The following is a 55,154-nucleotide window of genomic DNA, read 5'->3' on the forward strand; positions in this document are numbered from 1 at the left end:
GTCGCTCGACCGCAGCCTGGAGGAGGCGGCGATGGATCTCGGCTGCGATCCGCTGCGCGCCTTCTTGATGGTCACCCTGCCGCTGATCGCGCCCGCCGTGGTCGCCGGCTGGATGCTGGCATTCACGCTGTCGCTCGACGATCTCGTGATCGCGAGCTTCACCACCGGGCCGGGCTCGGCGACGTTGCCGATCCGGATCTATTCGGAGGTGCGGTTGGGCGTGAAGCCCGAGATCAACGCGATCTGCACGCTGGTGATCGGGCTGATCGCCGTGGTGATCGTGGTGGCGTCACTGGCCTCGAAACTGTCGAGCGACCGCGGCGAGAGTGCCGCGCCGCTGTAGCTGTCGTCATTGCGAGCGCAGCGAAGCAATCCAGGGCCAGCAAGGACTCTGGATTGTTTCGCTGCGCTCGCAATGACGGAGAATGTCGTGGCAGCGTCACTCAACAGCGAACAGCTGTAACGCGGCGGCCACGACCAAGCGATGCACCGCGCCGCGATCGACCGAGGGCGGATCGACGCAGCATGCAGTATCGGAGCTGCGGCCGAGGTCGGTGCTCTCGGGCAGGAAGACGTAGTGGCCGGCATCGGCGGCGACGATATCGAATGTGCTGCTGCGCAGCCGCTCATGCAGCCAGCGCGCGGCCGGCAGCAGTGCGTCCGCTCCGCCGACCATGATCCGCGTCGGCACGTCGATCGCGGCGACGCTCTCCTCGGAGAAGCCCTGCACCGAACGTCCCGGCGCCAGCAGCAGCGCCGCCTTGATGCGCGGGTCGTGATAGGAGTCCGACATGCGCGCCCAGGAGTCGCGAAAGATCTGGCTCTCCTCCATCAGCCGCGGAAGGTGATCGACGAGGTCGGGAAACTCGCGCGGTCCGCGGCCGAGATTGGCGCCGGGCGCGAATGGCGAGCGGATCATGATGGCGCCGAGCAGCGAGGTGACCGTGACGCCGCCGAGCGAATAGCCGACCGCGAAGATGCTGTTGGCGTCGATGCGGCCGGCGAAGGCGGGATCAGCCAGGACGTGGTCGATCAGCAGCGAGATGTCGCGCGGCCGCTCCCACGAACACAGGAAGCCCTCGGCCCGGTACGGCGCGGCATTGTTGTTGCCGTGATGGTTGACACCGACCGCGATCAAGCCGCGGCTCGCCAGCTCGCGCGCCAGCCATTCGACCTGCAGACCGTTGCAGCCGGTGCCGTGCGAGTAGACCACGAGCGGACAGGGTCCGTTGGCGGCCAGCGGCGCGTTGAGCGCCGCGGTTCCAGCCTTGAACCATCCCTGCGGCCATGGAGCCACGGCAAGCGCTGCTTCGGTGCTGCCGTCTGCGGCCGGGTACCAGGCGAACCAGTCGATCGGCCGCGGACCGTCGCCATCCCAGTTCGGCCGCGAGGCGTCCTCGATGCGGCCCTGGCGGAATCCGACGCGCATCACTCCGTCACGACTTCACGGCGCCTGCGGTGAGTCCGCCCACCATGTAGCGCTTGAAGGCGTAATAGACGGCGGCCGGCGGCAGCGCGTAGATGAAGCCGGTGGTCATCAGGAGCTCCCACGGCGAGTCGTCGGCGGCCAGGAAGTTGCCGAGCGCCACCGGCAACGTGATTGCCTTGTCGTTCGACAGCAGCAGGAACGCATAGAGATATTCGTTCCAGGCCAGCAGCACGGCATAGGTGCCGATGGCGACCAGGGACGGCATCATCAGCGGGACGTAGACCAGGCGGAAGATCTGCAGCGGGCTCGCGCCATCCATCACGGCCGCTTCATCCAGCTCGACCGGGAGCTTGTCGGAGGCCTGCTTCAGCACCCAGATCGCGTAGGGCGAGGCGATCGTGACCATCGCCAGGATCAGCGACCAGTCGTTGTTGAGGAGGCCGTATTTGCCCATGGTGCGATACATCGGCACCGCGAGGAACGCCGCCGGGATGAAATAGGTGAACAGCGCGAGGTTCATCACCGCGCGGCTGCCCGGCACGCGCAGCCGCGAGATCGCATAGGCGGCGCAGGTCGCGATGATCAGCGTCAGCGCGCCGACGGCCACGGCGATCACCACGGAGTTGCCGAACTGCACCCAGAAGTCGCGCAGGAAGTAATGCTGCTGGTTGAAGACGATCCGGAAGTTGTTCAGCGTCGGATGGTCCGGCCACAGCTTGCCCGAGAACGCGTCCTCCTTGGGCGAGATCGCGAACAGGAACATGTGATAGATCGGGATCATCGTCCAGATGAAGACGGGAATGCCGATCAGCAGCAGCCGGGCCTCGGTGCCGACCTCGCGGAGGGTAGGAAGCTTCATCGCGACAACCGCTTCATCATGAAATAGACCAGGGGGAGCACCAGCGGCATCGCGCAGACGATAGAGGCCATCGCCAGGCTGAGCTGATCGAGCCGGAGATAGCGGATGCCGAGCGTCGACAGCACGTGGGTGAGATCCGCCGGGCCGCCGCCGGTCAAGAGATACACGCTGTTGAAGTCGCCGAGCGTCCAGATCATCGAGAGCAGCGTGCAGGTGATGTAGAGCGTCTGCATCGACGGCCAGGTGATGTAGCGGAACTTCTGCATCCAGGTGGCGCCGTCGACCTCGGCGGCCTCGAACAGGTCTTGCGAGATCGCGAGCCGCCCGGTCATCAGGATCAGGGTCCAGAACGGCAGCGACTTCCAGATGTGCATGCCGATGGCCATGCTCAGTGCGACGCTTGGATTGTTCAGCCAGTTCGGACCGTCATCCCCGGTGAACTTGAAGATCAGCTGGTTCACCACGCCCCATTCGGGATTGAACATGAAGCGCACCGACAGGATGGTCGGGATCGACGGCACGGCCCAGGGCAGGATGAAGATGACCGACAGCCATTTGATCCAGCCGCGCTGCTGCACGAAGAAGCCAGACAAAAACAGTGCGATCAGCATCTTCAGATTGATGCCGACGAGCAGGAAGATCAGCGTGTTGACGGCGGCGCGCGCAAAGATCGGGTCGTTGAACAGCGCGACATAGCTCGCTGGGTCGCGCGCCAGCCACAGGCCGTAGCCGACGGGATAGACGACGAAGGCGAGGAAGACGAGCAGGTAGGGCGCCAGCATGACGACGCCCCACACCTGCGGCGGCGTGAGCCGCGCCGGCCGTGGTGCCTCCGCTATCGCGGAATCGGAAGCTGAGAGCGTGATCGCCATGGGTGTCTCTTTTCGGTCGTCTGTTCCCGCCGATAGCCAAACCGGCCGCATGTTCTGCGGCCGGGACTTAGTCGTTGTCGGGACGTCAGGCTAGTGCATCACGATGCGCACGACTAGCCGGCGACCTCCTTGATGCGGGCAATCAGCTCATCCACGGCCTTCTCGACCGGAACCTTCTCGCTGACCACGCGGTTCATCGCCTTCGCCCAGACGTTCTCGTTGTTGAGAATCGTGAACTTGTAGTTCTTGGTGAAGTCGAACGGCGTGGTCCCGCCGGTGAACTGGTTGTACACGGCCTTGCGGTGGCGGTCGGCCTGCCAGAACGGGCTCTTCTGGCCGGCGGTGGTCACCGGGAACCAGCGGCCCAGCGCGCCTTCGATGTAGGGGCCGAGGTTCTCCTCCTGCATCAGGAACTTGATGAATTCCTTGCCCTGCGCCTTGTTCTTCGCATTGGCGAAGATGAGGCCGGTCTTGACGTCGGAGCGGTACTTGATCGGGGTGCCGTCCGGCTTGTTGGGGAACGACGCGGTGATGATCTCCTCGTCATAGGCCTTCTTGCCGGCAGCGCGCTGCTCGGGCGTCAGCGCCTGGTTGTTGGAGTCATCCAGCCACTTGGCCGCGATCGAGATCGTGAAGTTGTGGGTCATCACGATGGTCTTGTTGTGGAAGGCGACGTTGTTGTCGGGGTCCTTCCAGGTGGTCGAGGACGGCGGCGTGCAGCCCCGGACATAAGTGTCGGTGTAGTCCTTCAGCGCCTTGGTGAGGCCCTCCTTCACCTTGGGATCGTCGACCAGCAGCTTGCCGTCATCGTCGACCAGCTTGACGTTGTAGGCGTCCATGAAGGTGTAGAACGACTGGAACGAGTCGGTCGATTCCACGCCCATCGGCTGGCCGACGCCGTAGATGCGCTGGCCGGTCGCCTTGCGGATCCCCGGCTGCACCTTGTCGCACCAGAACGTCCAGTAATCCTCCCACTTGGTCGGGATGTCGGCTTGCTTGAAGCCTGCCTTGTCCAGGAGATCGCTCCAGATCTGGACATGCATGCTCTGCTGCTTCAGCGGGAAGCCGTAATAGGCCTTCTTCTTCGCGACGTTGTTGTAGAGATTGGCCGTTTCCAGCGTGTTCGGTGCGAACGCCGACTTCATCGGCTCCAGAATGTCGGTGAGATCCTCGAGCTTGCCCTCATAGGCCCACTTGCCCTGAGCCTGGACGTCGTAGGTGTCGGCGTAGGCCACGTCCGGCACGGTGCCGGAGTCCAGCGCCGCAACGGTCTTCGGGATCATGTCCTGGATCGCATATTGCGACAGTTCGACCTTGATGCCGGTCTTGGCCTCGAATTTCTTCACGACCTCGAGCAGCGCGTCGTCCTCGGACTTGTAGAAGCCCTTGCCCCACCAGACGGTGATGGTGTCCTGAGCGACGGCTGGTGCTGCAGCGCAAAAAAGCCCGGCGGCTACTGCGATTGAAAGCGCACCCATTCCTCTGGATTTCACGTGTCTCTCCCTGATCCGCCGATCTTGCTTGATCGGTTGTGGCGGACACTAGCTCAGGGCACCGGCTCGATCCAGAAGTAATATATCAGACCTAGGTCGCGACTCAGCCGCAGCCTCATCACGCTTAACGGGCCCGCCGCGATCAATTCTGTTTCGTAGGACTGCCGCTCGGCGCAGGGTCGGGCTGCGGCGCATCGTCGGACTGTGCGGGACGCAGGCCGCCGCCGGTGAAGCGCTCGAGCATCGAGCGCACCTTGCGATCCTTGAGGGCATCGAGCAGGGGGGCTGCCGCCGGCGCGCGGCGGATCAGGCTTTCCGGATCTGGGAAGATCAGAGGATCTTCCCAGGGCCCCTGAACCACGAAGGGCAGTTCGAAACCGCTGCTGCTGCCGCTGGACAGCAGGCTCGCCACGCCCTTGAAGTCGTATTCACGGCTCGGCACCGACGCGGTTCCGGTCATCGTGATGCGTGCGGTCGGATTCTCGACGCGGATGTCCTCCGCGGTCGCGATGCCTTCGGAGAACTTCACGGCAACGGTCAAGGAATCGAACGGCGTCGAGCCGGTGCGGAAGTTGCCGCCGCGCGACAACGGACTCCGTTCCAGGCGTTTCAGGAGCTGCTCGACATTGAAGCCCGAGATCGATCCGTCATGGCCCTGCAACGTCGCGCTGCCGTCAAGCGATTGCGCCAGCCCGAACGGGCTCGAGCCTGAGGCGGTCAACGAGACGTTCAGATTGCCGCGGCCGGACAGCGAGGACACGCCGAACAGCTCGTTGGCGCAGGCCTGCAGATCGACGTCCGCGAATTGCAACTCGGCCTTGACGTCTGCCACCGTGTCGGCCCGCGCGATGCCGAACGAGCCGCGCACGACGCCGCCATACATCTGGGCCTCGCCAACCGAGAGCGCGAGCACCCCGTTGCGCAGGTTTGCACCAAACGCGGTCCGGCCGAGCTTGGAAGGACCGACCGTGACCTTTGCGGCTGATAGCCGCATGTCGAGATCCGTCGTCGATAAGGCCTTCAGGTCGAACAGCTGCCGGTTCCAGTCGCGCGCGCCATTGGCGAGCAGCCGAACGGTGGAGATGTACGGCGTGAAATCGAGGGCATCGGCCGCGAGAGTCGCCTGCAGGGTCTGACGGCCGTTGTTGATGTAGGTCATGACGCCTTCGGCCGTATTGCCGTCGAGCTCGACATTGACGTTGGTGAGCGCGATCGAGGCGCCGACCACGTTGGCCCGCGCCCGCAGCGCGAAGCGGCCGAAGCCACCGGAACCGAGCGGCGTCTGGCCGGTCCAGCGCAACGCTTCGCGCAGCGAGGGGCTGTCCACGGTCAGCGTGCCCTCCATCAGGGCGCTGGTGCGGTTGGCTACCGTGCCGTCGAAGGCCACCTTCAGCGGCGGACTGGCAAGGCGCATCTTCAGGCCCGAGCGGTCTCCGGAGAGAGCGGCGAGGAAATCACTGACGCTGATCGATCCTTCGATCCGCTGGCCACGCCAGTCGAACTGTCCCGTAGCTGCGAAGGACCGCGAAATCGACGGCCAGGCGAGCGACAGGTCGATGTCGTCGAGCCGCTCCGACGCATGCACGCCGTTGTCGTCGAACACCAGGATGCCGTCCTGGATCCGGATCTCGGAGAACGACATCTGACTGTCGGGGCCCGGCCGCATCGTTTGCGCGATCGTCTGGATGAATGGCGTCCAGTTGGTGTCACCGTCGGCTTGTCGCACCACGTTGATCTGGGGGCGCAGCAGCATCAGATCGGCGATCTCGAAGCGCTGCAGCAGCAGCGGCAGCAGCTGGAGGTTGGCCGTCAGCACGTCGACGCGAAGCGCCGCATCCTCGGTGCCACCGCCCTTCAAGCCGACGTCGTGAAACGAGACGTAGCTGCCGGGGAACAAGGAAACGTCGATATGTCCCTTGACGACCAGCTCGAGCCCGGTCACGGCGCGGATCTGGGTCTCGACGGCCCGGCGCAGGGCGTCCCGATTGACCAGCCAGGAACTGACGAACAGCCCGATGAATACAACCCCTAGCAGCACCGCAATCGGCGTGCCGAGGCGCCTCATTCCTTGGGCCAAAGTCACGGACATGTCCTGGGATCGTCGGATCGCTGGTTGCTCGGGATGGGCAGGGCGCGCCGAAAACCCTTGCCAACATCAACAACTTGATGCGCTTTCTTGACGCTTTCAAGGCCGCGCCGCTGGTGTGTCAGGATTGCGGCGCAGATGCTCGTGTTCCGGCCCAGGATCCTCACCGAGGCGCCGGTCGATTCGACTGCTAGAGCAGGACGGTTGCCTTGGGAAGGCGTCATTGACGCATTGCGAAGATTTCGCCTAATAATCCGGTCGATATCTGCGCGCTCCCCGCCTTCCATCAGGTCATTTCCGTATGAACAAGGTCTATCCGGACGCCAAATCCGCCCTTGCGGGCCTCCTCAAGGACGGCATGACGATCATGTCCGGCGGGTTTGGTCTTTGCGGCATCGCAGAAACCCTGTCCGACGCCATTCGCGAATCCGGGGTGAAGGATCTCACCGTCATCTCCAACAATGCCGGCGTCGACGGTATCGGCCTCAGCCGACTGCTCGAGACGCGGCAGATCAAGAAGATGATTTCGTCCTATGTCGGCGAGAATAAGCTGTTCGCACAGCAATATCTGGCCGGCGAGCTCGAGCTCGAGTTCTGCCCGCAGGGCACCCTGGCCGAGCGCATCCGGGCCGGCGGTGCCGGCATCCCGGCCTTCTTCACCAAGACCGGGGTCGGAACGCTGGTCGCCGAGGGCAAGGAAGTGCGCGAGTTCGACGGCGAGAAATACCTGATGGAGCGCGGCCTGTTCGCGGATATCGCAATCGTGCACGCCTGGAAGGGCGATACGGCGGGCAACCTCGTCTACCGGAAGACCGCGCGAAACTTCAACCCGATGATGGCCACTGCGGCTCGGGTCACCGTGGCCGAGGTCGAGCACCTGCTGCCGGCCGGCCAGATCGATCCCGACCACATCCACACGCCGGGCATCTTCGTGAAGCGGATCATCCAGGTGGGCACCGCGCTCAAGCGAATCGAGCAGCGCACCGTGCGCAAACGTGAACCTGCCGCGGCAGCCGGGGAGGAAATCTGATGGCCTGGACGCGAGAGCAGATGGCGGCGCGCGCCGCCAAGGAGCTGCGGGACGGCTACTACGTCAATCTCGGCATCGGCATTCCGACGCTGGTCTCGAACTATATCCCGCCCGGCGTGGACGTCGCGCTGCAGAGCGAGAACGGCATGCTCGGCATGGGTCCGTTCCCCTATGAGGGCGAAGAGGATCCCGACCTCATCAATGCCGGCAAGCAGACCGTCACCGAGCTGCCGATCACCAGCTACTTCTCCTCGGCCGATTCGTTCGCGATGGTCCGCGGCGGTCACATCGACCTGTCGATCCTCGGCGCCATGCAGGTGGCACAGAACGGCGATCTCGCCAACTGGATGATCCCGGGCAAGATGGTCAAGGGCATGGGCGGCGCCATGGATCTCGTCGCCGGCGTCAAGCGCGTCGTCGTCGTCATGGAGCACAGCGCCAAGGACGGTGCGAAGCTGCTCAAGCAGTGCACGCTGCCGCTGACCGGCGAGCGCGTGGTCGACATGGTCGTCACCGATCTTGCCGTCTTCACCATCGACAAGCACGGCAATGACGGCATGGCGTTGATCGAGCTTGCCGACGGCGTGACGCTCGACGAGGTCAAGGCCAAGACCGAAGCGGAATTCCGCGTCGCTCTGAAGAATACCTAAGCCATCTGGATGATTTGGCACACGGAGAGCGGAGACGCGAAGGCGTCTCCGCTCTTTGCGTAGCAGGGTCTCTGATGCCGTCGTCTCGGCGAATGGCTTGGACGCAACGTACGCGCTACGCGCGCAGCCCCAGCATGTCGGCCACCTTGACTGCGAGCTGACAGGCCGAATTACCGGTCGCTGGAGAAATCATTCCGCTGGGATCCGCCAGTCTCTGGATCGAGAGAAACGGAATGTTCCGGCTGAGGCAGATCAGTCCGACCACATAGGCCGTGTCATCAGCGGCCAGCGCGCCGGGAAACACGGCCGTGATGTCCCCATCGCTGCCGTCGCCGTCCCGCGTGACGATCATGCCCTCGAAGAATGGGCCGATCTCACCCTGCATCGCCCCGGCTGCGTCATGCGCCAGTCGGCATAGTTCGGGATCGGCGGGGATGATCATGCTGCCGCCATCGCGGAGCGGCGGATCGGCGATGCTCAGCGCGTCCCGTAGCTTGACCTGGATCCGGAACGGCGCCACCGCGGTGGCGATCACGAGATCGCCGGGTCCGGCTCCGGAGAAATAGGGAGCGCCGCTGGCGTGGGGGAGCGGCTCGCCAAGCGCATGGGCGCGGCCTGGCAGGATCAGCCAGCGCGCGCCATGCTCCTCGATCGCCAGTGCGGTCGCGCCGGCGACCTCCGTCATGGAGCGGCCGAGGCAGATGATGGCGTGAAAGCTGGCGTGTCGGATGATGGCCCGTCCGGCGTTGCGCTGCTCGATCAGCGTGCCCGGCCCCATGGCCTGGATCAGACCTTCGATGTCCTCGGGACTCTGCACGAGAAAGCAAACGGTGTGGCTCCTGGCATGCAGGAAGCGCAGCGCGTCGAGCATCGCATTCATGCTCGCCTTCTCGCGGGCATCGAGCTGCGGCCACAGCGCCTCGAGCACGTCCAGCGAGGCCACCACGCTGGCGCCCATGATGCCCTGCCCGAACGGGCGGGACGTCGTCTCGCAGCGATAGAGCTCCTCCAGCGCGTGCAGCAGCGTGCGACGATCCCTGACGGCAAAGGCGCCCTGCAGGACGCGTGCGAGCACCAGCGCCCGCTTGCTCGGCTCCATCGGCGTCGCGAGCCAGGAGAAGTCGGCCAGCTCGGCGGCCTGTTCGCTGGCGGCGCGCTGGAATTCACCGACAACCTGGCCGTAATGCCAGCCGAGCTGCCAGGGCGTCACCTGCCGGCCACGGTATCTGCCGCGCTCGATCGGCTCGAGCGCCTGCGCCTGCAGCTCACTGCGCAAGTCAGAGTTGAAGCCAGGCGAGCGCGTCTCGAGCAAATGATGGGTGCGCGCGGCAATGGCTGGGCCGAACCACTCGTGCTGAGGGTCGCCCGTCGAAAGTCCATTGGGCAGGCGGATCTGAGCCGTCCTGCGGAACTGGTCCAGCTCACGTTTGGCGACCTGTGCCGCCGTTGCCGAGACGGTCTGCACCTCGCAGAGCGCGTCGACGACACCAGCCCAATCCCAGAAGTCGTCGCCGTAGAACGGCATGCGAGACTGCCGGCTTGCGACGATGCCTGCGCAGATCTCTTCGATGGCCGGCGCCACGCGATCGAGGACATCCGGCCGGGAGATCGCGGGATCGGTCAGACATTGGTGGACGATACGGGCCGCGTTGGCATTCACCAGGTGCCAGTCCTTGGCCGCGAATTTGGGCGACGTGCGCAGATATTCGAGCGCATCGAGCAGGCAGCGCCCCGCGAGCGCACGCGGTGTGGCGTCGTCGAACCAGCCGGTATTGCCGATGCCATAGCCATGCAGGTCGGACGTGAAGAAGACCGGCGGATGTCGAGAGATCACACTCGCCTCCTGGTCCGCTCAACGCGACTTTCACAGCCAATTCTGTAACGTTTGCAGCTTTACTGTCGCAACCAAAAGTTGATTTTGGGTGACTGTCATTTGTCCCAGTCGGCGGCCGCCGACAGATGGCCGGCAGTTCGGCCGCGACCATGGCCGCGGTCAGGCGCCGATCGCGCTCAGGATGGCGCTGATGCCCTGCGCGATGGTCTGGCTCCAGGGCAGCTGCTCGCGAACCAGCCGGAAGCCCAGATTGGCGGGCGGCGTGCCCGATGCGCAGCCGCCGGCCCGTGCGTCGCGGATGAAATCGGTGACGTAGGCGCGGTGGGCGCCCTCGGCCAGGCGGACGCCGCAATTGCTGAAGGTCTTGACGATGCGCCCCGCATCGTCCTGCAGCTTGCGGGTGAAGCAGGTCGAGGTCCATTCCCAGACATTGCCCGCCATGTCGGCAATGCCGTGCTCGTTGGTGCCGAATGCCCCGAAGCTGCGCGTCTTGGGATCTTCGGGCACAGCGGCTTCGCGTTCGTAGCGAGCGATCCAGCGTCGCGACGGGTCGGCCTCGTCGACGGCGACGCCGTCGTCCCTGAAGCGGCTGCCGGCGGCATAGGCCCATTCGGCGTCGGTCGGCAGCCGGTAGTGGTGACCGGTCTGGTGCGACAGCCAATCGGCATAGGCTGTCGCGTCGAGCCAGCTCACCTGCACGGCCGGGCGGTCGACGGCGACAGCAACGTCGCGATCGAGCGCGCGACATGCACGCGCTTCGACGCAGACCTGATAGTCGGCGGTGCTGACCTGGTTGGTCATGATCGCCAACGGGCGATCGAAGCGAACTGTCGTGACGGGTGCTTCGGCCTGGCGACCGTTGCGCACGTGATCGCCGGCATCGCGGTATTTGATCGCCCCGGACGCAATTTCCGTCAGCGCAGGTTCGCTGAAGCTTGCGGGGCTCTGCAGTGCCGCGATGATCGGAGTCATTGCCGTAGGACCGGCCACTCCGACGATGCAGGCAAGGGTGAGCTTGATCTTGAATGCGAGCAGCATGGCAGCACATCGAGGCAAGTGGGGGCCGGCCAGGCCGGCCCCCTTGAGATGATCAGTTGGTCGAACCGGTCGGGATCTCGAACGGCGCCTTCACCTGCGTCATCAGGTCGTCGTTCCATTTGCCTTCGACCTTGAAATGCGCCGTCGCGCCGAGATCGGCCGCCTCGATCAGGTTGTGCGTGACATAGGCGTAGATGCCGGGCTGCAGGAATTTATACATGGCTGCTCCGGCGGAGCCGCCGCGGATGAACCAGGTCTCGAGCCCGGTCTCCGGCGCGTTGGAGAACTTGCCGGTCTCCCAGACATAGTCGCCATGACCGCCGATCAGATGCGGGCGGCTGTCGCGGTTGGCCTGCGAGTGCACGATCAGCACGTTGTCGCCGACATTGGCCGTGAGCGCATTCTTGCCGGTGAGCGCGCCCGCCTTGCCGTTGAACACGACGTGGGTCGGGATCAGCTTCTTCATGACCTCTTCGGTGTCGGTGTAGGCCTCGCCGGGCGAGTCGTAGGACTTGAAGTTGCCCTTCTCGTCGCGCGGCACGTAGAGGTCCTGCTCGCCGATGTAGTAGACGCGATCGTAGCGCAACGCATGGCCGCGGCCGTCATTCAGGCCGTCGCGCGGCAGCACCATCACGGCGCCGTTCATGCCGGAGACCACGTGCCAGGGGATCATCGGTCCGCCCGGGGCGCAGTGATAGACGAACACGCCGGTCCGCGTCGCCTTCCAGCGCAGCACGACCTGCTCACCCGGGTTCACCAGGGTCAGCGCGCCGCCGCCGAGGGCTCCCGTCGCGGAATGAAAATCGATGTTGTGCGGCATGGTATTGGTGGCTGGATTGACCAGCGTCACCTCGACATAGTCGCCCTCGTGGACCACCATCAGCGGTCCCGGCATCGAGCCGTTGAAGGTCATGGCCTGGAAGGTGGTGCCCTTCTCGTCGATCACCATCTTCTTCTCCTGGACCACGAGCTTGAACTCCATGATCTTCGGCCCCTGCTTGGTGGCCTGCTCGTGCGCATGCACGAATGGCGGGGCCACCAGGTCGACCTGCTGGCGCGGCAGCTTGAGGTCCTCGGCAATGGCGGGAGCCGCAAGCATCATCGCGGCGATGGCTGCACTGAACATGGCGGTGCGGCGGGTCAACATGGATCGCTCCTTCGTTTGGATCTGTTGTTTTGCCGCGATCAGAATGCGCCTGATGGAACCAGGCTTGTTTGTGCTGCAACAAGCAACTTAGCAATTGCGGAATTGTCCGAAGGAATGAGGCAGCAAACGCTGCCGTTCTGCGCGTGCCAACGCGCCCGCGAATGACTTGCACGCGCGCGCGGAGGTCGTGTCCGGGTGCCGAGAAAGCAAACGCTGGAATGCACGCAAGGCCACCGCAGGTGACGTCTGCGACGGTTCGCCAGGTACCTCCACGTCGTCATGCCCGGGCTCCGTCCCGGGCATCCACGTCCTTCAGAGCATGCAGAACGGTGGACGACCGGGACGGAGCCCGGCCACAAGGTGGAGGGAGCTGGACTCAGAAGTAGTTCGCCGTATGCGGTCGCGCTTGGGATGAGCGGGCTGCGGAGGAGGACGGCCGCTCGCACCTGATCAATCGTCAGCTCAGCCAGCGCACGGCCAGCAGCACGACGAAGGCTACACCGGCTGCGATGCAGAAGACCGTGGTCAGGAACATCGCGATATTGCCGAGCAGGCCGTCCGGTGCCGAGTCGTCGCGAAAGGATTCGAAACCGTCGGATTGGGGAATGTGGCCGCGGACGTTGCAGAGGGCAGCGAAGATACCGATCAGCAGCTCCAGAGCGTCCATTGCGGGTCCCTCGATTCGTTCGATGGCCAGATCATGGCGGAAAATAGGCCCGTCACTTTGAGGAAGCGCAAAGTCTGCGGCGAAAGCTGCGGGTTGAATGATGGACGCACGGGGCTTCTGCTCGGAGCACCTTGAGGAAGCTCAAGGCTGCCTGTCATGCCCTGTGTCAAGAAACGTCCAAACCCCAGGGGGGACGGCGGGACATGAGACCAGATCTTGCGGCTTGCTACGGACAGGAACGCCTTCCGCGCTACACCAGCTATCCCACTGCGCCGCATTTCTCGGCGGCGGTCGGCTCCTCCGTTTATGCCGAGTGGCTGAAAGCGATCCCCGCCGGGGCGACGGCATCGCTCTACCTTCACGTCCCGTTCTGCCGGTCGATGTGCTGGTATTGCGGCTGCAACACCATGGTCGCCAAGCGCGACGAACCGGTCGCCGTCTATGAGTCGGCGCTGCGATGCGAGATCGACATGGTGTCGCGGCAGATCGGCCGGCGGCTTCCGGTCGGGCACATTCATTTCGGCGGCGGCACGCCGACGATCATGACGCCGGAGTCGGTCATCGACCTGATCGGTTCGCTGCGTCATTCCTTTGCCATCCAGCCGTCGGCCGAGATCGCCATCGAGATCGATCCGCGCACGCTGACGCCGGCGATGATCGCCGCGCTCGGGGTCAGCGGGGTCAACCGGGCGAGCCTGGGGGTCCAGAGCTTCGACCCGCAGGTCCAGAAGGCCATCAACCGGGTGCAGAGCTTCGAGCAGACCGCGGCGGCCACGACCGGACTGCGCAAGGCCGGCGTTGCCGGAATCAATTTCGATCTGATCTACGGGCTGCCGCATCAGACGGTGGCATCGTGTCTCGACACCGTTCGGCGCTCGACCGAACTGCGTCCCGACCGGCTGTCCGTCTTCGGCTATGCGCATGTGCCGTCGTTCAAGTCGCATCAGCGCAAGATCCAGGACGCCGCCCTGCCGGACAGTCTGGAGCGCTACGATCAGGCCTGCGCGATCAGTGACGCGCTGAAGGAGGCCGGCTACGTTCAAATCGGGCTCGATCATTTCGCGCTGCCGACCGATCCGATGACGGTGGCGTTCCGCGAGGGCCGGCTGCATCGCAATTTCCAGGGCTATACGACCGACGCCAACGATCTGCTGATCGGCTTCGGCGCATCGGCGATCGGCCAGTTGCCGCAGGGCTACGTCCAGAACGCGCCCCAGGTTCGCGCCTATGAGGAGAAGATTGCCTCCGGCAGTCTCGGCACGGTCAAGGGCTACGGCCTGACCGACGACGATCGCCTGCGCGCCGACATCATCGAGCGCATCATGTGCGACTATGGCGTCGACCTCGACGTCATCTGCACCCGCCACGGCATCGAGGCCGATACCATGTTGCGCTCTGCGCCGCGGCTGCAGGCGTTGATCTCGGACGGCGTCGTCGAGCTCAATGGCGGCGCGCTGGCGGTGACCGAGCATTCCCGGTTCCTGGTCCGAAGCGTGGCCGCGGCGTTCGATGCGCATCTCGATGCGTCCAAGCAGCTGCACAGCCGCGCGGTGTAGCTCGTGACCTGTTGCGGTGCTTGTGCCGCAACAAAGATGGCTGACGGCAGTCCCGCTACCATTCGCTTTGGAATGGAGGCGCGCATGCCAATCTCCTTTGATGAACTGGTCGACGACGTCATGCAGCGAAGGCCGGAGACGATCCGCGTCTTCCTCGCCTTCCAGATGCGCTGCGTCGGCTGCCCGATCGCCTGCTTTCACAACGTTGCCGATGCCTGCCGGGAGCATGGCGTCGATCCCGACGCATTTCTGTCCGCGCTGTGTGCCTGCACGTGATCAGGCGCGCGGGGGCGCCGTATCCGAGCCTTGTTCGGCCAGCAGCACGATCTTGTGCGGCTCGCGCAGAACGATCTTCTGACGTCCGCTCTCGACGAGGCCGAGCTGTTCCCAGCCGGAGAGGATGCGGCTCACCGTGTGCAGCGTGGTGCCGGTCATCTGCGCGATGTCCTGCCGGCTGATCGGAAAGTCGATCTGCACGCCGTGATCGAGCTTGCGGCCGGCCTGGTTGGCGAGCCGCAGCAGCGCATGCGCGATCCGCTGCTCCACCTGCTGCGTCGACATCTCGATCACGCGCGCATGGGTTTCCTGCAGGCGCTGGCCGACGGTCTGCAGCGTATTCGCCGCCAGCGATGGGAACCGCGCGACCAGCCGCGGCCACGCGGCGGATGGCCAGGCCAGCACGATGCTGTCGTCGACCGCGGTGGCCGTTGCCGGATAGTGTTGCAGGCCGATCGCCGGCGCGACCCCGAAGGTGTCGCCAGGCACGACATAGCGCACGACGATCTGGTCGCCGGTCGGCGTGGTCTTGCTGGCGCGGACGTGCCCGTGCAGCAGCAGGAAGAACGATATCGCATCCGCGCCCTGCTCGAACACTGCGCCGTTGCGGGGCACGCGGATGGATCGCGCCTCGCGCAGCACGTCGGTGAGATCCTCCGCCGAGAGGCCGGCAAACAGCGGCAGATGCGCGACCAGCGAGCGGTCAATGGAAGCCATGATTTTCTCCGGGCAGGGCACGCCGCATTGCGCCGCTCCATAACACGTTTTCGCGACCCGCCGGAAGTTTGTGCTGGCGCAATCCGTCGCGAGCGATGCGCAACTACATGTGGAAGGCGCCGCCATTGGCGCGGTTCCCGTCAACCATCGAACGAGCACGCACATGGCCATTCCGCGCAACTATCAGGGCTGGACCATTCTCGCCAACGGGTTCCGGCCGTTCTTCCTGCTTGGTGCAATCCAGGCCGCGGTGTCGATCCTGATCTGGCTGCCGGCCTTCTACGGTGAGCTGAAGCTCAGCTCGGGCTTTGCGCCGCGCGACTGGCACGTGCACGAAATGCTCTATGGCTATCTGCCGGCTATCGTCACCGGTTTCCTGTTCACCGCGATCCCGAACTGGACCGGGCGGCTGCCGATCAGAGGCCTGCCGCTGCTGACGCTGGTGATCGTCTGGCTCGCCGGACGGTTGGCGGTGACCGCGTCCGCGTTCTATCTCTGGTGGGCGGCGCTGCTGGTCGATGCAAGCTTTCTGCTGCTCGTCGTTCTTGCCGCGGCCCGCGAGATCGCTGCCGGACGGAACTGGCGAAATCTGCCGGTGGTCGCGATCGTCGGACTGATGTGCGCCGGCAACATTGCGTTCCACATCGAAGCGCATCTGCATGGCTCGGCCGACTACGCGATCCGTGTCGGCGTCGCGGTGATCGTGCTGCTGCTGGCGCTGATCGGCGGCCGCATCACGCCGAGCTTCACGCGCAACTGGCTGGTGAAGCACAATCCTGGCCGGCTGCCGGCGCCGTTCGGCCGTTTCGATATGGTTGTCGTGCTGGTCAGTGCGTTCAGCTTGATTGGCTGGATCGTGATGCCGGACAGCGCCATCACCGGCACCGGGCTCTTCGTCGCGGGCGTGATGCATGCGGTGAGGCTGGCGCGCTGGGCGGGCGATCGCACGCTGCGTGAGCGACTGCTGGTGATCCTGCATGTCGGCTACGCCTTCGTGCCGCTCGGCTTCCTGATCAATGCCGCTGCAAGCTTCGGCTGCGTTCTGCCGAGCGCCGGGCTGCACGCCTGGATGGTCGGTGCTGCCGGCATCATGACGCTCGCGGTGATGACGCGTGCCACGCTCGGGCACACGGGCCAGGCGCTGACCGCTTCGGTCGCGACCCAGGCGATCTACCTGGCGATCATCGTTGCGGCGGTGACGCGGGTCTGCGCGGTGCTTGCGCCGGCCCACGCCGGGGCGCTGCTGCACGTCGCGGCCTTCGCCTGGATCCTGGCATTCTCCGGCTATGCGCTGGCGTTCGGACCGCTGCTGCTCGGCCTTAGGCTGCGCGCGCTGGCGGTGCGCGCGACCGCTCAGCCCGTGCTCTGATTGCGTGCGACCGCGCGCGAGAACACCACCTCCATCAGCGTGCCAGACTTGGGCGCCGCCTTGACGTGGAATTGCGCGCGGTTGGCCTCGACCAGCGCCTTGGTGAGCGAGAGGCTGGGGCCCGAATCGTCGAGGTTCTGCTCGGCGGCGGATGCGCGGAACGGCTCGAGCGCCGCGGCCACGGCCTGATCGTTCAGCCCGTAACCGGTGTCGCGCACGCGCAGCACCACCTCGCCAAAGTCGGATGTCGCGGTCGACACGATGACCTGGCCGCCGGCGTTGGCGAGCGAGATCGAGGCGGAGATCAGATTCGTCGCGATCTGGCGCAGCGCCCGGGAGTCGGCAATGACAGGGGGGAGCGCCTGCGACAGCGAGGTGCGGATGATGATGCGGGCGCGGTTGGCCTGCGGCTGCATCGCCGCCACGCAGCTTTCAACCAGCTCGTTGAGGTTCTGGCTGGTGAAGGCGAGTTCGAGCTTGCCGGTTTCGATGCGCGACAATTCGAGCAGATCGTCGATCAGCGACACGACGCGTTCGCCGGAATTGCGGATGTCCTTCATGTATTCGGCGTAGCGCGCATTGCCGATGGTTCCGAAACGTTCGCCGATCATCACTTCGGCAAAGCCGATGATCGCATTCAGCGGCGCGCGGACCTCGTGGCTGATCCGCGCCAGCATGTCGGCCTTGGCATTGGCAGCCCGGTCGGCGACGCGCCGCGCCTGCAGCAACTCGCTTTCGCCTCGGCGGAGCTGCGAGAGATCGCGGAACACGGCGAAGAAATTCGGGCCGTCGATCCGGGTCCGGCCGATCGTCACTGACAGTTGGACTGCGCCGCCTTGCGCGACCTTGCCGAGCACCTCGCGGCCCTGATCGAGCGCAGTGGATGCGCCGGCCTGCTGCACGCAGTCGAGATAGTCCAGCATCAGCCGGGCGCTTTCCGGCGCGAACAGTTCGATGAGATTGCGGCGGATCAGCTCGGTGCCGCTGTAGCCGAACAGCGCCTCGGCGCTGCGATTGCAAGCATGGATGTTGCCGCCGGCATCGAACATCAGGATGCCTTCGGTGGTGACGTCCAGGATCGCGGCGAGGTCTTCGGCATCGGCGTGACCGGCGACCGGAGGCGGCGCGACGACGAGCGGCGGCGGAGCCGCCGGTGCGGCCTGCGCCGGCGCAGCCTCGGTCAGCGGGGGAATTGCCGCCGCCGGCCCAGGCGGCGGCGCGAAGATCAGGGCGTGCGCGGTGTCACCGTCCCAGGTGATCGTGAACAGTCGGGCCTCGGCCTTGATCTCCGCGCTGGACGAGCCGTCGGCAGCCGAGATCGTCACCGGCGTCCCCGTTTCGGACTTGCTGGACGACGACGCTCCCGGCTCGACATAAAGCGCATCGAGGCCGCCGGCCTGTTCCAGCGCCGCAAGATCGGCGTAGCCCATTTGGCGGAAGAAGGCGGGGTTGCCGTAGAGCAGCCTGTCGAGCCGGTAGATCAGCATGCCCGTCGGCAGCAGGTCGAGCAGGATACGGTCGCGCTGACTGTCGCCATGCGCCGGCGGCGGCTCTGGCGCCAACCAGTCCGCCTGCAGGCTGCCGCCGTGATCCGCTGTCGCGCCCCCCGCCAGCGGATCGTATTGCTGTGGCGGCACGGGCTCGGTCATGCGCAACACGGGCTCCGGCAACAGGCCGCTCGGCTCCGCCGGCGAATTGCGAATTTCGCCTTCGAGCCTGGCCGACAGCTGCCGTGCAAGTTCATGAAACGCATTGTTCTCCACGGGTGTCAGGGCCGGATGCTTGGTCTCACCGGGGGCACGGAACGGAACTACGTTTCCAGCCGCTTCAAGTCCGACACCATCGATGTGGGGCGCCGCCGTCGGAATAAAAGCGTCCTGGATCGACCCCGTGATGTTGTCCTGTCGGGGCGGCGCATCTGCGGCCGGCGCGTGGTCGGATTGGGCGAGGTCCGACGGCGTGAGTTCGGCTTGATCCTGGTCGATGTCGCCGGTGTGAGGCGCTTCGGCCGTGCTCGCATGCTGCCGCATTTCCAGCCGGTCGAGGGCGTCGAGATCGCGGCAGACGCCGAAGCCGCGATAGCCGGAATACGTCTTGTCGGCGGTGAAGACGGGCAGACCCGACAGCTCGACGGCAAGCCGCTCGCCATCGTCTGAAGGCCAGATGACGATGAGGCCGCTCCAGGTCTCTCTCGTCTCCAACGCGGAGTTGACGCGTCCATCCGGATCGAGGCCGAACGAGGCGGCGATGTCGCGCCAAGGGCGGCCGAGATGGGCGGCACTGCGGTCGCCGATCAGGCGGACGAACTCATCGGAGCCGATCGTAAAGCGTCCTTCAGCATCGATCTGCCATGAAAAGCGCAGCGGATGTCGACGCCCTCTTAGCGAGGAGTCGTTGAGCGCCGCCTCTGACGGGGCTTCCGGCTCAGAGCCGGCCAGCGTCGAAGCGAGATCTTCCTGGGCCGGAGACACGGCTTCTTCACGGGCGGGCATCTGGTGATCTGACGCAGTCACGTCTGGCGTGATCTCCGGACTCACCGAGCCGCTCTCCGGCGCCATGTCCTCTAGCGGCGCAAACAGCTCGGCTTCGGCCGGGTCGTCGATCAGCAGGAATTCGGCCGGCGCTTCGTTGGATTGCGCTGATGTCTCGTAGTCGATTTGGCGTTCGGTCATTGCGTCCATCGGAGGAGGAGGCGGGCTTTCAGCCGCGACCTCTGGAGAAGAATTGGCGTGGTCTGGCGCTGCCGGACCGGCATTCGCAGCGTCTAGCGCGTCGGCGCTCGGGAGGTTGTCTTCGTCCGCCGGTGCCGCCGCTGGGAGTGCGACCAAGCCGGTCTGGCTGCCCGTGCCGACGCGGTGGAGCAAGGCACGCGCGGTGCCGAACTGCACCTCGGCCATGCCGTCGGCGAGCGCCGCCTTGCGGGCGTCGGCAAAGACCGGCTCGCTGAGGTCTTGGAGTCCGAACAGGCGCCGGCCGGCCATGCTGATGCCGGCGAACGCGCCGTCTTGCGTGAACGCAATCAGGGCAAGCTCGCTGTTCTCCACGAGGCGCTTTAGACGATCGGCGAAAGGAACGCTGCGTCCGCCATGGTCTCCGCTGCTGATCAGAACGGCACGGGTGCCGTCGAACAACGCGATCAGCGCGCAGCCGCAGGTGGCCAGCGTGCCGAGCGGTGCGCCGAAACCGCGCAGGCGCTCAAGCCTGATCGTGCCGCTCTCGGGGAGACGCCGCGCCAGCTGGGCGACCTGACGCCGGTGCTGATCTGCCGGCCCGAACGTCTTCTCGCTCAGCGAGCGCGGGCTGGTCGAACCGAGGACGCGGGCGGCCGCTTCATTGGCCCACAGCACGCGGCCGCCGTCGGCCGACCAGAGCCATGCCGGCAGGCTGCCCGCGGCGTGGACGGCCAGCCGGGGGTCAGAAAGCGCCTGCAATTCGCGATCGGCATAAGTCATGGCGGCGAAGGTGACGGCTCTCGTTGATCGGTGCCCGGAAGTGGCAGCGTTAATAATTCGTTACTATCGCGCGATTTCAGGGCCGAGGTCCACGGCCGGGGCCCGGTCCCGTCCTGCTAAAGCTTGGATAACCTTAATGTGTTCCCGCCGGCTCCTTTGCGGCCCGATTGGGGAGCGGAGCGCGAGCACGTCATCCGCTAGGCGATGAGCTGACGCGGCCCGGCCCTGCAGCGGCTTTTCTGGGAGGGCAAACCCTGCCGTCCCGCGCCGCTCGCTCAAGCGAACAGGCAGATTGCGACAAAGATGTCCCGATGTCGGATTTTCCGTTGCGTTGCACAAAAACGACACGATATAGCTCTACGCGAGGTTGTTACCTCCCAGGGGCGGTTCCTCTGCGTGACTCCGAAAGCGACCTCCCGATGCCGGGCGGGTCCAGTCCCATTGTTTCCAAGGATGCATGCCATGACCAATGCCACCGATCCTTTCTCCGCATCGATCATTCCGTTCGAGGTTCCCGAACAGGTGCGTGCGTTCGCCGAGAAGGGCGTCTCGCAGGCCCGCGAGAACTACGCCAGGTTCAAGGACGCTGCCGAGACCCACAATTCGGCGATCGAAGCCTTCTTCGCCAATGCCAGCAAGGGCGCCGGCGCCTACTCGTCCAAGGTCATGGAGTTCATGAAGGCCAATACGACGTCCTCGCTGGACTTCGCCCAGGAGTTGTTCAGCGTGAAGTCGCCGACCCAGGCGATGGAGCTGTGGACGGGCTTTGCCCGCAAGCAGTTCGAGACGTTCACGGTTCAGGCCAAGGAGCTCGGTGAGCTCGGCCAGAAGGTCGCGACCGAGACCGTCGAGCCGATCAAGGAAAGCGCCACCAAGCTGTTCAAGCCGGCGGCCTGATCTGGCAGGCCTGGCGCCCAGAGGGTGCCGGGGTCGACGCTTGCGAATCACGGGCCCGGCGCATCGCGTCCGGGCTCGATCCTTTTTGAGCCCGCATGCCGGGCAGGTCGCGGAAAAGCTTGGAAAGGCGGATAAAAATCGCCGGTGTGAGGGTCGACTTTATCCGATCCCGGCCTTGCCAAATTCGCCCGTTGCACCTAGTTTCCGCCCCGTTCGGACGCCCCCTCGCGGGCGATCCCCCGACGGATGCAGTTGTAGCTCAGTTGGTTAGAGCGCCTGTCTGTGGAACAGGAGGTCGGTGGTTCGAGCCCACCCAACTGTACCAAATTCCCCCAGATCAACGGCTTGCGTGCAAAGCTGGATCGTGGCCTGCGCTTGAATGCGGAGGCGTGCCTTGCCACGGAATGACGTGGCCTGGATGCAGATGGCCCTGACGATCAAGCGGCGGAGTTCGCTTCGTCGATCCGCGCTGCGCCGTCGCTCCGCCTAGGGAGTTCGTCCTCAACGACTCGTAAATTCGCGCCCGCAGACTGCGACAATGATTTAACCCGAGCGCAATCCGCCTTCCGTAGGATTACGGGCGCTTGATGTGCGGATCCTCACCGGCCCCGCTGCAGGCTCCGATCCGGGGAGGAACGCGTGCGATCCAAGATGCGAGCGACACTTTGGTCGCTGATCTGCCTGTTGCCCGTTGCGGCGCATGCCGGCGAGACGCCGCCGCGACCCGTGGAGACTGCTCCGGCGGTCGATCGGCCCGAGGCTGTCAAACTGAAGATCGAGACCTATCGCGGCCATGTGCTCGACTTCACCGAAATCGCCATGCGCGGCGACTTTCCGGCAATGGCTGATCGTCTCCGGCATCAGATCGACATTGTCGAGCAGATCTCGGGCCTGAGCCCGCGCGTGCAGGAGTTCTTTCGGACCATTCCGATCGCGGTCGACGAACTCGCCTGCCTCAACTTCACCAAAGACGAGAACGGCAAGGATCTGGAAGATCCGAGCCAGCTGCTGCATCCGGCCTGCTACGGAAGCGCGCCGCCGCAAGCCTCGCGGCTGTTGAACTGCGGGTCGGTCTGGGACAGCGACAAGGGCCGTTGGGTGAATTCCGATCCCGTCGCGCTCGCTGTCGAGACCAATCTCGGGGTCATCATGGTGCGTCCGATCCTGCTGGCCTCAAAGGCCGACGCGGAGCGACCGGTGATGCTGCACGAGATGCTTCACGCGTTTCACAATCGGAAGCTGCCGAAAGGTTTCGAAAATCCCGGCGTCAAGCTGCACTATAGCCGCGCCAAGGAGCAGCAGCTCTATCCAGAGACCGAATACCTGCTCTCGAATGCGAAGGAATTCTTCGCCGTGACCGGCAGCGTCTTCCTCTATGGCAATGACGGCCCGTTCACCCGCGCCATGTTACGCACGAAGCAGCCCGACTATTACAAGTACCTGGTCTATCTGTTCGGCTTCGACCCCGATCCGCAGCCGTCATCCTCACCAATGGCGATGGTGAACTGACGCCATGTGATCCCGGCGTCCGGGAAGGGCTGCGCGAAGGGCCCTGCGTGAAACGGGCTCCATGTCGTCGGACCACGAGCCCCGGCCATCCGCCGATTGCCATGACTAAATTGGAACATAAAGCGAACTATCAGGCCTGCGGCGCTGGGCATTGACGCAGCGTCGACACCTGCCTCTCGCTGTCACGTCAACGCTTCGTCACTCCCAGGCAATCGAGCGATCGAGTTCGACGCGTGTTGAATCGACGCCGCTCGGTGTGCACCTCACAATGCCCAGGGGGCGTGATCCCGCCCTCCGTGCGATCGTTACTCCGTAGTTTAACGGGTAGCTCATCGTCGCACACGCATGCTGCTTGTCGTGAGCTTCACCGCACCTCCGTCTCAGCGCGCAGCGTCCACTGCGACATGATGCGGAATGTCGCTCGCTTGCGAATCCGGGCTCCCTCAATCACTATTTTCAAGGGCGAGGGGAGGGGACCATGGGAGCGGGCTGCAATCCATGCGTTGTCGTGCTGATCGCGTTATTGGCGTTGTTGATGCCGAACGGCGCGCGCGCCTATACGGCCGAGCAGGAACAGGCATGCACGGGGGATGCGTTCCGGCTTTGTAGTTCCGAGATCCCTGACGTGGACCGCGTCACCGCCTGCATGGTCCGACGCAAGGCCGAACTGTCGTCGCCGTGCCGGGCGCAGTTCGGGCCGCAACCGCGGGAGGCGGCACGGTCAGGGCGCGTCGAAGGTCCAATGAGCATCCGACCGGGCGCGGCCAAGAAGCCGGTCAACGCGCGCGCAGGCAAGCCCAAGAGGCCGGCGCGCAGTGATGCGACCTGAGCGATAGATCACGCGAGACCGGTTTGCGACGTCGTCTGCGGAATCGATGTGCAACATGAGTGAGCACACGGCAATGTCATCGCGCGATGACGTCCTTTTCGCGTGATCGTGCGGCGTTTGGTGTGACTCAAAAACCAACAGCTTCAGCAATCAGAAGTTACGCCTTATTAATCGCTAAATTTTTCTTCCGCGAATCAGCGCGCTGATTCATTTTCGCTGGCGGGGTCAATCTGGAGGCCAAGGTATGAACGTTATTGTTTTCGCATCGCGTAAGGGCGGTTCAGGCAAGAGCACCCTGGCCGCTCATCTCGCTGCGCAGATCAAGGCGAGCAAGTCTTGCCTGCTCATCGATGCCGACCCTCAGGGGTCGCTGACGCTTTGGCACAAGCTGCGCGGCACCAACGAGCCGCCGATCAAGACCGCCGTGAACTCGGTGAGCGCGATCGTCTCGGCCGCCCGCCGTGATGGCGTGGAATGGGTGCTGATCGATACGCCGCCGACCATCTCGGCCGTGGTCGAGGACGCGATCAAGAACGCGACCATGGTGATCATCCCGGCGCGTCCCGGCGTGTTCGACGTCAACGCGGTTCAGGAAACGATTCAGACCTGCCGTGCGGCGCGCAAACCCTACGCCGTCGTGCTCAATGGTGCGCCCGCGCGCCGCGACGATGCCGAGAGCCCGATCGTCACCATCGCCCGCGAAGCGCTCGCCAAGTTCAAGGCTCCGGTGTGGGGCGGCCAGATCACCAACCGCGCCGATCTGCTTATGGCGCTGGGCCAGGGCGAAGGCGTCCGCGAGTATTATGCGGAAGGACGGGCGGCGGCGGAAATCGCAAGGCTGTGGGCTGCGATCGAGCGTTCAGTCAGGGCGATTCGCGGCACGGTGTCGGCCAACGGCGCCATGCACAAGCAGGCCGCCTGATCGCAATCATCACGGTCGCCACGCACGCGCGGTTCTCCGCGCGTTTTCGTGCGTGGGGCTTGCCTGCTTCCAATCTGGTGACAGACGGATGATCGCCGCGCTTGGCGCGGCGAGGTCAGGCGACCATCAGCAGATAGAATGCGATCGCCGGTGTCAGCGTCAGGATCACGGACCAGATCCCGACCGCCAACAGAATGTCCTCGACGCTGAACCCCTGGTACTCAGGGTATGGATGATCCTGCAAAGCCACGACGCCCCCGCGTTCTCTGACGTTTTCAACATCCATAGCGGATCATCTTTAAACATCAGGTTGCCGGTTGCGTCGCATTTGATGGCGGTTGTTAGAGCGGATTAACCACGGAGATTCGCTCCGAGGCTTGCGTCGACGACGGCAGACGGCTCCGCCTTGCTGATCTGATCGGACCGGCGCGAGACGGAGCCTTCGACGAGAGCAGTTGTTGCGTTCGCCAAGGTCAGGCGACGCGGCTCGGTGCCGTGGTCGAGGTGCGGCGTGCGATCTCGTCGTCCAGCCGCGCGGCGAGTTCTGCGCCGACCTCCACCATCGGCAGGCGGACTTCTGGGCTGGCGATCACGCCGGTCCGCGCCAGCCAGTACTTTGCCGGGGCTGGACTCGGCTCGGTGAACAGCAATCGTGTGAGATCCTCGACCTGCGCCCAGCACGCGGCCGCAGCGTCGTCGCGGCCGGCCTTCACGTGATCGAGAATCGCAGCAAACGTTTCGGTCTCCAGATGCGCCGAGAGCAGGATGGCGCCGTCGGCGCCGGCCTGCAGCGCGTCGAAGCTCTGGGCGTCTTCGCCGGTGAGCACCTCGAAGTCCGCCGGCTTGCGCGCGATCAGGTCGCGCGTCTGCATGCGGTTGGCGCAGCAATCCTTCAGGCCCGCGATGGCCGGGTGCTCAGCAAGCTGCAGCAACGTCTCGTTGTCGAGCCCGACGGCCGAGCGATAGGGAATGTTGTAGAGCACGATCGGGTGTGTCGTGCGCTCGGCGAGCGCCGTGAAATGCGCCAGCAGGCCACGTTGCGACGGGCGTACGTAAGGCGGGCTGGAGATCAGGTAGAAGTCGATCGGCCAGGATGCGGTCCGGTCGAGCGCCTCGATCAGGTCTGTCGTCGCGACGCCGCCGACGCCGAGACAGATCGGCAGCGGCCGGCCCATCGCCCTCGATTCGGCACGCACGACGTCGACGAGACGCGCGCGCTCCGCCCACGACAGCGCCAATCCTTCGCCCGAGGTGGCGCCGAGCACGACACCATCGATCGGCTTGGCCGCGTAGTGCCGAACCAGATTGCGCAGCGATGCCTCATCGAGCGCGCCGTCGCGGAACGGCGTGATCAGCGGCAGCCATAGTCCTCGCAGTCGTGGTCCTTGCAGTCGTAGTCTTGGGGTCGTCATGGTCCATCTCCTCAGGGGCATTGCCGGAGACGGGACATCAAAAAACCCCGTCCTTGCGGCGGGGTTCGGTGAAGCGGCGGTGAACTCTTTTGAGAGATTCTAGCGCGCACGTCCACGTGTCCCCGGGAGGGGAGCTTTTTTCGACGACAGCTTGACGATCGAAAATGTGGACATGGGTTCTACATGCGCGGTGCTGATCACGCTGTCAACGCCGCAAGCGACTGATGCAGAAACATCGAGCAAAAAAATAGCCGGGCCCGATGAGCCCGGCTGAAGGTCTTGGCCAACGCGGCCGACACAATCACCTTCCAAGAGGGATTTCTGAGCGCCCGCGCCACTGGAGGAGGGGGACAATGCGCAACGCTGACGCTCAGCACGTGTGCAGTATGGTCCTCGTCGCAGCCCTGCAGCAAGCAGGTGCGCCGCATGTCAGACATGCACAATGTCAGCATGTGCAATGTCAGGCCTGCAGAAGGTCAGGCCGGCCAGCGCTGCGCCTTGCTCACGACGAAGTCACGGAACACTTGCACGCGCGCGACCGTTTTCAATTCCTCGGGATAGACGAAGTAGGTGTCGAGCTGAATCGAGTCGGACTCGCCGAACAGCTGCACGAGGCGGCTGTTCTCTTCGACCAGATAGTCGGGCAGCGCGGCGATGCCGAGGCCCTGCTGGCAGGCGCGCACGAGTCCGAGGATGTTGTTGACCCGGAAATACGCCTCGCGCGGACCGGAGCCGTTGCGGCCGGCGTCGACCAGCCAGCTGCGGTTCTGCAGATGCGGCGCGACCTGGCCGTCGGCAAGCATGATGATGCGATGATCGTCGAGCTCGTCGAGCGTGCGCGGCGTGCCGAAACGCTTCACATATTCGGGAGAGCAATAAGCGTGGAAGCTGATCGCGAACAGCTTGCGCTGGATCAGGTCGGGCTGGGTCGGCTTGCGGGTGCGGATCGCGACGTCGGCTTCGCGCATCGACAGGTCGAGCTCTTCGTCGGTGACGATCAGCGAGATTCGGATTTCCGGATACATCGCGGTGAACTCGCCAAGACGCGGAATCAGCCAGTTGATGCCGACCCCCGGCGTGGTCGTGATCTTGAGGTCGCCGCTCGGCCGCTCGCGGCTGTCGGTCAGCTTGGCCCGCGCCGCCTGCAACTGCATGAACACGTCATGCGCGGTCCGGAACAGGAGGTCGCCTTGCTCGGTGAGGATGAGGCCGCGGGCGTGGCGGTGGAACAGCGAGACGGCGAGCTCCTGCTCGAGCGCGCTGACCTGGCGCGACACGGCTGATTGCGACAGCCCGAGCTGCTCCCCGGCATGCGTGAAGCTGCCAGCTTCCGCCGCTGCGTGAAACACCTTCAGCTTGTCCCAGTCCATGTCCGTAAATCCATCCCGTGATCGTGGCATCGTCAGTTCATTCCGCAGCGGCGCGCTCGCTCGCCGTGTGGGCGAGGAAGCGTTCGGCCTCGAGGGCCGCCATGCAGCCCATGCCGGCAGCGGTGATCGCCTGCCGGTAGGTCTCGTCGGCGACGTCGCCGGCGGCAAACACGCCGGGGACGGAGGTGGCGGTCGAGCCCGGCACCACCTCGACATAGCCGGACGGTTTCAGCTTCAGCTGACCTGCCACCAGCTCCGTGGCCGGCGCATGGCCGATGGCCACGAATACGCCGTCGGCAGGCAGCTCGGTCAGCGCGCCGGTCTTGACGTTCTTGAGCCGGACATGCGTCACCTTTGATGGCGAGCTCGCGCCGCAGATCTCGTCGAGCGCGCTGTCCCACACCACCTTGATCTTGGGATGCTTGAACAGGCGCTCCTGCAGGATCCGCTCGGCGCGGAAGTGGTCGCGCCGATGCACGACCGTGACCGATGACGCGAAATTGGTCAGGAACAGCGCCTCTTCGACGGCAGTGTTGCCGCCGCCGACCACGATGACCTCCTTGCCGCGGTAGAAGAAGCCGTCGCAGGTGGCGCAGGCGGACACGCCGAAACCCTTGAAGGTCTCTTCCGAGGGCAATCCCAGCCAGCGTGCTTGCGCGCCGGTCGCCAGAATGACCGTCTCAGCCAGATAGACGTCGCCGGAATCGCAGGTCAGGCGGAACGGACGCTGCGTCAGCTCCAGCTTGGTCACCAGGTCGGTCTTGATCTGGGCGCCGACATGCGTCGCCTGCTTTTCCATCTGCTCCATCAGCCAGGGGCCCTGGATGACGTCGGCGAAGCCCGGATAGTTCTCGACGTCGGTCGTGATGGTGAGCTGGCCGCCGGGCTGGATGCCCTGGATCAGCACCGGCTCGAGCATGGCCCGTGCCGCGTAGATCGCCGCCGTATAGCCGGCCGGGCCGGAACCGATGATGACGACTTTGGCATGGATCGGAGCTTGCATGGACACGGTGACTCGCTGGAATGGGGAGAATTACGACGCAGCGAGCGGAAAGCGCGGAAGAAACGCCCCGAGGCCCCATCGAAAATGTCAAATCCAAGTCTATGCGATCTGGCGAGCCATGCAAGAATTGCAACGCATCTCAGCGATTTTTCCCTTCACGACCCGGTCAACAGGGGAAATCTAGAGTAATAAAATTGCGCAAATTGACCGGCTTGCGCTAAGAGAGTTGCCATCCGCCCGGGGGCCAGCCTCCCGCCCGTTCCCAAAAGCCCCCGCTCCCCCGTGTCCAAGAACCTCGACGACATCGATCTCAAAATCCTGAGCGAAATTCAGGCCGACGGCAGGATCACCAACGTGGAACTGGCCAAGCGGGTCGGCATCTCGCCACCGCCCTGCCTGCGGCGCGTCCGGACGCTGGAGGAGGAAGGCTACATCAGCGGCTATCGGGGCCTGCTCGATCCGCGCAAGCTCGGCTTCGATGTCACCGTGTTCGCCTCGGTCCACCTGTCGAGCCAGGCCGACGCCGACCTGAAGGCGTTCGAGGAGTTCGTGCGATCCGAGCCGCTGGTCCGGGAATGCTGGATGCTGTCGGGCGAGGTCGATTTCATCCTGAAATGCGTGGCGCCTGACATGGCGACGTTCCAGGAATTCGTCACCCACCTGACCGCTGCACCCCACGTCCGCAACGTCCGGACGTCGCTGGTGCTGCACAATTCCAAATACGAAGCGGCCGTGCCGCTCGAGGTCAAAGGGCGGAGCTAGGGGCCTATCGTCATTCCGGGGCAGCCCTGCAAGGGGCGGAACCCGGAATCTCGAGACGGCGTCGTAAGCTCTGAATTCCGGGTTCGATGCTGTCGCATCGCCCCGGAATGACAATCGATTGAGTGGCGCTCAGCTCTTCTTCCGCAGCATCGCGTCCAGGCTGATCGGTCCGCCGCCGGCGGTCGCGAGATACAGGCAGGAGAAGCAGAATGCGATCGCCGCCGTGCCGTTGTTCAGAAGCGGCAGCCAGACCGGATCGCCGGACTTGAACACGTGGCCGAGGAAGTAGGCGAAGGCCATCTGGCCCGACAGGATGAAGGCAACCGGCCGCGTGAGCAGGCCGACCATGAGCAGCCCGCCGAGCACCAGTTCGATCAGGCCGGCCGTGTAGATCAATGGCGGGACGTTCGCGAAATACGGGATCACCGGAAACTTGAAGATCTTCGCGACGCCGTACTGAAACAACAACAGGCCGATGATGAAGCGAAACAGGCTGAGCGCAGCCGGTTGCCATTTCGAGAGCATCTGCTCCATGATGTGATCGTCCCCCAAAGCCAAGTGGATCATGATGTGACGAGCGGACGCCGATCGTTGCGGCGTGGCCGTCCGCCATGCACTAGCTGATTGCCGGAACCCCGTCACCGGCAGTTTCATCCCGGCCAATGAATTGACCGTGTGCTGCCGAACTGGGGGAAGCTGTCGAACTGCCCCGAACGACCAAGGACGCGCTGTGAAGCGCGGCCTTGGCGTTCGAATTCCCGATGAATGGGCTCAGCGCCACTCGACCTTGGCGATCTCATAGGATTTGGCGCCGCCGGGCGCCATGACCTCGACGGTGGTGCCCATCTTCTTGCCGATCAGGGCGCGCGCGAGCGGCGAGGTGATCGAGATCTTGCCCTTCTTGGCGTCCGCCTCGACCTCGCCGACGATCTGCCAGACCGCCTTCTTCTCGGTGTCCTCGTCGATCAGGGTCACGGTCGCACCGAACTTGATGGTGTCGCCGGAAAGCTTGCCGACGTCGATGATGTCGGCGCGCGCGAGCTTGTCCTCGAGCTCGGCGATGCGGCCTTCATTGTGCGACTGCTCTTCCTTGGCGGCGTGATATTCGGCATTTTCCGACAGGTCGCCATGCGAACGCGCCTCGGCGATGTGTTCGATGATGCGCGGGCGGTCGACCGATTGCCGCTGCTTCAGCTCGCTCTCCAGCGCGGCGTAGCCGCCCGCGGTCATCGGAACCTTTTCCACCATCTCTGCTCGTCCTTCAGTCGTGCGTGCGAGAGCGCGCACGATCAGCATCTTCAGAATAGGCCTTGTCGGCTCAAAGCAAAGCCTGAAAGCCCGGCATCGCCGGCCCCGTCAAAGGCCGGTACAACATCATACAAGGCGGCTGGTTCCTGCCGAGAGGCTCAATCGCCGACTGCTACCAATCGCCTTGCAAGTGTCCGTCGTTCGCCGCGACTAGTTTTCGGAAAAGTAACTCTGCAAGGTACGGACCTCAAGGTCCCCGCCGAGGTAGGCACGGATGCCTTGTGCAGCCGCCACCGCGCCCGAAAGAGTGGTGTAATACGGCACTTTATGCAAGAGGGCAGCGCGCCGCAGCGAGCGGCTGTCCGCCAGCGCCTGGGGGCCTTCGGTCGTGTTGAAGACCAGCTGGATGTCGCCATTGGTGATGGCATCAACGATGTGCGGCCGGCCTTCCAGCACCTTGTTGATCTTCTCGGCCGGGACACCCTGGTCGACGAGGTAGCGCTGGGTGCCCGACGTCGCGACCACCTTGAAGCCGTGCTCGTGCAGCATTCGGACCACGTCGGTGATGCGGGCCTTGTCGCTCTCGCGCACCGAGACGAACACCGTCCCCTTGCGCGGCACGCGCGTGCCGCCGCCGAGTTGGCTCTTGGCGAACGCCACTTCGAACGAGCGGTCGATGCCCATCACCTCGCCGGTCGACCGCATTTCCGGGCCGAGCACGGTGTCGACGCCGGGGAAGCGTGCGAACGGGAAGACCGATTCCTTGACGCCGACATGCTTCGGTGCGCGCTTCTTCAGGCCGAAATCGGCGAGTTTCTCGCCGGCCATGATTCGCGCCGCAATCTTCGCGACCGGCGTGCCGACCACCTTGGCGACGAACGGCACCGTGCGCGAGGCGCGCGGATTGACCTCGAGCACATAGATCGTGCCGTCCTTGATCGCATACTGGACGTTCATCAGCCCGACGACATCAAGCCCGAGCGCGAGCTCGCGGGTCTGCCGCTCGAGCTCGGCGATCATGGCCTCGTCCAGCGAGTGCGGCGGCAGCGAGCAGGCGGAATCGCCGGAATGGATGCCGGCCTCCTCGATGTGCTCCATGATGCCGACGATGAAGGTGTCCTTGCCGTCACAGAGGCAGTCGACGTCGATCTCGGTGGCATCCGACAGATAGCGGTCGAACAGCAGCGGGTTCTTGCCGAGCACCGTGTTGATCTGGCCGGTCTTGTCGTTCGGATAGCGGGCCTTGACGTCCGCCGGCACCAACTCGGGCAGCGTGCCGAGCAGATAGTCGCTGAGCTGGTTGTCCTCGCGGATGATCTGCATCGCCCGGCCGCCGAGCACGTAGGACGGGCGCACCACAAGCGGCAGGCCGAGATCGGCCGCCACCAGGCGCGCCTGCTCGACCGAATAGGCGATCCCGTTCTTCGGCTGCTTCAGATGCAGCTTGTCGAGGATGCGCTTGAAGCGGTCGCGGTCTTCCGCAAGGTCGATGGCTTCCGGCGAGGTGCCGAGGATCGGCACGTCGGCTGCCTCCAGCGCGCGCGCCAGCTTCAGCGGCGTCTGGCCACCGAACTGCACGATCACGCCATGCAGGGTGCCGTTCTTGCGCTCGGTGGCGATGATCTCGAGCACGTCCTCGGCCGTGAGCGGCTCGAAATACAGCCGGTCGGCGGTGTCGTAGTCGGTCGAGACCGTCTCCGGATTGCAGTTGACCATGATGGTCTCGTAGCCGGCATCGGCCAGCGCGAAGCAGGCGTGGCAGCAGCAATAGTCGAACTCGATGCCCTGGCCGATCCGGTTCGGGCCGCCGCCGAGAATGATGACCTTCTTTTTGTCCGACGGCGCGCTCTCGTCGCCAAGTTGGCCTGCAAACGGCGTCTCGTAGCTCGAATACATGTAGGCGGTGGGCGAAGCGAACTCCGCGGCGCAGGTGTCGATGCGCTTGAACGCCGGGCGCACGCCGAGCGCGTGGCGCTTGGCCGCGACCTCGTCTTCGGTGGTGTTGGCGAGCACGGCGAGCCGGGCATCCGAGAAGCCCATTGCCTTCAGCGTCCGCATCGCTTGCGCGTTCGGCGGCAGGCCGTGCCGGCGCACCTTGTCTTCCATCTCGACGATGCCGCGCATCTGCGCCAGGAACCAGGGATCGATCTTGCAGGAGTTGAAGATGTCCTCGTCGGACCACCCGAGCCGCATGGCCTGCGCTACCTGCAGCAGGCGGTTCGGCGTCGGCGTGCCCAGCGCGGCACGGATCGCGTTCTTGTCGTCGCCGCGGCCCAAGCCCTCGATCTCGATCTCGTCGAGGCCGGTCAGGCCCGTCTCCAGGCCGCGGAGGGCCTTCTGCAGGCTTTCCTGGAACGTCCGCCCGATCGCCATCACCTCGCCGACCGACTTCATCGACGTGGTCAATGTCGTCGAAGCGCCCGGGAATTTCTCGAACGCAAAGCGCGGAATCTTGGTGACGACATAGTCGATGGTCGGCTCGAACGAGGCCGGCGTGGCGCCCCCGGTGATGTCGTTGGCGATTTCGTCCAGCGTGTAGCCGACGGCGAGCTTGGCCGCGACCTTGGCGATCGGGAAGCCCGTGGCCTTCGACGCCAGCGCCGAGGAGCGCGACACGCGCGGATTCATCTCGATCACGACCATGCGGCCGTCAGCCGGATTGACGCCGAACTGCACGTTGGAGCCGCCGGTCTCGACGCCGATCTCGCGCAGCACCGCTAGCGAGGCGTCGCGCATGATCTGGTATTCCTTGTCCGTGAGCGTCAGCGCCGGCGCGACGGTGATCGAGTCGCCGGTGTGGACGCCCATCGGATCGAGGTTCTCGATCGAGCAGACGATGATGCAGTTGTCCTTTTTGTCGCGGACGACCTCCATCTCGTACTCCTTCCACCCGAGCACCGACTCTTCGATCAGCACTTCGTTGGTGGGGGAGGCGTCGAGCCCGCGCTCGATGATGTCGAGATATTCTTCCTTGTTGTAGGCGATGCCGCCGCCGGTGCCACCCATCGTGAAGGACGGACGGATGATGGCGGGAAGGCCGATCTCGGACAGCGCCATCAGCGCCTGTCCCAGCGCATGCTCCTGGTAGCGCTTGCGGCGCTCGTTCTCGCCGAGCGTCCACTGCCGGTCGAGTTCGTCGCGCTCGGCGCCCGACAGCTTCTCGCGTTGGGCGTTATATTGGTCGCGATACTGCTTCTTCAGCGCGGAGGCGTTGGCGAGCCGCGACTTCGGCGTCTGCAGCCCGATCTTCTCCATCGCGTTGCGGAACAGCTGGCGGTCTTCGGCCTTGTCGATCGCGTCGGCGGTGGCGCCGATCATCTCGACGTCGAACTTCTCCAGCGTGCCCTGCCGGCGCAGCGACAGCGCGCAGTTCAGCGCGGTCTGGCCGCCCATGGTCGGCAGCAGCGCGAAGCCGCCGGGAATGACCTGGCGCTCCTTCTCGATGATCTTGGCGACGATCTCGGGCGTGATGGGCTCGATATAGGTCGCGTCGGCCAATTCCGGATCGGTCATGATCGTCGCCGGATTGGAATTGACGAGGACGACGCGATAGCCCTCCTCCTTCAGCGCCTTCACCGCCTGCGTGCCCGAATAGTCGAATTCGCAGGCCTGGCCGATCACGATCGGACCGGCGCCAATGATCAGGATGGTCGAGATGTCGGTACGTTTCGGCATTCAAGCTCACGGGCAAGAAACGGGCAGGGAATTGGGCACAAAAAAAGGGCGCGCTTGCCGCGCGTCCCCGTAAGGCCAAGGCGCGACCAAGTCTCGCGCGCGAGCGGTCTTTAGACCAGTTTCCTCTGAGCGAAAAGGGTTTTGGGCCGAAATCAACGGTCAAATTGGCAGGGACGGCGCGGGGACTGGGCTTGCCGGAAGCCGCAAAGCGGCGAAGGCTGGAGGCCCGGCCTGGACTTGAACCAGGTTCAAGAGCGTTGCACCGCTCTTCGCGTCGTAGCTTCCGCCACCGGGCCGAGATCGATATTACCTCTCACGGCCGCGTGGGCCCAGCCCGTGTTTCAATTAACCCTAACTGGATTGCCTGATATGGCTGGGTTCCCGGCCGTTTCAGGCCGGTCTGGCGACGAAGGTCATGCGCCAGGGATTGTGGCCGATGTTCTTCGGCGCCCGGTTCCCGCTGAGGCCGGCCTTCTTCAGGTGGGCCATCACGTCGGCTTCGCTGTAGCGCTGCAGGCCGACCTTGGTCCGCAGCTGGCGGTAATCGGACAAGGCGGTGGCCACCAGCCCCACCAGGGCGTCCTTGAGGAAGCCGTGGCGGCCGGCGAACATCAGCAGCGCCAGGACGTCCTTGGCCATGCCGACGTCGGGGCGCAGCACGTCGCCGAGCACGAACTTTCCCGACGGCTTCAGCAGCCGCCGGATCACGGCGAGCGCAGTGTCGAATTCGGCCTCGCTCATGTATTGCGCCACCGAGTTCATGACGACGAGGTCGATCGACCCCTCCTGCATGTTGCGCAGTTCGTCCAGCGACCGCACCCGGATCTTGGTGTTCGGCGCAAATCGCGCGATCAGCCGTCCCCGCACGCCCGGCGCAGGCTCGGCCAGGATCAGCGTCATGCAGGACTCCGCGACCTTGGCGGCCGACAGCGCCTCGCCGCAGGAATAGTCGAGAACGACTGCATCGGGCGCGGGAATGTAGCCGACGATGTCGCGCGCGATGACCTGGAAGTGCAGGTCGCGATGCAGCTTGCTCGCGTAGATCGTGTGCGTTGAATCGTAATAGTCGATCCAGTCGTCCATGTCGGGTTCCGGCAAACACAGTTCCTTGATCGGAACTGGAGGGGTCAGCGAGCGTTAACGGGTCCGACGACCCGTGTCCATGCTGCTTCTAACAGGAAGGTTAGCCCGTGAGTAAAGCAAAGACCGACAAGACCGCCCCCGATTTGGATACCCCGACCGATCTGTCGCCGGACGCCGTGAACAAGATCTCGACTGCGCTGAACACGCTGCTTGCCGACGCCTTTGCGCTCTATCTGAAGACGAAGAATTTCCACTGGCACATCAGCGGCCGCCATTTCCGCGACTATCACCTGATGCTGGACGAGCAGTCGGATGCGATCTTCGCCACCACGGACCAGTTGGCCGAGCGGGTGCGCAAGCTCGGCGGCACCACGCTGAAATCGATCGGGCAGGTCAGCAAGCTGCAGACCATCAAGGACAACAACGAGGAGTATGTGCCGCCGCGCGAGATGTTGCGGGAGTTGATGGAGGACAACAAGCACATCGCGGCCTCGATGCGGAAGGCTCACGAACTGTGCGACGACAATGACGACCCGGCGACCGCGGGATTGCTGGAGACCTTCATCGATGAGACCGAGCGGCGGACCTGGTTCCTGTTCGAGGCCAGCCGTCAGGAAGGCAGCAACGCGGCGTGAGCTGCACATTGCTTCGATGACCGGGGTGCGCGCGGCGGCAACGTAGCGCGCATCCCGCGTTTGAGTGATCTCCGGAGGTGAAGCGGTTCTCGTTCAATCCGATAGCGCGACGGCGAGCGCCGGCTTGCGGCTCGCGAGCAGCCGCGCTGCCGCCATTCCGATCATCATGGCCATCACGAACAGGGCGATGGCCGGCGAGCCATAGCCCAGCGCCACGAAGGCCGGACCCGGGCAAATCCCCGCAAGACCCCAGCCGATGCCGAAGATCGCGGGCCCGGTGGCGATGCGCCAATCCACCGTCTGCGGCGGCAGATGGAATTGATCGGCGAACACCGGGCGTTGCCGCCGAAGAGCGAGACTTAAGCCTGCGAAGGCGACGCCGACGGCCCCCGCCATCACCAGGATCAGGCTCGGGTCCCAGCCGCCGGAGCGGATCGCGGCGAGATCGAGAAAGTTCAGTACCTTTTCCGGGTTGGACATGCCGGACAGCAGCAGCCCGAGCCCGAACACGACGCCGACGATGAACTGGATCAGCACGGTCATGGCGCTCACATCCCGTGCCGGACGACGAAGGTGGTCGCAATTGCGGTCATCATGAACACCAGCGTCGCCACGATCGAGCGTTGCGACAGGCTGCCGATGCCGCAGACGCCGTGGCCCGAGGTGCAGCCATTGCCCCAGACTGCGCCGAACCCGACCAGCAGGCCGGCGGTGGCCAGGGCGATGGGGCCGACCTCCAAGGTCAGCGGCGGCAGGCGGCCGGTGACGACGCGGACCGCGAGCGCCGCAACCACCAATCCGGCAATGAAGGCGATCCGGCCCGGCAGCGCGCCATCCCAGGGTGGCAGCAGCCGGGCCGCAATCCCGCTGACGCCGGCGATACGCCCCGTGAGGCCCATCATCAGCACGGCCGCAAGGCCGATCAGGGCGCCGCCAGCGAACGCGGTCAGGGCTGCAGACAAGGTCGTCATGTCGTCACTCTCTCCCGGAGGCGCACGTTGCAATCGGGTATCACGTGCATTACTGCTTATATTCGAAACTGAAGACGTAACAATCATGACGGCACGGACGGCGCGAAAACGTCGGGACGCCCTGGTGGCGGGCCTCGAAGATCGGGCGGAGGAGGCTGCCGGCCTGCTCGCGGCGATGGCCAATCCGAAGCGCCTGATGGTGCTGTGCAACCTGCTCGACGGTGAGCGCGCGGTCGGCGATCTGGCCGAGCAGGTAGGTCTGCGGCAGGCCGCCCTGTCGCAGCATCTCGCCAAGATGCGCGCGCTGGGCCTCGTCGCGACGCGGCGTGATGGCCAGACCATCTATTATCGGCTCGCGAGCCGCGAGGTGCGCGAAATCCTGCAAACGCTCTATGGGCTCTACTGCGCCTGATCAGCGCTGGCGCTGCCCGCGCCGCGCGCGCGGATCTGACCGGGATCCTCAATCCGCCGGCGCCGGTGTACTGGAGCGTGGCGCGCAAGCGAGCGGCTGTCGAGCTGACCTCAGGTCAGCTCGAACACCAAACAGGTGGTGGTGGCGTGCGCCAGCAGCCGTCCCCGTGAATCGGTGATGCGCGCTTCGGCCGTCGCAGCCCGGCGGCCGAACGACAGCGTCTTGCCTTCGGTCTTCACCACGCCCGTGGCCTCGGTCATCGCCTTGACGAAGGAGATCTTGAACTCGAGCGTGGTGTAGCCGGACCCTTGCGGACAGCGCGAGTGGACGGCGAGGCCCATCGCCGAATCCAGCAGGATCGCGGCATAGCCGCCGTGCACCGAGCCGATCGGATTGTAGTGGCGCAGTGCAGGGACGCTGTGCAGGATGACGTGGCCGGGCTCCGCGGTGCAATCGAACGGTTCGACCGTCTGCATGATCGGCGGCTGCGGCAGGCTGCCTGCAAAGATGCCGCGCACGAAGTCGAGCCCGGGCATCGAGGCCAGCACCTCCAGCGGCACCACGCCGAATGGGCTCTCAGACGCGACGGCTTCGCTCATGTCACAATCTCCATAGAAATGATGATTATCATATAAAGCTGATGCCAAGGAGACCAGTGGAAAGGCCGCCTGCTTCTTCACGATCCGGACAGCAAAATGCCCGGGAGCGACCCGGGCATGTGGCTTTGCGATCAGGCCGTCAGGCGGCGCTGCGCTTCTTCTCGCGCATCAGCTCGGCGAAGCGCTGGAACAGATAATGCGAGTCGCGCGGGCCGGGCGAGGCCTCGGGGTGATACTGCACCGAGAACACCGGCTTGCCGTCCAGCTGGATGCCGCAGTTCGAGCCGTCGAACAGCGAGATGTGGGTCTGCGTGGCGCCCGACGGCAGCGTGTCCTGGTCGACCGCGAAGCCGTGGTTCATCGAGGTGATCTCGACCTTGCCGGTGGTCTCGTCCTTGACCGGATGATTGGCGCCGTGATGCCCCTGATGCATCTTCTTGGTCTTGGCACCGACGGCGAGCCCCAGCATCTGGTGGCCCAGGCAGATGCCGAAGGTCGGCGTGCCCGACGAGATCACCTGCTGAATCACCGGCACGGCGTATTTGCCGGTCGCGGCGGGGTCGCCAGGGCCGTTCGACAGGAACACGCCGTCCGGCTTCATCGCCAGGATGTCTTCGGCCGGCGTCGTGGCCGGTACCACCGTGACCTTGCAGCCGACGCCGGCGAGCAGGCGCAGGATGTTGCGCTTGATGCCGTAGTCGATGGCGACGACGTTGAACTCCGGCTTGGTCTGCTGGCCAAAGCCCTCGTTCCACACCCACGGAGTCTCGTCCCAATTGAAGCGCTGCGCCGAGGTGACCATCGGCACGAGGTCCATGCCCTCGAGGCCCGGCCACTCCCGTGCTTCCTTCTTCAGCGCGTCGAGGTCGAACGTGCCGTCCTTGGAATGGGCGATCACCGCATTCGGCATGCCCTTGGAGCGGATCAGCGCCGTCAGCGCGCGGGTGTCGATGCCCGACAGGCCGATGATGCCGCGCGCGCGGAGCCACTGGTCGAGATGTCGGCTGGCGCGATAGTTCGACGGATCGGTGATCGCGGTCCGCAGGATCACCCCGCGCGCGCCCGGCGTCGCCGCCATGTTCACCGTTTCGATATCCTCGTCGTTGGTGCCGACATTGCCGATATGCGGAAAGGTGAAGGTGATGAGCTGGCCGGCATAGGACGGATCCGTGAGGATCTCCTCATAGCCGGTCATGGCGGTGTTGAAGCAGACCTCGCCGACGGCATGGCCTTCGGCGCCGAGGCCGTAGCCTTCCAGCACCGTTCCATCGGCGAGCACGAGGAGCGCGGTCGGTTTATGGTCCGGCCAGGCGGCGTCAGTATCGATGTGTGTCATGAGGCCCCTACATAGTGGGGCAAGGGCCCGGCGTCAAAGCGGGAAGCGGCCGATTCACACGCGATTTCGGTCAATTCGGGCTGACAATGGCCCGGTTTCAGTCCCTTTGGCCGGAACGGATGCGGAACCGAGTTGTCTCAAGGGGACGAACCGCCTAGACCAGCCGCCAACCGAATTTACGAGGGCGAGATCATGCTGCGCGACGACATCAACAATGCGGTCAAGGAGGCGATGAAGGCCAAGGACGAGCGCAAGCTGTCCACCCTTCGCATGGTCAACTCGACGCTGAAGAACGCCGACATCGCCGCCCGCGGCGACGGCAAGCCGCCGCTCACCGACGCCGACGTGCTTGCGGTGCTGCAGAAGATGATCAAGCAGCGCCAGGAATCCGTCGAGCTGTACGAAAAGGGCGGCCGCGCCGAGCTCGCCGCCGGCGAGCGCGAGGAGATCGCGGTCATCTCCGCCTACCTGCCGAAGCAGATGAGCGACGACGAGGTGAAGTCGGCGATTTCGGCCGCCGTTGGCGAGACCGGCGCCGCCGGCATGAAGGACATGGGCAAGGTGATCGCCGTGCTGAAGGCGAAGTACACCGGCCAGATGGATTTTGCGAAAGCCAGCGCGCTGGTGAAGGCAGCGCTGTCGAGCTGACGACTGCTGAATAGTCAACAGTAGCAACCGCAGCCGCGGTGCGCTCCCTCTCCCCGTTCTTCACGGGGAGAGGGGCGGGGTGAGGGGCAGCCGCACGGGAAATGCTCGCGGTAAGACCTGCACCCCCTCACCGAGCGAGCGTCGGACGTCGTCGCGACGTCTCGGGCATGCAGGTGAAGAACTAACAACCGAGAGGGAAACGCCTCCGCCATGCTTCAGGAAACGTCCGACTACAACCGCCTCTATCGCGACTTCCGCTGGGACATCCCGGCGCAGTTCAACATCGCGGTTGCGACCTGCGATCGCCACGCCGACGGCTCGGGCCGCCTCGCGCTGATCGTCGTCGAGGAGGACGGCGCGTCCCGGCGCGTGTCGTTCGACGAGCTGCGCGACTTTTCCTGCCGCTTCGCCAACGTGCTCAAGGCCGATGGTCTCGCGCAGGGCGACCGCGTCGCCGTGTTCCTGTCGCAGTCACTGGAGCTGCCGATCGTCCATCTCGCGGCGTTCCGCGCCGGGCTGGTCTCGGTGCCGCTGTTTACGCTGTTCGGCGAGGACGCGCTGCAATTCCGCCTGCAGAACTCCGGCGCCAAGGTGGTCGTCACCGACACGACGGGCCTCGCCAAGCTCGCGCGCATTCGCGACCAGCTGCCGGAGCTCAAGACGATCTACGTCACCGACGGCGATGGCGGCGGCGCCCGATCCTTTTGGCCGACGCTGGAGCGCGCTTCCGATCGCTTCCCGACCGTCGCCACCTCGAGCAACGATCCCGCGATCATCATCTACACCTCGGGCACGACCGGCAATCCGAAGGGCGCGCTGCACGCCCATCGCGTGCTGCTCGGCCATTTGCCCAATGTCGAGATGGTGCACGGCTTCCTGCCGAAGCCCGGTGACGTGATGTGGACGCCGGCGGACTGGGCCTGGATCGGCGGCCTGTTCGATGCGCTGTTTCCGGCCTGGTATCACGCCGTTCCGGTGATCGGCTATCGCGCGCGGAAATTCGTGCCGCAGGCGGCGATGCAGCTGATGGCGGACTATCAGGTGCGCAACGTGTTTCTGCCGCCGACCGCGCTCAAGCTGATGCGGCAGGCGAACGTCAGGCATGACGGGGTCAAGCTGCGCAGCATCCTCACCGGCGGCGAGTCGCTCGGCGCCGAGCTGCTCGACTGGGTGCGCGCGACCTTCGGCATCGATGCGCACGAGATCTACGGCCAGACCGAGTGCAATCTCGTCGTCGGCAACAATGCAAAGCTGTTTCCGATCCGGCCGGGATCGATGGGCAAGGCCACGCCGGGCTTCGAGGTGCTGATCGTCAACGACAGAGGCGAGGAGCTGCCGCGGGGGGAGCGAGGCATCATCGGCGTGCGCCAGCCCAATCCCTGCACCATGATCGAATATTGGCGCAATCCCGACGCCACCTCGAAGAAGTTCGCCGGCGATGTGCTGCTGACCGGCGATCTCGGCACCCAGGATGACGACGGCTATTTCTGGTACGCGAGCCGCGAGGACGATGTCATCACCTCGGCCGGCTATCGCATCGGCCCGGCGGAGATCGAAGATACTCTGCTCAAGCACCCCGCCGTCGCGCTTGCGGCCGTCGTCGGCATTCCCGACCCCGTTCGCACCGAAGCGGTCAAGGCGTGGATCGTGCTGCGTCCGGGGTTCGTTGCAAATGACACGCTGTCGCGGGAGATCCAGGACTTCGTCAAGGTGAAGCTCGCCGCGCACGAATATCCGAGGCACGTGGAGTTCACGGACAGCCTGCCGATGACCGCGACCGGCAAGGTACTGCGACGAGAGTTGCGGGCGCGGGGTTAAGGGTACGCAGCGGACTCAAAGCACTGTTTGATTGCTGAGGTTTGCTGGAGCGAGATCGACCCGCGCACTCGGTGTACCTCGCCCGCCAGGGCGAAGCGAAGCTTCGCTAGGGCGGGGAGAGGTCGGATTGCATCGCCAGATGCAATCCGGGTGAGGGGGTGCAGGTCTCTCAACGAACACTTCTCGTGCGTCTGCCCCTCACCCCAACCCTCTCCCCGTGAAGAACGGGGAGGGAGCGCACCGCTGTCGGCGTAAGCAGTCGAGCCTCTTGCTTCATGCCTACAAGTTGAAATTGAAATCCCTGCCCGCCCGCTGTTAGCATCGGCTCAAACGATAACAGTCAGGAGGACCGCCGATGACCGCATCCGTTTCGGGACGAAACGATCCCGTGGTGCGCCGCATCACCACGGCCGACATTGCCGAGGCGCTGACGCAAGGGTTGCGCGATTTCCAGGCGCAGCCGTTGTTCGGACTTGCTTTCGGTTTGATCTATGTGCTCGGCGGTATCAGCATCGTGCTGTGCGTCACCGCCTTCGGCATGGTGTATCTGGCCTATCCCTTGGCGGCCGGCTTCGCGTTGCTCGGTCCGTTCGTCGCGATCGGTCTGTATGAAGTCAGCCGCCGCCGCGAACTGGGTCAGCCGGTCTCGTATAGCGCGATCTGGCAGACGATCACTTCGCGCGGCGAGATCGCCTGGATGGCGTTCGTCACCGTGTTCTTTTTCGTGATCTGGATGTACCAGATCAGGCTGCTGATCGCGCTGCTGCTCGGGCTCAACGCCTCGTTCTCCAGCTTCAAGGAGTTCATGACGGTCGTGCTGACGACCAATGAGGGCCTGCTGTTTCTCGCCATCGGCAATCTCGACGGCGCCGCGCTCTCGCTGGTGCTGTTTTCCCTTACCGTGGTGTCGTTTCCGCTGCTGCTGGATCGTGAGGTCGATTTCGTCACCGCCATGATCACCAGCGTGCGTGCGGTCGTGGCGAGCCCTGGGCCGATGATCGGCTGGGCCGCGGTCATCACCGTGCTGCTGATCGTCTCGGCGCTGCCGTACTTCCTCGGGCTGCTGGTGACCGTCCCCGTGCTGGGACATGCGACCTGGCATCTATATCGCCGGATCGTCGCGCCGGTATGACGTGGCAGCAAGCCTCGACCAAGGTTCGATGGTGAACCCACGCCTCGCGGCATATGATCGGTCCGAAATGTGGCGGGGCGCGGCCAGGTCCGCGCCACGATTTGGGGAAGGATGATGCCAGACAACATCGCATTGTTCGCCACCATCATCCTGCTGTTGCCGATGTTCTATCTGCTGCTGGCCGCGCCGGCCTTCCTGCTGGTGCGGCTGGACATCGTGCCGGTGACGCGGCTGCTGCGCGGCATGTTCGATTCCTACTTCGTCGCGCTCGCCATCGCCGGCGGCATCGGCACGCTCGCCGTCCTGGCGGATGGGCGTCCGCTGCTGGCCTTCGGCCTCGCCGCGGTGGCCGGCTTCGCGCTGCTGTCGCGCCGCTGGTTCCTCGAGCGGATGGACGCCCGCATTCGCGACCGGGATTCCGGCGATGCGACGGCGGTACGCGGGCTGCGCTGGCTGCATTGGGGCGGCATGCTCAGCAACGCGGTGCAGGTCGGCGGCGTGCTGGCGTACATCCCGCAGATCGCGGCGGTGTCTTAGCGGATTTTGCCGCGACGGTCCGATCCGTTCATGCCGCCCTTGTCATCCAGCCTTCAGCTTGCGATCATTGCCGAGGACGTCGGCGACCACGGCCGTCAACACCAGGGCGCCCCCGATGAGCGCGCGCCGGCTCGGCACTTCCGAAAAGGCCAGCCAGACCCAGAATGGCATCAGCGGCGTCTCCAGCGTTCCGATCAAGGACGCGCGCCCCGATGGCAGAAGCCGGGCGCCCAGCGAAAACAGCGTCAGTCCGAGCGCGACCTGGAACAAGCCGAACATCGCGAGGATGCCGATCTCGCGTGACGAGACCTCGAACAGGTCATGCGCGAACGGCACGCTGACCACGGAGCCGATCACGTTCGAGAGCGCCGCTGCGGCGACCATCGGCGTGTCCTTGTGCTTCCGGATCGCCACCGTCATGCCGCCAAAGGCCAGCATCATCAGGACTGATAGCGCCATCGCACGATGGTCAGCCGCCGTGACCGCGCCGCTCACCGTCACCGCGATGCCGCCGAATGCGACGAGACTCGCGAGCATCGTGACATTGGATGGAGTTTCCCGCAGCCACAACCAGGCGAGCGCGGCCGTCGTGAACGGCTGGGCCGCGATGACGATCGCGACATTGGCGGTGTTTGTCAGTTGAAGCGCCGGGATGAACGCCAGCATCGCGAGCGCCGAAAGGCTTGCAACCAGCACACTGCCGGCGCTCAACCGGATCAGGCTTGTCGTTCCGTTCCAGCCTTGCGCGAGCAGCACGAACAGCGCAATGCAGCCGCCGCCGAACAGGCCGCGCCAGAACAGGATCGTCCAGGAATCGAAGTGCAGCAGCCGGGTAAAAAACGGTGCGGTGCTCCAGGCAATCGCGGCCGCAACCACGAGGGCAATGCCGGTGCGGCGGTGAGATCGAGCGTCCTGCATCAAGCCCCGGCAACAGGCGGATCATCGATGCGCTCACGATCCCATGCTGCTCAGGTCACTGGCAAGATCGATCTTGATCGCCACTGTCACGGCATTCCGATTCCGAGCGCCTTCAGTGCTGCGAGCATGCGCGCGGGCGGCGCCATCTTCACGGCGAGCGGCTTGCCGGTTTCGAGCAGGCTTTTGAGGCTCGACAGGATCGCCGGCCAGCCTTGGCGTCCGCCCGACAGGATGTCGTCCGACAACGGCCGCTCATGCGCTTCGGTCATCGTCAGGCGCACGGCATCGCCGGCCTGCTCGATCTCATAGGTGACGAGCGTTCGGCCGAGCGCTGCGACGAGGCCGGGCCAGTTGACGTCCCAGGTGATGGTGAGTCGTCGCGGCGGCTCGCACACGATCACCTCGCCGCTGATGTGCTCGGAGCCATCGGGCGCGCGCACGATGAAGGCGCCGCCGGCGCGCAGGTCCGCCTCCACGGCAAAGCCGAAGAAATATTGCCGGCTGAACTCGGCCGAGGTCAGCGCCTGCCAGACCTTCTCGGGGCTGGCGGCGATGTAGATCGTGTAGACGGTCTCCGGCTTGAATGTCGAGATGTCGACCGCGCTGCCCGGATCACTCATGGCCTTCCTCCAATCGCTTCTTCAATTCGCCGAGCGCGGTGAGCCTGGCGCGCTCGAATTTCCTGATCCAGCGCTCGCCGATCTGATGGATCGGCACCGGATTGAGGAAGTGCAGCTTCTCGCGGCCGTGTCTGATCGTCGTGACCAGGTTGGCCGCCTCGAGAATCGCAAGATGCTTGGTCACGGCCTGCCGCGTCATCGCGAGGCCGTCGCAGAGCTCGGTCAGGGTCTGGCCGTTCCGCGCATGCAGCCGGTCGAGCAGCGCCCGCCGCGATGCGTCCGCCAGGGCCTTGAAGACCTCGTCCATGGCGGAGAAATTACGCAACCAAAAGGTTGCGTGTCAAGTCGCATCAGGCGGCTTCTCGAAGTCTTGCTTCTCGTCACCTGTTCCGTCTGGGGAGCCGCGCAAGCGTCGCAGTGAGGACAGGGCGGCCTTCTGGAAAATACTCGCAAAAAGCGTCTTCATGCTTGTGCGGATAGTGGAGCAGATTGATCAGGGACCAAGTCATCGCCGCAAGCAGCTGGTCGGAGTTGCAGGCCGGAGACGGCCAGGCCTCGTAGATCGCTCTGACCTCGGAGCGATAGAGGCCGAACAGCGTGTCGAACTCCCACTCCGGAAAAAACGGGCCTTCGACAGCGGCGCGAAGCGCGCGATGCACGATCTCGCGATCCGCAGTGGAGAGAGAAGCTATCGAGATGGACATGGCGGGTGGTGCCGGCTCGGCGTCACATGGCGTGGAGATGCCTTTCCGGTGTATGATATGGCGTCCTCCTTCGCACGAGTCCTCTTCATGTCCCTGCAAGTCTATCTCGCCTTCGTCGCCGCCTGCGTCGGGCTGGCGCTGCTGCCCGGTCCGGTCGTCACGCTGTTGATCGCCAATGGGCTGCGTCATGGCACCCGTGCCGCGCTGATCAACATTGCCGGCGTGCAGACCGGGCTCGCGATCGCGATCGGTGTCGTCGCCATCGGCCTGACATCGCTGATGGCGACGATGGGCTACTGGTTCGAATGGGTGCGCCTGATCGGCGCGGCCTATCTGGTGTGGCTCGGCATCCAGCTGATCCGCTCTCCGATCGAAGGCATCGCTGCCGGCGAGGCACCGCCTCCGCCGCCGCGCGGTGGCTTCTTCCTGCAGGGCCTGCTGGTGCTGCTGTCGAACCCGAAGGTGATGGTGTTCTTCGGCGCGTTCCTGCCGCAGTTCATGGACATGAGCCGGGATCACGTGCCGCAGGTCGGACTGCTCGGCGTCACCTTCATGGTGATCGCCGGCCTGACCGATGCGATCTACGCGCTGCTCGCCGGCCGGGCGCGAAAGCTGTTCTCCGCGAACAGGACTCGGCTCGTGTCGCGCATCTCCGGCGGCTTCATGATCGGCGGCGGCGTGTGGCTGGCGCTGACCCGGGCGCGGTGAGGCGGCTGCTCGCTGCGGGCTTCGACTATTCGACGAGGCGGGGCCGCGGCCGGAACTCCAGTCCGGCGTAAACGTCACGAAGGCCGATGGCGACGTTCAGCTTCTCTAGTCGAATGATCGCGTCGAGCCCCTTCAGCACGACATCCGCCCAGGCCCCGGACGGATCGCGTGAATAAAGATGGACATTGGGGCTGTCGGTGTCGACGAACAGAATGTAGTCGACACAGGGGAGAGCCTGATATTCTGCCAGCTTGACCGTGACGTCGAAGCCGCCGGTCGTCGGAGACAGCACCTCGACCAGCAGTGCTGGTCGATCGGCCACCAGGGAGTCCTCGTCAGGCTTGCCGCAATCGACGCCCAGATCCGGCATGCGACGGGTCGACGGCGACGTGACCACATAGGTGTCGCCGGTGAAGGTCTGGCACGGACCGCCTCTGGTCTGGGCGTGCAGGGCCGCGGTCAGGTTGACGACGATCGCGTCGTGCCGCCGGCCCGCGCCGGCCATCATGATGACCTCGCCGTCAACGAGCTCGTAGCGCTCATCCTGCGCTGTCACCCAGGAAAAGAACTGCTCGGGCGAGACCGCCGCCGGATCGACCTTGATGTTCATGCGAGAGCGCCTGTTTGGCCGAACTATAGGCGACCCGCTTGGCCTGCGAAAGCGTGGCTCGGGCTTGCATCCGGCTGCCGGTCTGCGCGGCCAATTGGCCTACAGCTCGATCGTTCCCCGAACCACCGGCGCGACGTCGCCGCCGACCCAGATCGTCTCGCCGTCCTGGGCGACATGCACCCGGCCGGCGCGGCCGAGCACGGTGCCCTGCGCGGCAACATATTGCTTCGGAGCAATTCCGGCGCCGATCAGCCATTGCGCCAAGCTTGCATTGAGGCTGCCCGTGACCGGGTCCTCGGCGCCGCTCCAGGTGAAGGCACGAACCTCGTACTGCGCGTCGCGGCCGTCGCGTGCGAGATCCCACGGCGCGACGACGCCAACCGGCTGCTGCGACAGGGCGAGCACGTTGAACTTGATGTTGAGCAGATCCTGACGCGAGTCGATCAGCACGCCGATCCAGCCCGGCCCGTTGTCGATCCATTGCACGGCGCGCATCGTGCTCGGCTGGATGCCGAGCGCCGCGGCGATCTTGGCGGTGAGTTCGGCATCGACAGCGCCGGTTCGACGCAGAGGCGGGGCGGCGAAAGCAAGCCGGTCGCCGTCACGCTTGATGCGCACGAGACCCGCGCCGCACTCCTGCACGACGTGCTCGCCTTTCGGCCGGCCGCCGAGCGCAAGCCAGGCGTGGCACGATCCCAGCGTCGGATGGCCCGCAAACGGCAGCTCGCGCTGCGGCGTGAAAATGCGCACGCGGTAATCAGCGCCCGGATCCTGGGCACGCGACAGGAACGTCGTTTCGGACAGATTCGTCCAGTTGGCGATCGCCTGCATCGTGGCATCGTCGAGGCCATCGGCCTCGGCGATCACGGCGAGCGGGTTGCCCTTGAAGGCTAGCTTGGAGAACACGTCGACTTGAAGAAACGGAAGCGTCGGCATCGCGGTGTTCTCCCTGATATCGTCCTCAGTCGCGCCAGAACGGCTTGCTGGACTCTTCCTGAACCAAGGCCGGATCAAGCCCGCAGTCGCGCATCTGCTCGCGGTCGAGCATCGCCAGTTCGGAGCGCCAGAACAGGCGTTGCATCCAGAGTTGCGGGACCTGGAGCAAATTGCTCTTTCCGTGAGCAACTTGCGGAGTTGCCCAACGCTGCGCCAGGGAATATGCCATGAGTCACCTATTGGTCTTCGATTGCGTTGTTCGAAGAGCAATCGCGCAGTACATATCTCGGTGCAATCGAAACATTGCTCTCGGTGCAATATAGCATGAATGCTTCGTATACGGCCCTGGTGGACGACATTGCCGAGGACATCGCGAACGGCCGCCTGAAGGCCGGCGACCGGCTGCCGCCGCAGCGGCAGTTCGCCTATGAGCGGGGAATTGCCGCATCCACGGCAGCCCGGGTCTATGCCGAATTATTGCGCAGGGGACTCGTCGTCGGCGAGGTCGGCCGCGGCACCTTCGTTGCCGGTGAACCGGTGTCGGTGCCGGCCTCGTTGCGGCTGGAGCCGTTCGACGGCCGGATCGATCTCGAGTTCAATTTTCCGACCCTGCCGGACCAGGCGGCGCTGATCGCGAAGTCGCTGGCCGTCTGGCAGCGGCCGGAGAAGCTGGCGCCGGTGCTGGCGCCGATCACGCAGCGGCGGCTGGTCGAGGCCGGGCGGACCGCCGCGGCGTTCTTCGCCGGGGAGCGCTGGCGCCCGCGCGCGGACAATTTCGTGTTCGCCGGCAGCGGCCGGCAGTCGCTCGCGGCGGCGATCTCGGCCCTGGTGCCGGTCGGCGGCCGGCTCGGCGTCGAGGCCGTCACCTATCCGATGATCAAGGGCATTGCGGCGCGGCTCGGCGTCACGCTGGTGCCGCTCGCGATGGACGCCGAAGGCATCCGTCCGGACGCGCTCGCCAAGGCGCATCGTGCCGGCGCGCTGAATGCGATCTATATTCAGCCGGTCATGCAGAATCCGCTCGGGCTCACGATGAGCGAGGCGCGCCGCGAGGAGATCGTGCGGCTCGTGCGCAAGCACGAGCTGATGATCATCGAGGATCTGGTCTATGGCTTCCTCAGCGACCAGGTCTCGCTGGCGACGCTGGCCGAGGAGCGCGTCGTCGTTGTCGACAGCCTCGCCAAGCGCCTCGCGCCGGGCATCGCGGTCGGCTTCCTCTACGTGCCGGCGCACCTGCGCGAGAAGTTCGCGGCGACGGTGCGCACCGGCGCGTGGTCGGTGACCTCGCTCGCCTTGGCTGCCGGAATGGGCCTGCTCGCCGACGGCACCGCCGCCGAGATCACCAGGCGCAAGCGCGCGGATGCACTGGTGCGGCAGGCGATCGTCGCCGAGTGCCTCGCCGGCTATCACATCGAAGCCGATCCGCGCTCCTACCATGTCTGGCTGCATCTGCCGGAGGGCTGGCGCGCCGAGGCCCTGACGGCTGCGGCAGCGCGCGCAGGGATCGCGATTACGCCGGCAAGCGCGTTCGCGGTCGCGCACGGCCACTCGCCGAATGCAGTGCGGCTGGCGCTGGGCCTGCCGAGCCATGATGATCTGCGCACGGCGCTATGGCGGCTCGCCGGCCTGCTGTCGCATCACGACGCCTCGGACATGACGGAGTAGGAGCTACGCCAGCCCCTTGCCGCGCAGCTCGCGCTCGATATCGCCGAGGATGCGAATCAGCCGCTCGGCCCAGAGCTTTTGCCCCTCCGGTTCGGCAATCTCGTTCTGCCGGATCTCGATGCCCGATGTAATCAGCCTGCGACCCTCGCCATGCACCGGAATGGTGTAGTCGGTGTTGTCGCCGACCGCATAAGGCTGGTTGTCGCCGACGACGAGATCCGGCTCGGCGCGCAGCGCCTTCAATAGCAGCGGCGGCAGCACGCGGTCGTGCTGATACAGCGTGCCGATGTGCCAGGGCCTGGATATCCCGGCATAGACCGGCGTGAAGCTGTGCAGAGAGACGAGGATGGTCGGCCGTCCCGCTTGCTTGCGCGCGTCGAGCGCGGCGGTGATGCGATCATGATACGGATCGAAGATCGCGCGGCGCCGCAGCTCAGCATCCTCGTGCGTCAGTCCCTCATTGCCGGGAATGGTGGTGCGCTCGCTGATCATCGGGATCGAGTTCGGCGCCTTCGGCGAGCGGTTGCAGTCGATCACCAGCCGTGAATAGCGCTGCGCCACCAGATGCGCATCGAGCGCGCGTGCCACCTGCTCCGCGACGCCGGCGATGCCGATGTCCCAGGCGATGTGCCGCTGCAGTTCGCTCTCGTCGAGGCCGAGGTCGCCGAGCGCGCGCGGCAGCAGGCGGCCGTAATGATCGCAGGTCAAGAACAGCGCGGACGTGCCGTCGACGTTCTGCTCGTGGACCGGCGGAACTTCGTCGGCTTGAAGGAGTCGTGCTGTATCTGTCACGTCGGGAAGCTTCATGATCAATCGGCTGCTCATTCAGGCGGCATGACGAACTGCAATTGAGCAGAGGTGAATCTGGATTGCATGGCCGAAAACCGCGATGATGATTCGATGACGATGCCGATCCTGAGGCGCGATCACAAGGCCTGATATCGCCGGGTCCGGCCGCTTCTGTGGGAAGCGCCGCATGGCCACCGCAACGCGCACGTGCGCAAGAGGGGACTGATGGAGATCAAGGTCGGGTTCGAAATCGCCTATGCCGCGCCTGCGGCCACGCCGATGGTGATCATGCTGTCGATCCATCCCTCGCGCCGAAAGGACATCATCGGCACGGAGATGATCGTCGCCGAGCCCGCGGTGCCGATCAGCTTCTATCACGACAGCTTCGGCAACATCTGCGGCCGCCTGGTGGCGCCGAGCGGCGGCGTGACCTTTCACGGCAGCGCCATCGTGCGGGATACCGGATTGCCCGACGCCGTCGCGCCGGATGCGCAGCAGCTGCCGATCGACCAGCTGCCGGACGATCTGCTGCTCTATCTGATGCCGAGCCGCTATTGCGAGACCGACAAGCTTACCGACGTCGCCTGGTCGCTGTTCGGTCAGGCGCCGGCGGGATGGGCGCGGGTGCAGGCGATCTGCGACTTCGTGCACAAGCATGTCAGCTTCGGCTACGAGCACGCCCATCACATGAAGTCGGCGCACGACGTCTACCAGGCGCGCACCGGCGTCTGCCGCGACTTCGCGCATCTGGCGCTGACCTTGTGCCGCTGCATGGGCATTCCGGCGCGCTACTGCACCGGCTACATGGGCGACATCGGCATTCCGGCGGAGCCCTTTCCGATGGATTTCTCCGGCTGGTTTCAGGCCTATCTGTCCGGCCAATGGTACACCTTCGATGCCCGCCACAACGTGCCGCGCATCGGCCGCATCGTCATGGCCACGGGGCGCGACGCCGCCGACGTCGCGCTCTCGACCTCGTTCGGGCGGATGACCCTGACCAAATTCCACATCGTCAGCGAGGAGATCGTGGCGGCGCGCGGCGTGGCGTGAGGCTGGCCTTGCCCGGCCTGCGCGGTTATGCAGGGCGATGACCTCCGACACGCCCCCTGATCTCCTGTTCGTCTACGGCACCCTGATGCGCGGCTTCGACCATCCGATGGCGCGGCTGCTGTCGGCCAATGCCGATTTCGTCAGTGAAGCCAGCTGCCGCGGCCGGCTCTACCGCATCCAGCACTATCCCGGGCTCGTGTTGTTGGCGGATGCCGCCGACATCGTTCATGGCGAGCTGTTCCGGCTGCGCCAGCCCGAGCCGATGCTGCGCGAATTCGACATGTACGAGGCCTGTGGCGAGGGTTTTGCGCAGCCGACCGAATATCTCCGCCAGCGCCTCGGCGTGACGCTCGCCGACGGCTCGACCCAGGAAGCCTGGACCTATGTCTACAATTGGCCGGTCGACGAGGCCGCCCGCATTGTCTCGGGACGGTTCCTGGCGCCCTAGGTCTCTCCGCGTCGTCATTCCGGGACATCGCGCAGCGATGGGCCCGGAATCCATAACCACCAAACGCGCGGAGGCACGCCAGCGGCGCGGCCGTCGCGCCTCACGACCGATCGTGGTTATGGATTCCGGGCTCGCCCTGCGGGCGCCCCGGAATGACGGGAGGAAAGAGCAGGGCCTGTGAATAGCCCGGAGAAGCTCGAGGAAGTTCACATTTCGTACACGGCTGCCTATATGCCTAAGCCAACAGGCACAGGACCCTCGCCCGACTCATGGCCCGCTTCACGCCGGAATTCCTCGATGAGCTGCGTGCCCGGCTTCCGGTCTCGGATGTCGTCGGCAAGCGCGTGAAGCTCAAGAAGGCCGGGCGGGAGTGGAAGGGGCTGTCGCCGTTCCAGCAGGAAAAGACGCCGTCCTTCTACGTCAACGACCAGAAGGGCTTCTATCACGACTTCTCCTCCGGCAAGCACGGCAACATCTTCGACTTCGTGATGGAGACCGAGGGCTGCAGCTTCCCGGAGGCCGTGGAGCGGCTGGCGGGGGTCGCCGGCCTGGCGCTGCCGGCGGTGACGCCGGATGCGGCGCGGCAGGAGCGGCAGCGCAAGACGCTGTATGACGTGATGGAACTGGCGGCGAAATTCTTCGCCGATACGCTGGGCTCCAGGCACGGCGCAAGAGCGCGGGGCTATCTCGCCGATCGTGCGATCCTGCCGCAGACGCAATTGCAGTTCCGGCTCGGCTATGCGCCGCCGGAGCGGTTCGGCCTGAAGGAATATCTCGGCGCCCAGGGCGTGCCGGTCAACGACATGGTCGAGGCCGGGCTGCTCATCGGCGGCGACGACATTCCGGTCCCCTATGACCGCTTCAAAGATCGCGTGATGTTTCCGATCACCGACGTCCGGGGACGCGTCATCGCCTTCGGCGGCCGCGCGATGCAGAAGGACGTGCCGGCGAAATATCTCAATTCGCCGGAGACGCCGCTCTTTCACAAGGGCGACAATCTCTACAACTTGGCCAACGCCCGCCAGGCCGCGCACAATGGCGCGCCGATGATCGTGGTCGAGGGCTATGTCGACGTCATCGCGCTGGTCGCGGCGGGCTTTGCCGGCGCGGTCGCGCCGCTCGGCACCGCGCTGACCGAGAGCCAGCTGTCGCTGATCTGGAAGATGGTCGACGAGCCGATCCTGTGCTTCGACGGCGACCGCGCTGGCCAGAAGGCGGCCCATCGGGCCGCGGACCTCGCGCTTCCGCTTCTGAAACCCGGCAAAAGCCTGCGCTTCGCGCTGCTGCCCGAGGGCCAGGATCCGGACGACCTCGTCCGCTCCGGTGGCCGCGGCGCGGTCGAGGAGGTGCTGAAGATCGCAAAACCGCTCGCCGAGGTGATCTGGTCGCGCGAGATCGAGGGCGGCAGCTTCACCACTCCGGAGCGGCGCGCCGCGCTGGAGGCGCGGATCGGCCAGCTCACCGGCGGCATCGCCGACGAGGTAGTACGCCGCTACTACAAGCAGGACCTCAGCAACCGGCTGTACCAGGCCTTCGCACCCGACGGCGGCCGGGGCTTCGGCCGCGGCTATGGTGCCGAATCAGGGCGCCGGTTCGGCGCCCGCAGTCCCGGATCCGGACAGCCGGGACGGTTATCCACAGGGGGCGGCCGCCGTGGCGGTCCGCCGTCCACAGGTCCCGCAATGTCCCGCGGACCCTACATGGCGGCCAGTCCGCAGCTCGCCATGAGCCCGATCATGCGCGGCCAGCGCTCGGCGATCTCGCGCCGCGAGGCGCTGATCCTGCAGTGCCTGATCAACCACCCCTGGCTGCTCCACGACCACCTGGAAGAGGTCGCGGCGTTGGAGCTCGCCCACCCCGAGGCGCACAAGCTCCGGGCCGCCATCATCGCCGCTTTCGCCCACGACCACCATCATTCGCCGGATCCGGACGAGCAGGCCGAGAAGATGCGCGCCGACCTGGAGAAGTCTGGTTTTTCCGAGCTTCTTCAACGGGTTGAGCGGGCGATCACGACCGCGGCGGTATGGGCGACGAAGTCAGGCGCGGCGCGCGATGACGTTCTTGCGACCTGGCATCAGCTGGTCGCCTTGCATCGGCAATGGCACTCCTTACTTAGGGAATTGAAGGATGCCGAGTTGGCGTTGGGCGAGGACCCGAGCGAGCCGAACATGGGCTGGTTGAGGGACGTGAAGGCCAGGATGGCCGAGATGGATGGGACCGAGGCGCTGATCGAAGGCTTCGGAGAACTGTCCGGACGTACCAACCGCAACGTGTGAAATGAGGGCCCGGCGCCCTGTCTCTGGTTGAGCACATTTCGGTCCGGTCTGCCCGCGCGCGGCCCGGTCCACGCGAAAAGACTCGCCAAATCCATGGTTTGGCTGCAAAAACAGGGTTAATCGAAGTTTAAGAGGTCCGGGGCATTTTCTGCAGCAGATGGGTTGGTTTCGCTGTCGGACACCACGCCGGTTTTCAGGCGCCGGATTCGATTGCAAAACCGGTATCGCTTTTGCAAGAAACGCGCGCCGGTCCAAAACAGGACGACACCAGCGACAGACCTTTGGGTGGCGACGTCAGATGTGCGCCGCCCTTTCCGCGTCGAGAACAGTTTGAGTAGAGCAGGCGGGCGCTGCGATGCCAAGGGCGAAGATGCCACAGGCTAAAGCGGGCGCGTTTCGGGAGCAATGAATGGCCACGAAGGCAAAGACGCTGCAGGTGAAGGACAAGGAAAAGGACGACAAGGCGGCCGACGCTCCCGAAAAGGACGCCGCCGATGCGCCTTCGCCGTTGCTCGACCTGTCGGACGCCGCCGTCAAGAAGATGATCAAGCAGGCCAAGAAGCGCGGCTTCGTGACCTTTGATCAGCTCAACGAAGTGCTGCCTTCCGACACTACCTCGCCGGAACAGATCGAAGACATCATGTCGATGCTGTCCGACATGGGCATCAACGTGACCGAGGCCGAGGAGGCCGACGACTCCGAGGAGAAGGACGACGGCGAGGACGAGACCGACAACGAACTCGTCGAGATCACCCAGAAGGCCGTCACCGAGGTCAAGAAGTCGGAGCCCGGCGAGCGCACCGACGATCCCGTGCGCATGTATCTGCGCGAGATGGGCACCGTCGAGCTGCTGTCGCGCGAGGGCGAAATCGCCATCGCCAAGCGCATCGAGGCCGGCCGCGAGGCAATGATCGCGGGCCTCTGCGAGAGCCCGCTGACCTTCCAGGCCATCATCATCTGGCGCGACGAGCTCAACGAAGGCAAGATCTTCCTTCGCGACATCATCGATCTCGAAGCCACCTATGCCGGCCCGGAAGCGAAGGGCGGCATGAACCCGCAGATCGCGGGGCCGGTCAACGGCGAGGGCGCTCCGGCCGAGGGCGGCGAGATCCAGGCGGCGGTCGCGCCGCCGGCGGCGCCGCAGCAGCCGACGCCAT

54 protein-coding genes and 2 tRNA genes (2 of these 56 cut by a window edge) are annotated in these 55,154 nt (G+C 65.0%); 24 read left to right on the plus strand and 32 right to left on the minus strand.

The window, feature by feature from the left end; genetic code table 11:
- Positions 1-343: the 3' portion of an ABC transporter permease gene (locus ACQR1I_RS03590; protein WP_434865795.1), read on the plus strand. It extends 473 nt beyond the left edge of the window; 343 of the gene's 816 nt are visible here — the last part of the coding sequence; the start codon falls outside the window, past its left edge; the stop codon is at positions 341-343.
- A 96-nt stretch (positions 344-439) separates the two neighbouring features.
- Here ACQR1I_RS03590 and ACQR1I_RS03595 read toward each other — a convergent pair whose 3' ends face one another.
- From ACQR1I_RS03595 to ACQR1I_RS03615, 5 genes are all read right to left on the minus strand, one after another.
- Positions 440-1,429, minus strand: coding sequence for an alpha/beta hydrolase family protein (locus ACQR1I_RS03595; RefSeq protein WP_434865796.1), 990 nt, complete (start codon positions 1,427-1,429; stop codon positions 440-442).
- 7 nt (positions 1,430-1,436) lie between these two features.
- Positions 1,437-2,288: a carbohydrate ABC transporter permease gene (locus ACQR1I_RS03600; RefSeq protein WP_434865797.1), complete on the minus strand. Its 852-nt coding sequence runs from the start codon at positions 2,286-2,288 to the stop codon at positions 1,437-1,439.
- Complete coding sequence (locus tag ACQR1I_RS03605; RefSeq protein ID WP_434865798.1) at positions 2,285-3,160, minus strand: carbohydrate ABC transporter permease; 876 nt, start codon at positions 3,158-3,160, stop codon at positions 2,285-2,287. Before ACQR1I_RS03605 ends, ACQR1I_RS03600 begins: the two co-directional genes overlap by 4 nt.
- A gap of 113 nt (positions 3,161-3,273) precedes the next feature.
- Positions 3,274-4,653, minus strand: coding sequence for an ABC transporter substrate-binding protein (locus tag ACQR1I_RS03610; protein ID WP_434865799.1), 1,380 nt, complete (start codon positions 4,651-4,653; stop codon positions 3,274-3,276).
- Positions 4,654-4,795: 142 nt separating this feature from the next.
- Positions 4,796-6,742 (minus strand): AsmA family protein, encoded by a 1,947-nt coding sequence (locus tag ACQR1I_RS03615; protein ID WP_434865800.1) that lies wholly within the window; start codon positions 6,740-6,742, stop codon positions 4,796-4,798.
- A gap of 298 nt (positions 6,743-7,040) precedes the next feature.
- On the opposite strand from ACQR1I_RS03615, the gene ACQR1I_RS03620 reads away from it, so the two are divergent.
- Together ACQR1I_RS03620 and ACQR1I_RS03625 are read left to right on the plus strand one after the other, a co-directional pair.
- Positions 7,041-7,769: a CoA transferase subunit A gene (locus ACQR1I_RS03620; RefSeq protein WP_434865801.1), complete on the plus strand. Its 729-nt coding sequence runs from the start codon at positions 7,041-7,043 to the stop codon at positions 7,767-7,769.
- Positions 7,769-8,419 carry a CoA transferase subunit B gene (locus ACQR1I_RS03625; RefSeq protein WP_434865802.1) on the plus strand — a complete coding sequence of 217 codons (651 nt, stop codon included), beginning with the start codon at positions 7,769-7,771 and terminating at the stop codon, positions 8,417-8,419. The genes ACQR1I_RS03620 and ACQR1I_RS03625 overlap by 1 nt, the downstream gene beginning before the upstream one ends.
- A 115-nt stretch (positions 8,420-8,534) precedes the next feature.
- On the opposite strand, the gene ACQR1I_RS03630 is transcribed toward ACQR1I_RS03625, so the two are convergent.
- The 4 genes from ACQR1I_RS03630 to ACQR1I_RS03645 form a co-directional block, all read right to left on the minus strand.
- Positions 8,535-10,253: a hypothetical protein gene (locus tag ACQR1I_RS03630; RefSeq protein ID WP_434865803.1), complete on the minus strand. Its 1,719-nt coding sequence runs from the start codon at positions 10,251-10,253 to the stop codon at positions 8,535-8,537.
- Between the two features lie 159 nt (positions 10,254-10,412).
- The gene (locus tag ACQR1I_RS03635; RefSeq protein ID WP_434865804.1) at positions 10,413-11,291 is read right to left on the minus strand and encodes an SUMF1/EgtB/PvdO family nonheme iron enzyme; all 879 of its coding nucleotides are present in this window, start codon (positions 11,289-11,291) and stop codon (positions 10,413-10,415) included.
- Positions 11,292-11,343: 52 nt separating this feature from the next.
- On the minus strand, positions 11,344-12,438 hold the full coding sequence (gene nirK, locus ACQR1I_RS03640) for a copper-containing nitrite reductase (protein ID WP_434865805.1): 1,095 nt from the start codon (positions 12,436-12,438) through the stop codon (positions 11,344-11,346).
- A gap of 457 nt (positions 12,439-12,895) precedes the next feature.
- Positions 12,896-13,105: a hypothetical protein gene (locus ACQR1I_RS03645; protein WP_434865806.1), complete on the minus strand. Its 210-nt coding sequence runs from the start codon at positions 13,103-13,105 to the stop codon at positions 12,896-12,898.
- A 203-nt stretch (positions 13,106-13,308) separates the two neighbouring features.
- Here ACQR1I_RS03645 and hemN point away from each other — a divergent pair, with 203 nt between their 5' ends.
- Entirely contained in the window at positions 13,309-14,661 is a 1,353-nt protein-coding gene (gene hemN, locus ACQR1I_RS03650; RefSeq protein ID WP_434865807.1) for an oxygen-independent coproporphyrinogen III oxidase, read from the plus strand.
- Positions 14,662-14,745: 84 nt separating this feature from the next.
- Complete coding sequence (locus tag ACQR1I_RS03655; RefSeq protein WP_434865808.1) at positions 14,746-14,937, plus strand: DUF1858 domain-containing protein; 192 nt, start codon at positions 14,746-14,748, stop codon at positions 14,935-14,937.
- On the opposite strand, the gene ACQR1I_RS03660 is transcribed toward ACQR1I_RS03655, so the two are convergent.
- Positions 14,938-15,654: a Crp/Fnr family transcriptional regulator gene (locus tag ACQR1I_RS03660; RefSeq protein WP_434865809.1), complete on the minus strand. Its 717-nt coding sequence runs from the start codon at positions 15,652-15,654 to the stop codon at positions 14,938-14,940.
- Between the two features lie 163 nt (positions 15,655-15,817).
- On the opposite strand from ACQR1I_RS03660, the gene ACQR1I_RS03665 reads away from it, so the two are divergent.
- Entirely contained in the window at positions 15,818-17,023 is a 1,206-nt protein-coding gene (locus tag ACQR1I_RS03665; protein ID WP_434865810.1) for an NnrS family protein, read from the plus strand.
- Here ACQR1I_RS03665 and ACQR1I_RS03670 read toward each other — a convergent pair.
- Complete coding sequence (locus ACQR1I_RS03670; protein ID WP_434865811.1) at positions 17,008-20,475, minus strand: PAS domain S-box protein; 3,468 nt, start codon at positions 20,473-20,475, stop codon at positions 17,008-17,010. The two genes, ACQR1I_RS03665 and ACQR1I_RS03670, sit on opposite strands and share 16 nt — an antisense overlap.
- 462 nt (positions 20,476-20,937) lie before the next feature.
- Between ACQR1I_RS03670 and ACQR1I_RS03675 the strand changes: the two genes are divergently transcribed.
- The 5 genes from ACQR1I_RS03675 to ACQR1I_RS03695 all read left to right on the plus strand — a co-directional run bounded on the left by ACQR1I_RS03675 (position 20,938) and on the right by ACQR1I_RS03695 (position 24,632).
- Positions 20,938-21,372 carry a phasin gene (locus tag ACQR1I_RS03675; RefSeq protein WP_434865812.1) on the plus strand — a complete coding sequence of 145 codons (435 nt, stop codon included), beginning with the start codon at positions 20,938-20,940 and terminating at the stop codon, positions 21,370-21,372.
- Between the two features lie 248 nt (positions 21,373-21,620).
- A tRNA-His gene (locus tag ACQR1I_RS03680) sits at positions 21,621-21,697 on the plus strand.
- 326 nt (positions 21,698-22,023) lie between these two features.
- Entirely contained in the window at positions 22,024-22,881 is an 858-nt protein-coding gene (locus ACQR1I_RS03685) for a hypothetical protein (protein WP_434865813.1), read from the plus strand.
- Positions 22,882-23,359: 478 nt separating this feature from the next.
- Positions 23,360-23,710, plus strand: coding sequence for a hypothetical protein (locus tag ACQR1I_RS03690; protein ID WP_434865814.1), 351 nt, complete (start codon positions 23,360-23,362; stop codon positions 23,708-23,710).
- Between the two features lie 244 nt (positions 23,711-23,954).
- A complete protein-coding gene (locus ACQR1I_RS03695) occupies positions 23,955-24,632 on the plus strand; it encodes a ParA family protein (RefSeq protein WP_172109907.1) in 678 nt (225 codons plus the stop codon).
- A gap of 115 nt (positions 24,633-24,747) precedes the next feature.
- Here ACQR1I_RS03695 and ACQR1I_RS03700 read toward each other — a convergent pair whose 3' ends face one another.
- The 4 genes from ACQR1I_RS03700 to trxB all read right to left on the minus strand — a co-directional run bounded on the left by ACQR1I_RS03700 (position 24,748) and on the right by trxB (position 28,417).
- Positions 24,748-24,918 (minus strand): hypothetical protein, encoded by a 171-nt coding sequence (locus tag ACQR1I_RS03700; protein ID WP_434888703.1) that lies wholly within the window; start codon positions 24,916-24,918, stop codon positions 24,748-24,750.
- Positions 24,919-25,105: 187 nt separating this feature from the next.
- Positions 25,106-26,044 (minus strand): 4-hydroxy-tetrahydrodipicolinate synthase, encoded by a 939-nt coding sequence (dapA, locus tag ACQR1I_RS03705; RefSeq protein ID WP_434865815.1) that lies wholly within the window; start codon positions 26,042-26,044, stop codon positions 25,106-25,108.
- 476 nt (positions 26,045-26,520) lie between these two features.
- The gene (locus ACQR1I_RS03710) at positions 26,521-27,444 is read right to left on the minus strand and encodes a LysR family transcriptional regulator (protein ID WP_006610484.1); all 924 of its coding nucleotides are present in this window, start codon (positions 27,442-27,444) and stop codon (positions 26,521-26,523) included.
- A 7-nt stretch (positions 27,445-27,451) separates the two neighbouring features.
- A complete protein-coding gene (gene trxB / locus ACQR1I_RS03715; RefSeq protein WP_434865908.1) occupies positions 27,452-28,417 on the minus strand; it encodes a thioredoxin-disulfide reductase in 966 nt (321 codons plus the stop codon).
- Positions 28,418-28,699: 282 nt separating this feature from the next.
- Here trxB and ACQR1I_RS03720 point away from each other — a divergent pair, with 282 nt between their 5' ends.
- A complete protein-coding gene (locus ACQR1I_RS03720; protein ID WP_434865816.1) occupies positions 28,700-29,179 on the plus strand; it encodes an Lrp/AsnC family transcriptional regulator in 480 nt (159 codons plus the stop codon).
- A 129-nt stretch (positions 29,180-29,308) separates the two neighbouring features.
- On the opposite strand, the gene ACQR1I_RS03725 is transcribed toward ACQR1I_RS03720, so the two are convergent.
- The 5 genes from ACQR1I_RS03725 to ACQR1I_RS03745 form a co-directional block, all read right to left on the minus strand.
- Complete coding sequence (locus ACQR1I_RS03725; protein ID WP_434865817.1) at positions 29,309-29,713, minus strand: DoxX family protein; 405 nt, start codon at positions 29,711-29,713, stop codon at positions 29,309-29,311.
- A gap of 237 nt (positions 29,714-29,950) precedes the next feature.
- Complete coding sequence (greA, locus tag ACQR1I_RS03730) at positions 29,951-30,427, minus strand: transcription elongation factor GreA (RefSeq protein WP_434865818.1); 477 nt, start codon at positions 30,425-30,427, stop codon at positions 29,951-29,953.
- A gap of 210 nt (positions 30,428-30,637) precedes the next feature.
- Complete coding sequence (gene carB / locus ACQR1I_RS03735; protein WP_434865819.1) at positions 30,638-34,102, minus strand: carbamoyl-phosphate synthase large subunit; 3,465 nt, start codon at positions 34,100-34,102, stop codon at positions 30,638-30,640.
- A 219-nt stretch (positions 34,103-34,321) separates the two neighbouring features.
- Positions 34,322-34,398, minus strand: a tRNA-OTHER gene (locus tag ACQR1I_RS03740).
- Positions 34,399-34,492: 94 nt separating this feature from the next.
- Positions 34,493-35,185, minus strand: coding sequence for a class I SAM-dependent methyltransferase (locus tag ACQR1I_RS03745; protein ID WP_434865820.1), 693 nt, complete (start codon positions 35,183-35,185; stop codon positions 34,493-34,495).
- A 107-nt stretch (positions 35,186-35,292) separates the two neighbouring features.
- Here ACQR1I_RS03745 and ACQR1I_RS03750 point away from each other — a divergent pair, with 107 nt between their 5' ends.
- Positions 35,293-35,820 carry a Dps family protein gene (locus ACQR1I_RS03750; RefSeq protein ID WP_434865821.1) on the plus strand — a complete coding sequence of 176 codons (528 nt, stop codon included), beginning with the start codon at positions 35,293-35,295 and terminating at the stop codon, positions 35,818-35,820.
- A 93-nt stretch (positions 35,821-35,913) separates the two neighbouring features.
- On the opposite strand, the gene ACQR1I_RS03755 is transcribed toward ACQR1I_RS03750, so the two are convergent.
- Both ACQR1I_RS03755 and ACQR1I_RS03760 read right to left on the minus strand, forming a co-directional pair.
- Positions 35,914-36,363, minus strand: a complete 450-nt coding sequence (locus ACQR1I_RS03755; protein ID WP_434865822.1) for a DUF6691 family protein — start codon at positions 36,361-36,363, stop codon at positions 35,914-35,916.
- A gap of 5 nt (positions 36,364-36,368) precedes the next feature.
- On the minus strand, positions 36,369-36,878 hold the full coding sequence (locus ACQR1I_RS03760) for a YeeE/YedE family protein (RefSeq protein WP_434865823.1): 510 nt from the start codon (positions 36,876-36,878) through the stop codon (positions 36,369-36,371).
- Here ACQR1I_RS03760 and ACQR1I_RS03765 point away from each other — a divergent pair.
- Positions 36,877-37,203 carry an ArsR/SmtB family transcription factor gene (locus tag ACQR1I_RS03765; protein WP_434865824.1) on the plus strand — a complete coding sequence of 109 codons (327 nt, stop codon included), beginning with the start codon at positions 36,877-36,879 and terminating at the stop codon, positions 37,201-37,203. The two genes, ACQR1I_RS03760 and ACQR1I_RS03765, sit on opposite strands and share 2 nt — an antisense overlap.
- Before the next feature lie 110 nt (positions 37,204-37,313).
- On the opposite strand, the gene ACQR1I_RS03770 is transcribed toward ACQR1I_RS03765, so the two are convergent.
- Together ACQR1I_RS03770 and carA are read right to left on the minus strand one after the other, a co-directional pair.
- Entirely contained in the window at positions 37,314-37,802 is a 489-nt protein-coding gene (locus ACQR1I_RS03770) for a PaaI family thioesterase (protein ID WP_434865825.1), read from the minus strand.
- A 139-nt stretch (positions 37,803-37,941) separates the two neighbouring features.
- A complete protein-coding gene (carA, locus tag ACQR1I_RS03775; protein WP_434865826.1) occupies positions 37,942-39,138 on the minus strand; it encodes a glutamine-hydrolyzing carbamoyl-phosphate synthase small subunit in 1,197 nt (398 codons plus the stop codon).
- Positions 39,139-39,330: 192 nt separating this feature from the next.
- Here carA and ACQR1I_RS03780 point away from each other — a divergent pair, with 192 nt between their 5' ends.
- The 4 genes from ACQR1I_RS03780 to ACQR1I_RS03795 all read left to right on the plus strand — a co-directional run bounded on the left by ACQR1I_RS03780 (position 39,331) and on the right by ACQR1I_RS03795 (position 43,273).
- Positions 39,331-39,786: a GatB/YqeY domain-containing protein gene (locus tag ACQR1I_RS03780; RefSeq protein ID WP_434865827.1), complete on the plus strand. Its 456-nt coding sequence runs from the start codon at positions 39,331-39,333 to the stop codon at positions 39,784-39,786.
- 210 nt (positions 39,787-39,996) lie between these two features.
- Positions 39,997-41,604, plus strand: coding sequence for an acyl-CoA synthetase (locus ACQR1I_RS03785; RefSeq protein WP_434865828.1), 1,608 nt, complete (start codon positions 39,997-39,999; stop codon positions 41,602-41,604).
- Between the two features lie 355 nt (positions 41,605-41,959).
- Positions 41,960-42,736: a DUF2189 domain-containing protein gene (locus tag ACQR1I_RS03790; protein ID WP_434865829.1), complete on the plus strand. Its 777-nt coding sequence runs from the start codon at positions 41,960-41,962 to the stop codon at positions 42,734-42,736.
- 114 nt (positions 42,737-42,850) lie between these two features.
- Positions 42,851-43,273, plus strand: a complete 423-nt coding sequence (locus ACQR1I_RS03795) for a hypothetical protein (protein ID WP_434865830.1) — start codon at positions 42,851-42,853, stop codon at positions 43,271-43,273.
- Between the two features lie 42 nt (positions 43,274-43,315).
- Here ACQR1I_RS03795 and ACQR1I_RS03800 read toward each other — a convergent pair whose 3' ends face one another.
- From ACQR1I_RS03800 to ACQR1I_RS03815, 4 genes are all read right to left on the minus strand, one after another.
- Positions 43,316-44,191 carry a DMT family transporter gene (locus ACQR1I_RS03800; protein WP_434865831.1) on the minus strand — a complete coding sequence of 292 codons (876 nt, stop codon included), beginning with the start codon at positions 44,189-44,191 and terminating at the stop codon, positions 43,316-43,318.
- Positions 44,192-44,277: 86 nt separating this feature from the next.
- Positions 44,278-44,811, minus strand: a complete 534-nt coding sequence (locus ACQR1I_RS03805; RefSeq protein WP_434865832.1) for an SRPBCC family protein — start codon at positions 44,809-44,811, stop codon at positions 44,278-44,280.
- The gene (locus tag ACQR1I_RS03810) at positions 44,804-45,118 is read right to left on the minus strand and encodes an ArsR/SmtB family transcription factor (protein WP_434865833.1); all 315 of its coding nucleotides are present in this window, start codon (positions 45,116-45,118) and stop codon (positions 44,804-44,806) included. Before ACQR1I_RS03810 ends, ACQR1I_RS03805 begins: the two co-directional genes overlap by 8 nt.
- A gap of 73 nt (positions 45,119-45,191) precedes the next feature.
- Positions 45,192-45,614, minus strand: a complete 423-nt coding sequence (locus ACQR1I_RS03815; protein WP_434865834.1) for a hypothetical protein — start codon at positions 45,612-45,614, stop codon at positions 45,192-45,194.
- Between ACQR1I_RS03815 and ACQR1I_RS03820 the strand changes: the two genes are divergently transcribed.
- Positions 45,603-46,223, plus strand: coding sequence for a LysE family translocator (locus ACQR1I_RS03820; RefSeq protein ID WP_434865835.1), 621 nt, complete (start codon positions 45,603-45,605; stop codon positions 46,221-46,223). The genes ACQR1I_RS03815 and ACQR1I_RS03820 overlap by 12 nt on opposite strands.
- A gap of 25 nt (positions 46,224-46,248) precedes the next feature.
- Here the strand turns inward: ACQR1I_RS03820 and ACQR1I_RS03825 are convergent, their stop codons facing one another.
- The 3 genes from ACQR1I_RS03825 to ACQR1I_RS03835 form a co-directional block, all read right to left on the minus strand.
- A complete protein-coding gene (locus tag ACQR1I_RS03825) occupies positions 46,249-46,833 on the minus strand; it encodes a Uma2 family endonuclease (RefSeq protein ID WP_434865836.1) in 585 nt (194 codons plus the stop codon).
- Positions 46,834-46,932: 99 nt separating this feature from the next.
- Entirely contained in the window at positions 46,933-47,769 is an 837-nt protein-coding gene (locus ACQR1I_RS03830) for a PhzF family phenazine biosynthesis protein (RefSeq protein ID WP_434865837.1), read from the minus strand.
- A gap of 25 nt (positions 47,770-47,794) precedes the next feature.
- Positions 47,795-47,998 (minus strand): DUF1127 domain-containing protein, encoded by a 204-nt coding sequence (locus ACQR1I_RS03835; RefSeq protein ID WP_434865838.1) that lies wholly within the window; start codon positions 47,996-47,998, stop codon positions 47,795-47,797.
- A 26-nt stretch (positions 47,999-48,024) separates the two neighbouring features.
- Here ACQR1I_RS03835 and ACQR1I_RS03840 point away from each other — a divergent pair, with 26 nt between their 5' ends.
- Positions 48,025-49,434, plus strand: a complete 1,410-nt coding sequence (locus ACQR1I_RS03840) for a PLP-dependent aminotransferase family protein (RefSeq protein ID WP_434865839.1) — start codon at positions 48,025-48,027, stop codon at positions 49,432-49,434.
- 3 nt (positions 49,435-49,437) lie between these two features.
- On the opposite strand, the gene ACQR1I_RS03845 is transcribed toward ACQR1I_RS03840, so the two are convergent.
- The gene (locus ACQR1I_RS03845) at positions 49,438-50,241 is read right to left on the minus strand and encodes an N-formylglutamate amidohydrolase (RefSeq protein ID WP_434865840.1); all 804 of its coding nucleotides are present in this window, start codon (positions 50,239-50,241) and stop codon (positions 49,438-49,440) included.
- A 207-nt stretch (positions 50,242-50,448) separates the two neighbouring features.
- Here ACQR1I_RS03845 and ACQR1I_RS03850 point away from each other — a divergent pair, with 207 nt between their 5' ends.
- The 4 genes from ACQR1I_RS03850 to rpoD all read left to right on the plus strand — a co-directional run.
- Entirely contained in the window at positions 50,449-51,273 is an 825-nt protein-coding gene (locus tag ACQR1I_RS03850) for a transglutaminase-like domain-containing protein (protein WP_434865841.1), read from the plus strand.
- 37 nt (positions 51,274-51,310) lie between these two features.
- On the plus strand, positions 51,311-51,721 hold the full coding sequence (locus tag ACQR1I_RS03855) for a gamma-glutamylcyclotransferase family protein (RefSeq protein WP_434865842.1): 411 nt from the start codon (positions 51,311-51,313) through the stop codon (positions 51,719-51,721).
- Between the two features lie 269 nt (positions 51,722-51,990).
- Complete coding sequence (gene dnaG, locus ACQR1I_RS03860; RefSeq protein ID WP_434865843.1) at positions 51,991-53,997, plus strand: DNA primase; 2,007 nt, start codon at positions 51,991-51,993, stop codon at positions 53,995-53,997.
- A gap of 409 nt (positions 53,998-54,406) precedes the next feature.
- Positions 54,407-55,154, plus strand: the 5' end (the start) of a protein-coding gene (gene rpoD, locus ACQR1I_RS03865) for an RNA polymerase sigma factor RpoD (protein ID WP_434865844.1). Its footprint extends 1,361 nt past the window's final position; only the first 748 of its 2,109 coding nucleotides appear in the window; the start codon lies at positions 54,407-54,409; its stop codon lies beyond the right edge, outside the window.

Origin of the sequence: Bradyrhizobium sp. HKCCYLS2038, assembly GCF_051167655.1 — a bacterium.
Lineage (GTDB): Bacteria > Pseudomonadota > Alphaproteobacteria > Rhizobiales > Xanthobacteraceae > Bradyrhizobium.

Excerpts from the sequence above, each read along its gene's own strand:
- ACQR1I_RS03595 (WP_434865796.1), bottom strand. The coding sequence starts at position 1,429 with ATGCGCGTCGGATTCCGCCAGGGCCGCATCGAGGACGCCTCGCGGCCG.
- ACQR1I_RS03600 (WP_434865797.1), bottom strand. The coding sequence starts at position 2,288 with ATGAAGCTTCCTACCCTCCGCGAGGTCGGCACCGAGGCCCGGCTGCTG.
- ACQR1I_RS03605 (WP_434865798.1), bottom strand. The coding sequence starts at position 3,160 with ATGGCGATCACGCTCTCAGCTTCCGATTCCGCGATAGCGGAGGCACCA.
- ACQR1I_RS03615 (WP_434865800.1), bottom strand. The coding sequence starts at position 6,742 with ATGTCCGTGACTTTGGCCCAAGGAATGAGGCGCCTCGGCACGCCGATT.
- ACQR1I_RS03620 (WP_434865801.1), top strand. The coding sequence starts at position 7,041 with ATGAACAAGGTCTATCCGGACGCCAAATCCGCCCTTGCGGGCCTCCTC.
- ACQR1I_RS03625 (WP_434865802.1), top strand. The coding sequence starts at position 7,769 with ATGGCCTGGACGCGAGAGCAGATGGCGGCGCGCGCCGCCAAGGAGCTG.
- ACQR1I_RS03635 (WP_434865804.1), bottom strand. The coding sequence starts at position 11,291 with ATGCTGCTCGCATTCAAGATCAAGCTCACCCTTGCCTGCATCGTCGGA.
- nirK (WP_434865805.1), bottom strand. The coding sequence starts at position 12,438 with ATGTTGACCCGCCGCACCGCCATGTTCAGTGCAGCCATCGCCGCGATG.
- ACQR1I_RS03645 (WP_434865806.1), bottom strand. The coding sequence starts at position 13,105 with ATGGACGCTCTGGAGCTGCTGATCGGTATCTTCGCTGCCCTCTGCAAC.
- hemN (WP_434865807.1), top strand. The coding sequence starts at position 13,309 with ATGAGACCAGATCTTGCGGCTTGCTACGGACAGGAACGCCTTCCGCGC.
- ACQR1I_RS03655 (WP_434865808.1), top strand. The coding sequence starts at position 14,746 with ATGCCAATCTCCTTTGATGAACTGGTCGACGACGTCATGCAGCGAAGG.
- ACQR1I_RS03660 (WP_434865809.1), bottom strand. The coding sequence starts at position 15,654 with ATGGCTTCCATTGACCGCTCGCTGGTCGCGCATCTGCCGCTGTTTGCC.
- ACQR1I_RS03665 (WP_434865810.1), top strand. The coding sequence starts at position 15,818 with ATGGCCATTCCGCGCAACTATCAGGGCTGGACCATTCTCGCCAACGGG.
- ACQR1I_RS03670 (WP_434865811.1), bottom strand. The coding sequence starts at position 20,475 with ATGACTTATGCCGATCGCGAATTGCAGGCGCTTTCTGACCCCCGGCTG.
- ACQR1I_RS03675 (WP_434865812.1), top strand. The coding sequence starts at position 20,938 with ATGACCAATGCCACCGATCCTTTCTCCGCATCGATCATTCCGTTCGAG.
- ACQR1I_RS03685 (WP_434865813.1), top strand. The coding sequence starts at position 22,024 with ATGCGAGCGACACTTTGGTCGCTGATCTGCCTGTTGCCCGTTGCGGCG.
- ACQR1I_RS03690 (WP_434865814.1), top strand. The coding sequence starts at position 23,360 with ATGGGAGCGGGCTGCAATCCATGCGTTGTCGTGCTGATCGCGTTATTG.
- ACQR1I_RS03695 (WP_172109907.1), top strand. The coding sequence starts at position 23,955 with ATGAACGTTATTGTTTTCGCATCGCGTAAGGGCGGTTCAGGCAAGAGC.
- ACQR1I_RS03700 (WP_434888703.1), bottom strand. The coding sequence starts at position 24,918 with ATGGATGTTGAAAACGTCAGAGAACGCGGGGGCGTCGTGGCTTTGCAG.
- dapA (WP_434865815.1), bottom strand. The coding sequence starts at position 26,044 with ATGACGACCCCAAGACTACGACTGCAAGGACCACGACTGCGAGGACTA.
- ACQR1I_RS03710 (WP_006610484.1), bottom strand. The coding sequence starts at position 27,444 with ATGCCACGATCACGGGATGGATTTACGGACATGGACTGGGACAAGCTG.
- trxB (WP_434865908.1), bottom strand. The coding sequence starts at position 28,417 with ATGCAAGCTCCGATCCATGCCAAAGTCGTCATCATCGGTTCCGGCCCG.
- ACQR1I_RS03725 (WP_434865817.1), bottom strand. The coding sequence starts at position 29,713 with ATGGAGCAGATGCTCTCGAAATGGCAACCGGCTGCGCTCAGCCTGTTT.
- greA (WP_434865818.1), bottom strand. The coding sequence starts at position 30,427 with ATGGTGGAAAAGGTTCCGATGACCGCGGGCGGCTACGCCGCGCTGGAG.
- carB (WP_434865819.1), bottom strand. The coding sequence starts at position 34,102 with ATGCCGAAACGTACCGACATCTCGACCATCCTGATCATTGGCGCCGGT.
- ACQR1I_RS03745 (WP_434865820.1), bottom strand. The coding sequence starts at position 35,185 with ATGGACGACTGGATCGACTATTACGATTCAACGCACACGATCTACGCG.
- ACQR1I_RS03755 (WP_434865822.1), bottom strand. The coding sequence starts at position 36,363 with ATGACCGTGCTGATCCAGTTCATCGTCGGCGTCGTGTTCGGGCTCGGG.
- ACQR1I_RS03765 (WP_434865824.1), top strand. The coding sequence starts at position 36,877 with ATGACGGCACGGACGGCGCGAAAACGTCGGGACGCCCTGGTGGCGGGC.
- ACQR1I_RS03760 (WP_434865823.1), bottom strand. The coding sequence starts at position 36,878 with ATGATTGTTACGTCTTCAGTTTCGAATATAAGCAGTAATGCACGTGAT.
- ACQR1I_RS03770 (WP_434865825.1), bottom strand. The coding sequence starts at position 37,802 with ATGAGCGAAGCCGTCGCGTCTGAGAGCCCATTCGGCGTGGTGCCGCTG.
- carA (WP_434865826.1), bottom strand. The coding sequence starts at position 39,138 with ATGACACACATCGATACTGACGCCGCCTGGCCGGACCATAAACCGACC.
- ACQR1I_RS03780 (WP_434865827.1), top strand. The coding sequence starts at position 39,331 with ATGCTGCGCGACGACATCAACAATGCGGTCAAGGAGGCGATGAAGGCC.
- ACQR1I_RS03785 (WP_434865828.1), top strand. The coding sequence starts at position 39,997 with ATGCTTCAGGAAACGTCCGACTACAACCGCCTCTATCGCGACTTCCGC.
- ACQR1I_RS03790 (WP_434865829.1), top strand. The coding sequence starts at position 41,960 with ATGACCGCATCCGTTTCGGGACGAAACGATCCCGTGGTGCGCCGCATC.
- ACQR1I_RS03795 (WP_434865830.1), top strand. The coding sequence starts at position 42,851 with ATGCCAGACAACATCGCATTGTTCGCCACCATCATCCTGCTGTTGCCG.
- ACQR1I_RS03800 (WP_434865831.1), bottom strand. The coding sequence starts at position 44,191 with ATGCAGGACGCTCGATCTCACCGCCGCACCGGCATTGCCCTCGTGGTT.
- ACQR1I_RS03805 (WP_434865832.1), bottom strand. The coding sequence starts at position 44,811 with ATGAGTGATCCGGGCAGCGCGGTCGACATCTCGACATTCAAGCCGGAG.
- ACQR1I_RS03810 (WP_434865833.1), bottom strand. The coding sequence starts at position 45,118 with ATGGACGAGGTCTTCAAGGCCCTGGCGGACGCATCGCGGCGGGCGCTG.
- ACQR1I_RS03820 (WP_434865835.1), top strand. The coding sequence starts at position 45,603 with ATGTCCCTGCAAGTCTATCTCGCCTTCGTCGCCGCCTGCGTCGGGCTG.
- ACQR1I_RS03825 (WP_434865836.1), bottom strand. The coding sequence starts at position 46,833 with ATGAACATCAAGGTCGATCCGGCGGCGGTCTCGCCCGAGCAGTTCTTT.
- ACQR1I_RS03830 (WP_434865837.1), bottom strand. The coding sequence starts at position 47,769 with ATGCCGACGCTTCCGTTTCTTCAAGTCGACGTGTTCTCCAAGCTAGCC.
- ACQR1I_RS03835 (WP_434865838.1), bottom strand. The coding sequence starts at position 47,998 with ATGGCATATTCCCTGGCGCAGCGTTGGGCAACTCCGCAAGTTGCTCAC.
- ACQR1I_RS03845 (WP_434865840.1), bottom strand. The coding sequence starts at position 50,241 with ATGAAGCTTCCCGACGTGACAGATACAGCACGACTCCTTCAAGCCGAC.
- ACQR1I_RS03850 (WP_434865841.1), top strand. The coding sequence starts at position 50,449 with ATGGAGATCAAGGTCGGGTTCGAAATCGCCTATGCCGCGCCTGCGGCC.
- ACQR1I_RS03855 (WP_434865842.1), top strand. The coding sequence starts at position 51,311 with ATGACCTCCGACACGCCCCCTGATCTCCTGTTCGTCTACGGCACCCTG.
- dnaG (WP_434865843.1), top strand. The coding sequence starts at position 51,991 with ATGGCCCGCTTCACGCCGGAATTCCTCGATGAGCTGCGTGCCCGGCTT.